This is a genomic window from Vibrio sp. 03-59-1, assembly GCF_013114135.1.
In the GTDB taxonomy this organism is placed as follows: domain Bacteria; phylum Pseudomonadota; class Gammaproteobacteria; order Enterobacterales; family Vibrionaceae; genus Vibrio; species Vibrio cortegadensis.
The window spans coordinates 115,343-173,013 of sequence record NZ_VTYA01000001.1; the positions used below are offsets into that span (position 1 = coordinate 115,343).

General features: G+C 42.0%; 53 protein-coding genes (2 of these 53 running past the window's edge). 23 read left to right on the forward strand and 30 right to left on the reverse strand.

Annotated features, from left to right (window positions below):
* Nucleotides 1–1,158 carry the 3' portion of a methyl-accepting chemotaxis protein gene (locus F0249_RS00500; RefSeq protein WP_171755506.1) on the forward strand. The gene continues 714 nt to the left of window position 1, outside the view, so the window shows 1,158 of its 1,872 coding nt (coding positions 715–1,872); its start codon lies off the left edge, out of view; the stop codon is at nucleotides 1,156–1,158.
* Between the two features lie 188 nt (nucleotides 1,159–1,346).
* Nucleotides 1,347–3,215 carry a methyl-accepting chemotaxis protein gene (locus F0249_RS00505; protein WP_113798405.1) on the forward strand — a complete coding sequence of 623 codons (1,869 nt, stop codon included), beginning with the start codon at nucleotides 1,347–1,349 and terminating at the stop codon, nucleotides 3,213–3,215.
* 81 nt (nucleotides 3,216–3,296) lie between these two features.
* Here F0249_RS00505 and F0249_RS00510 read toward each other — a convergent pair whose 3' ends face one another.
* On the reverse strand, nucleotides 3,297–4,664 hold the full coding sequence (locus tag F0249_RS00510; RefSeq protein WP_171755507.1) for an alpha-amylase family protein: 1,368 nt from the start codon (nucleotides 4,662–4,664) through the stop codon (nucleotides 3,297–3,299).
* Between the two features lie 498 nt (nucleotides 4,665–5,162).
* Complete coding sequence (gene ppiC, locus F0249_RS00515) at nucleotides 5,163–5,441, reverse strand: peptidylprolyl isomerase PpiC (protein WP_017052979.1); 279 nt, start codon at nucleotides 5,439–5,441, stop codon at nucleotides 5,163–5,165.
* A gap of 179 nt (nucleotides 5,442–5,620) precedes the next feature.
* On the opposite strand from ppiC, the gene F0249_RS00520 reads away from it, so the two are divergent.
* Complete coding sequence (locus F0249_RS00520) at nucleotides 5,621–6,535, forward strand: chemotaxis protein (RefSeq protein WP_017052980.1); 915 nt, start codon at nucleotides 5,621–5,623, stop codon at nucleotides 6,533–6,535.
* Between the two features lie 46 nt (nucleotides 6,536–6,581).
* Here F0249_RS00520 and F0249_RS00525 read toward each other — a convergent pair whose 3' ends face one another.
* A complete protein-coding gene (locus tag F0249_RS00525) occupies nucleotides 6,582–7,118 on the reverse strand; it encodes an ATP:cob(I)alamin adenosyltransferase (protein WP_113798409.1) in 537 nt (178 codons plus the stop codon).
* Nucleotides 7,119–7,326: 208 nt separating this feature from the next.
* On the reverse strand, nucleotides 7,327–7,788 hold the full coding sequence (locus tag F0249_RS00530) for a TetR/AcrR family transcriptional regulator (protein ID WP_017052982.1): 462 nt from the start codon (nucleotides 7,786–7,788) through the stop codon (nucleotides 7,327–7,329).
* Nucleotides 7,789–8,386: 598 nt separating this feature from the next.
* Here F0249_RS00530 and F0249_RS00535 point away from each other — a divergent pair.
* Entirely contained in the window at nucleotides 8,387–8,686 is a 300-nt protein-coding gene (locus tag F0249_RS00535; RefSeq protein WP_017052983.1) for a DUF406 family protein, read from the forward strand.
* A 27-nt stretch (nucleotides 8,687–8,713) separates the two neighbouring features.
* On the opposite strand, the gene F0249_RS00540 is transcribed toward F0249_RS00535, so the two are convergent.
* Nucleotides 8,714–8,980, reverse strand: coding sequence for a DUF1496 domain-containing protein (locus tag F0249_RS00540; protein ID WP_113798411.1), 267 nt, complete (start codon nucleotides 8,978–8,980; stop codon nucleotides 8,714–8,716).
* A gap of 70 nt (nucleotides 8,981–9,050) precedes the next feature.
* On the opposite strand from F0249_RS00540, the gene F0249_RS00545 reads away from it, so the two are divergent.
* The gene (locus tag F0249_RS00545; protein WP_171755508.1) at nucleotides 9,051–9,653 is read left to right on the forward strand and encodes a hypothetical protein; all 603 of its coding nucleotides are present in this window, start codon (nucleotides 9,051–9,053) and stop codon (nucleotides 9,651–9,653) included.
* A 46-nt stretch (nucleotides 9,654–9,699) separates the two neighbouring features.
* Here F0249_RS00545 and F0249_RS00550 read toward each other — a convergent pair whose 3' ends face one another.
* Nucleotides 9,700–10,806: a 1-acyl-sn-glycerol-3-phosphate acyltransferase gene (locus tag F0249_RS00550; RefSeq protein WP_171755509.1), complete on the reverse strand. Its 1,107-nt coding sequence runs from the start codon at nucleotides 10,804–10,806 to the stop codon at nucleotides 9,700–9,702.
* Between the two features lie 178 nt (nucleotides 10,807–10,984).
* On the opposite strand from F0249_RS00550, the gene F0249_RS00555 reads away from it, so the two are divergent.
* The gene (locus F0249_RS00555) at nucleotides 10,985–11,593 is read left to right on the forward strand and encodes a hypothetical protein (protein WP_017052987.1); all 609 of its coding nucleotides are present in this window, start codon (nucleotides 10,985–10,987) and stop codon (nucleotides 11,591–11,593) included.
* An 87-nt stretch (nucleotides 11,594–11,680) separates the two neighbouring features.
* Here the strand turns inward: F0249_RS00555 and F0249_RS00560 are convergent, their stop codons facing one another.
* On the reverse strand, nucleotides 11,681–12,166 hold the full coding sequence (locus F0249_RS00560) for a hypothetical protein (RefSeq protein ID WP_171755510.1): 486 nt from the start codon (nucleotides 12,164–12,166) through the stop codon (nucleotides 11,681–11,683).
* Nucleotides 12,167–12,195: 29 nt separating this feature from the next.
* A complete protein-coding gene (locus tag F0249_RS00565; protein WP_171755511.1) occupies nucleotides 12,196–12,708 on the reverse strand; it encodes a nicotinate-nicotinamide nucleotide adenylyltransferase in 513 nt (170 codons plus the stop codon).
* 102 nt (nucleotides 12,709–12,810) lie between these two features.
* Here F0249_RS00565 and nadE point away from each other — a divergent pair, with 102 nt between their 5' ends.
* A complete protein-coding gene (nadE, locus tag F0249_RS00570) occupies nucleotides 12,811–13,641 on the forward strand; it encodes an ammonia-dependent NAD(+) synthetase (RefSeq protein ID WP_113798419.1) in 831 nt (276 codons plus the stop codon).
* A 127-nt stretch (nucleotides 13,642–13,768) separates the two neighbouring features.
* Here the strand turns inward: nadE and F0249_RS00575 are convergent, their stop codons facing one another.
* Nucleotides 13,769–14,962 carry a YcbX family protein gene (locus F0249_RS00575; protein ID WP_171755512.1) on the reverse strand — a complete coding sequence of 398 codons (1,194 nt, stop codon included), beginning with the start codon at nucleotides 14,960–14,962 and terminating at the stop codon, nucleotides 13,769–13,771.
* Between the two features lie 239 nt (nucleotides 14,963–15,201).
* On the opposite strand from F0249_RS00575, the gene pyrC reads away from it, so the two are divergent.
* Together pyrC and F0249_RS00585 are read left to right on the forward strand one after the other, a co-directional pair.
* A complete protein-coding gene (gene pyrC / locus F0249_RS00580; RefSeq protein ID WP_113798422.1) occupies nucleotides 15,202–16,230 on the forward strand; it encodes a dihydroorotase in 1,029 nt (342 codons plus the stop codon).
* 255 nt (nucleotides 16,231–16,485) lie between these two features.
* Entirely contained in the window at nucleotides 16,486–17,409 is a 924-nt protein-coding gene (locus F0249_RS00585) for a M14 family metallocarboxypeptidase (RefSeq protein ID WP_171755513.1), read from the forward strand.
* Nucleotides 17,410–17,551: 142 nt separating this feature from the next.
* On the opposite strand, the gene F0249_RS00590 is transcribed toward F0249_RS00585, so the two are convergent.
* A complete protein-coding gene (locus tag F0249_RS00590) occupies nucleotides 17,552–18,091 on the reverse strand; it encodes a manganese efflux pump MntP family protein (RefSeq protein WP_136995096.1) in 540 nt (179 codons plus the stop codon).
* Between the two features lie 301 nt (nucleotides 18,092–18,392).
* On the opposite strand from F0249_RS00590, the gene F0249_RS00595 reads away from it, so the two are divergent.
* A complete protein-coding gene (locus F0249_RS00595) occupies nucleotides 18,393–18,623 on the forward strand; it encodes a PAS factor family protein (protein ID WP_029203261.1) in 231 nt (76 codons plus the stop codon).
* A gap of 140 nt (nucleotides 18,624–18,763) precedes the next feature.
* Here F0249_RS00595 and F0249_RS00600 read toward each other — a convergent pair whose 3' ends face one another.
* Nucleotides 18,764–19,552, reverse strand: coding sequence for a helix-turn-helix domain-containing protein (locus F0249_RS00600; RefSeq protein ID WP_017051664.1), 789 nt, complete (start codon nucleotides 19,550–19,552; stop codon nucleotides 18,764–18,766).
* Between the two features lie 99 nt (nucleotides 19,553–19,651).
* On the opposite strand from F0249_RS00600, the gene F0249_RS00605 reads away from it, so the two are divergent.
* From F0249_RS00605 to F0249_RS00615, 3 genes are all read left to right on the forward strand, one after another.
* Nucleotides 19,652–20,545, forward strand: a complete 894-nt coding sequence (locus F0249_RS00605) for a DMT family transporter (RefSeq protein WP_113798428.1) — start codon at nucleotides 19,652–19,654, stop codon at nucleotides 20,543–20,545.
* Between the two features lie 147 nt (nucleotides 20,546–20,692).
* Nucleotides 20,693–21,454, forward strand: coding sequence for a DeoR/GlpR family transcriptional regulator (locus F0249_RS00610; protein WP_017051662.1), 762 nt, complete (start codon nucleotides 20,693–20,695; stop codon nucleotides 21,452–21,454).
* A 153-nt stretch (nucleotides 21,455–21,607) separates the two neighbouring features.
* Complete coding sequence (locus F0249_RS00615) at nucleotides 21,608–22,330, forward strand: autoinducer binding domain-containing protein (protein WP_017051661.1); 723 nt, start codon at nucleotides 21,608–21,610, stop codon at nucleotides 22,328–22,330.
* Nucleotides 22,331–22,464: 134 nt separating this feature from the next.
* Here the strand turns inward: F0249_RS00615 and F0249_RS00620 are convergent, their stop codons facing one another.
* The 3 genes from F0249_RS00620 to sbcD all read right to left on the reverse strand — a co-directional run bounded on the left by F0249_RS00620 (nucleotide 22,465) and on the right by sbcD (nucleotide 28,207).
* Nucleotides 22,465–23,046, reverse strand: a complete 582-nt coding sequence (locus F0249_RS00620; protein ID WP_171755514.1) for an acyl-homoserine-lactone synthase — start codon at nucleotides 23,044–23,046, stop codon at nucleotides 22,465–22,467.
* Between the two features lie 254 nt (nucleotides 23,047–23,300).
* Complete coding sequence (locus F0249_RS00625; RefSeq protein WP_171755515.1) at nucleotides 23,301–26,975, reverse strand: SbcC/MukB-like Walker B domain-containing protein; 3,675 nt, start codon at nucleotides 26,973–26,975, stop codon at nucleotides 23,301–23,303.
* On the reverse strand, nucleotides 26,975–28,207 hold the full coding sequence (gene sbcD / locus F0249_RS00630) for an exonuclease subunit SbcD (RefSeq protein ID WP_171755660.1): 1,233 nt from the start codon (nucleotides 28,205–28,207) through the stop codon (nucleotides 26,975–26,977). Before sbcD ends, F0249_RS00625 begins: the two co-directional genes overlap by 1 nt.
* Nucleotides 28,208–28,492: 285 nt before the next feature.
* Between sbcD and F0249_RS00635 the strand changes: the two genes are divergently transcribed.
* Nucleotides 28,493–28,978 (forward strand): acyl-CoA thioesterase, encoded by a 486-nt coding sequence (locus tag F0249_RS00635; protein ID WP_017051657.1) that lies wholly within the window; start codon nucleotides 28,493–28,495, stop codon nucleotides 28,976–28,978.
* 177 nt (nucleotides 28,979–29,155) lie between these two features.
* On the forward strand, nucleotides 29,156–29,401 hold the full coding sequence (locus F0249_RS00640) for a hypothetical protein (RefSeq protein ID WP_029203259.1): 246 nt from the start codon (nucleotides 29,156–29,158) through the stop codon (nucleotides 29,399–29,401).
* Between the two features lie 327 nt (nucleotides 29,402–29,728).
* Here the strand turns inward: F0249_RS00640 and malG are convergent, their stop codons facing one another.
* The 3 genes from malG to malE all read right to left on the reverse strand — a co-directional run bounded on the left by malG (nucleotide 29,729) and on the right by malE (nucleotide 33,469).
* Nucleotides 29,729–30,619, reverse strand: a complete 891-nt coding sequence (gene malG / locus F0249_RS00645; RefSeq protein ID WP_113798432.1) for a maltose ABC transporter permease MalG — start codon at nucleotides 30,617–30,619, stop codon at nucleotides 29,729–29,731.
* A gap of 11 nt (nucleotides 30,620–30,630) precedes the next feature.
* Nucleotides 30,631–32,202 (reverse strand): maltose ABC transporter permease MalF, encoded by a 1,572-nt coding sequence (gene malF, locus F0249_RS00650; protein ID WP_017051654.1) that lies wholly within the window; start codon nucleotides 32,200–32,202, stop codon nucleotides 30,631–30,633.
* Nucleotides 32,203–32,287: 85 nt separating this feature from the next.
* On the reverse strand, nucleotides 32,288–33,469 hold the full coding sequence (gene malE / locus F0249_RS00655; protein ID WP_171755516.1) for a maltose/maltodextrin ABC transporter substrate-binding protein MalE: 1,182 nt from the start codon (nucleotides 33,467–33,469) through the stop codon (nucleotides 32,288–32,290).
* A 667-nt stretch (nucleotides 33,470–34,136) separates the two neighbouring features.
* Between malE and malK the strand changes: the two genes are divergently transcribed.
* Nucleotides 34,137–35,255, forward strand: coding sequence for a maltose/maltodextrin ABC transporter ATP-binding protein MalK (malK, locus tag F0249_RS00660; protein WP_171755517.1), 1,119 nt, complete (start codon nucleotides 34,137–34,139; stop codon nucleotides 35,253–35,255).
* Nucleotides 35,256–35,371: 116 nt separating this feature from the next.
* Here the strand turns inward: malK and F0249_RS00665 are convergent, their stop codons facing one another.
* The 6 genes from F0249_RS00665 to F0249_RS00690 all read right to left on the reverse strand — a co-directional run bounded on the left by F0249_RS00665 (nucleotide 35,372) and on the right by F0249_RS00690 (nucleotide 41,327).
* Entirely contained in the window at nucleotides 35,372–36,286 is a 915-nt protein-coding gene (locus tag F0249_RS00665; RefSeq protein ID WP_113798438.1) for a hypothetical protein, read from the reverse strand.
* Nucleotides 36,276–38,738: a fimbria/pilus outer membrane usher protein gene (locus F0249_RS00670; protein ID WP_253825263.1), complete on the reverse strand. Its 2,463-nt coding sequence runs from the start codon at nucleotides 38,736–38,738 to the stop codon at nucleotides 36,276–36,278. Before F0249_RS00670 ends, F0249_RS00665 begins: the two co-directional genes overlap by 11 nt.
* A gap of 41 nt (nucleotides 38,739–38,779) precedes the next feature.
* Entirely contained in the window at nucleotides 38,780–39,469 is a 690-nt protein-coding gene (locus tag F0249_RS00675; protein WP_171755518.1) for a molecular chaperone, read from the reverse strand.
* A 3-nt stretch (nucleotides 39,470–39,472) separates the two neighbouring features.
* Nucleotides 39,473–40,177: a fimbria/pilus periplasmic chaperone gene (locus F0249_RS00680; RefSeq protein WP_171755662.1), complete on the reverse strand. Its 705-nt coding sequence runs from the start codon at nucleotides 40,175–40,177 to the stop codon at nucleotides 39,473–39,475.
* 73 nt (nucleotides 40,178–40,250) lie between these two features.
* On the reverse strand, nucleotides 40,251–40,739 hold the full coding sequence (locus F0249_RS00685) for a hypothetical protein (RefSeq protein ID WP_017051647.1): 489 nt from the start codon (nucleotides 40,737–40,739) through the stop codon (nucleotides 40,251–40,253).
* An 84-nt stretch (nucleotides 40,740–40,823) separates the two neighbouring features.
* Entirely contained in the window at nucleotides 40,824–41,327 is a 504-nt protein-coding gene (locus F0249_RS00690) for a hypothetical protein (RefSeq protein ID WP_253825257.1), read from the reverse strand.
* 279 nt (nucleotides 41,328–41,606) lie between these two features.
* On the opposite strand from F0249_RS00690, the gene F0249_RS00695 reads away from it, so the two are divergent.
* The gene (locus tag F0249_RS00695) at nucleotides 41,607–42,323 is read left to right on the forward strand and encodes a response regulator transcription factor (RefSeq protein WP_170961637.1); all 717 of its coding nucleotides are present in this window, start codon (nucleotides 41,607–41,609) and stop codon (nucleotides 42,321–42,323) included.
* A 54-nt stretch (nucleotides 42,324–42,377) separates the two neighbouring features.
* Here F0249_RS00695 and F0249_RS00700 read toward each other — a convergent pair whose 3' ends face one another.
* From F0249_RS00700 to F0249_RS00710, 3 genes are all read right to left on the reverse strand, one after another.
* On the reverse strand, nucleotides 42,378–43,052 hold the full coding sequence (locus F0249_RS00700) for a LuxR C-terminal-related transcriptional regulator (RefSeq protein WP_113798448.1): 675 nt from the start codon (nucleotides 43,050–43,052) through the stop codon (nucleotides 42,378–42,380).
* Nucleotides 43,053–43,288: 236 nt separating this feature from the next.
* Entirely contained in the window at nucleotides 43,289–43,489 is a 201-nt protein-coding gene (locus F0249_RS00705; protein WP_017051643.1) for a hypothetical protein, read from the reverse strand.
* A gap of 216 nt (nucleotides 43,490–43,705) precedes the next feature.
* Nucleotides 43,706–45,622 carry a methyl-accepting chemotaxis protein gene (locus tag F0249_RS00710; RefSeq protein WP_171755664.1) on the reverse strand — a complete coding sequence of 639 codons (1,917 nt, stop codon included), beginning with the start codon at nucleotides 45,620–45,622 and terminating at the stop codon, nucleotides 43,706–43,708.
* Between the two features lie 267 nt (nucleotides 45,623–45,889).
* Here F0249_RS00710 and F0249_RS00715 point away from each other — a divergent pair, with 267 nt between their 5' ends.
* The 6 genes from F0249_RS00715 to F0249_RS00740 all read left to right on the forward strand — a co-directional run bounded on the left by F0249_RS00715 (nucleotide 45,890) and on the right by F0249_RS00740 (nucleotide 52,862).
* The gene (locus tag F0249_RS00715; RefSeq protein ID WP_017053529.1) at nucleotides 45,890–46,861 is read left to right on the forward strand and encodes a MoxR family ATPase; all 972 of its coding nucleotides are present in this window, start codon (nucleotides 45,890–45,892) and stop codon (nucleotides 46,859–46,861) included.
* A 70-nt stretch (nucleotides 46,862–46,931) separates the two neighbouring features.
* Nucleotides 46,932–47,870, forward strand: coding sequence for a DUF58 domain-containing protein (locus tag F0249_RS00720; protein ID WP_171755519.1), 939 nt, complete (start codon nucleotides 46,932–46,934; stop codon nucleotides 47,868–47,870).
* Complete coding sequence (locus F0249_RS00725; RefSeq protein WP_113798452.1) at nucleotides 47,867–48,349, forward strand: DUF4381 domain-containing protein; 483 nt, start codon at nucleotides 47,867–47,869, stop codon at nucleotides 48,347–48,349. Before F0249_RS00720 ends, F0249_RS00725 begins: the two co-directional genes overlap by 4 nt.
* Nucleotides 48,342–49,319, forward strand: a complete 978-nt coding sequence (locus tag F0249_RS00730; RefSeq protein ID WP_171755520.1) for a VWA domain-containing protein — start codon at nucleotides 48,342–48,344, stop codon at nucleotides 49,317–49,319. Before F0249_RS00725 ends, F0249_RS00730 begins: the two co-directional genes overlap by 8 nt.
* Nucleotides 49,312–51,186 (forward strand): VWA domain-containing protein, encoded by a 1,875-nt coding sequence (locus tag F0249_RS00735; RefSeq protein ID WP_171755521.1) that lies wholly within the window; start codon nucleotides 49,312–49,314, stop codon nucleotides 51,184–51,186. Before F0249_RS00730 ends, F0249_RS00735 begins: the two co-directional genes overlap by 8 nt.
* 5 nt (nucleotides 51,187–51,191) lie before the next feature.
* The gene (locus tag F0249_RS00740) at nucleotides 51,192–52,862 is read left to right on the forward strand and encodes a BatD family protein (RefSeq protein ID WP_171755522.1); all 1,671 of its coding nucleotides are present in this window, start codon (nucleotides 51,192–51,194) and stop codon (nucleotides 52,860–52,862) included.
* A 179-nt stretch (nucleotides 52,863–53,041) separates the two neighbouring features.
* On the opposite strand, the gene F0249_RS00745 is transcribed toward F0249_RS00740, so the two are convergent.
* The 4 genes from F0249_RS00745 to pstA all read right to left on the reverse strand — a co-directional run.
* Nucleotides 53,042–53,662 carry a YgjV family protein gene (locus F0249_RS00745; protein WP_017053523.1) on the reverse strand — a complete coding sequence of 207 codons (621 nt, stop codon included), beginning with the start codon at nucleotides 53,660–53,662 and terminating at the stop codon, nucleotides 53,042–53,044.
* A gap of 187 nt (nucleotides 53,663–53,849) precedes the next feature.
* Nucleotides 53,850–55,964, reverse strand: coding sequence for a GGDEF domain-containing protein (locus tag F0249_RS00750; protein ID WP_171755523.1), 2,115 nt, complete (start codon nucleotides 55,962–55,964; stop codon nucleotides 53,850–53,852).
* A gap of 247 nt (nucleotides 55,965–56,211) precedes the next feature.
* Complete coding sequence (gene pstB / locus F0249_RS00755; RefSeq protein ID WP_017053521.1) at nucleotides 56,212–56,961, reverse strand: phosphate ABC transporter ATP-binding protein PstB; 750 nt, start codon at nucleotides 56,959–56,961, stop codon at nucleotides 56,212–56,214.
* Between the two features lie 63 nt (nucleotides 56,962–57,024).
* Nucleotides 57,025–57,671 carry the 3' portion of a phosphate ABC transporter permease PstA gene (pstA, locus tag F0249_RS00760; protein ID WP_171755665.1) on the reverse strand. It continues 244 nt past the right edge of the window, so the window shows 647 of its 891 coding nt (coding positions 245–891); its start codon lies off the right edge, out of view; its stop codon occupies nucleotides 57,025–57,027.

The window sequence follows — 57,671 nt, forward strand, 5'->3', positions numbered from 1 at the left end:
ATGATAAGTTTTACATCTATCCCAAGTGAAAATTGGTATGTTGGGGCAATCATAGACCAAGACATCGCTTTCGCATCAATCAAAGAGATGCGCGACAGCTCAATTCTGTTCACTATTATCGGTTTAATTCTAAGTATCATCGCGTTGACCTTACTTATCCGATTCCTTATGCGCCCATTGGATGCCCTAAACGCTGCAATTAATGATGTTGCGTCAGGTCAAGGTGATCTAACGAAGAGACTAGACACCAACACGGATCAAGAATTTTCAGATCTTGCACAAGGCTTCAATACTTTCACCGAAACTCTTCAGCGCCAAATCACTCAATCTAAAGCGATAGGTGAAGAGATCATGCGCGGTACTGAAATGACAGTTGCAGGTTCGAAAGCCTCAGCAGAAGCGATGAATACTCAGCTTCAAGAGCTTGAACAACTTGCAACCGCAATGCATGAAATGGCGACAACCTCATCAGATGTAGCCAATAATGCCCAAGGCGCAGCAGAAGCCGCCAAAGTGGCAGGTGAAGCAACTCAGGAAGGGACATCAGTAGTCAGAGACACGACTACTGCTATCGACGCCTTATCGAGCCGTATTGATGAAGCCGTATCGGAAGTACAAGTTCTGGAATCAGCGACGGATAACATTGAAACAATTCTAAAAGTCATTAATGACATCGCCGATCAAACCAACCTACTTGCACTCAACGCTGCAATTGAGGCTGCTCGTGCGGGAGAATCCGGACGTGGCTTCGCCGTTGTCGCAGATGAAGTCAGAACATTAGCGCAAAAAACTCAACAATCGACGACTGAAATTAAAAGTATGATCGAACAGCTACAAGCGGGTGCTAGTTCAGTTTCCAATGCCATGAATCAAAGTAAAGATACGGCATTTGAGGCTGTTGAGCGTTCACAGCAAGCCAATGGGGCTTTAGATAAGATTAGAGATGCGATTCACCAAATCTCTGATATGAATATTCAAATAGCATCAGCAGCAGAAGAGCAAAGCTTGGTGGCAGAAGAGATCAATAACAACACAGTGAAGATCAAAGATCTATCCACACAAGTTTCAGAAGCCGCAGATGGTGCCAATCTTGCGATGCAAGTTCAAACTGAAAATGTTCGAGAGCAAGATTCAATCATGAACAAATTCATCGTTTAGTTTATTGGCTAACTCACACAAAAAGCGAGTCATTCACTCGCTTTTTGTATTTATAACAATAATATATGAAACAACAACCAATCATTACTCATATCAAAGAACTCAACTAAAGTTGTAACTATTTCTGGCTACTCTTGAGTTTTCTAACTATAACACTGATAGAGAATGAAATTTCAGAAGGACATGACATGAAATTCAGCCACAAAATTGTTGCCGCTTCATCCATCTTATTATTGGTTACCGTATCGTTATTAACCGCAAAACAATACTTCACTATGCAATCTGAAGTTCAATCACAAGTGAACGAAAGTGTAATAGAAATCATTGATGGCGTTAAAAATACCGTAGCTTCCGAAATTAATAACCGTAAAGCGATCGCCGCCTATTCCACAAGCATGCTTGAAGTTGATTTGTCACCTCAGCACATTTCCGATGTGATTACCCGTCCAGTAGTCAAAGATACGTTTCTCCTTGTTGGGTTAGGATTTGAAAATGATGGTTCCAATATTAATAATGATCCTTCCTGGAATCCTGGTAGCAGTTGGGACCCAAGATCTCGCCCATGGTACAAAGCAGCACAACAAGCAAATAAACTGATCATCACCGCCCCTTACGCAGACTCCGCCACCAATGAGATCCTCGTATCTATTGCGACTCCTGTACGTGAGAATGGTAACTTCATCGGGTCTATTTTTTACGACGTAAGCTTGGCTGGACTTGCAGAAATAGTAAATAAAGTGACCCTATTTGATGCCGGTTACCTATTTTTAGTATCCGAAAATGGAACCACCATTGCTCACCCTGAAAGCAGTATGAATGGTAAACCGATGAGCGAGTATTTACCAAATGTGAGCATCAAAGAGTCACCGCAATATGTCGATCTTGATGGTAAAACGTTTGCTGTCGATTTCTCTAAAGTACCCGGCGAAGATTGGTACGTCGGAGCAATTTTAGATGAAGGTATTGCTTTCCAAGCAGTTTACGACTTACGTGATAGCTCCATTTTATACACTTTAATTGCGCTTGTGCTCAGCATTGCAATACTCCTAATACTGATCAAATCATTAATGAAACCATTAGAAGTACTGAATGATGCAATCCAAGACGTTGCTTCCGGTCAAGGTGACTTAACGAAACGCCTAGATACCAATACTGACCAAGAATTCTCTCAACTTGCCCAAGGTTTTAACACCTTCACCGAAACGCTGCAGATGCAAATTACTCAATCTAAAACGATCGGTAAGGAGATAATGAGCAATACGGAAATGACAGCAAGCGGTGCTGAACAATCGGTATCGGCAATGCAAAACCAGCTTCAAGAGCTTGAACAACTTGCGACAGCGATGCATGAAATGGCCACAACGTCATCAGATGTCGCAAACAATGCTCAAGGTGCCGCCGCCGCAGCGAAAGACGCTGATGAAGCAACCATTGAAGGCAATACCATTGTTGGTGACACAACGGTCGCAATTGATAACTTGTCGGCTCGTATTGATGAAGCCGTTTCAGAAGTACAAGTATTGGAATCAGCAACAGATAACATCGAAACCATTCTTAAAGTAATCAATGACATTGCTGACCAGACAAACTTACTTGCACTTAACGCTGCCATTGAAGCCGCGCGGGCAGGAGAATCTGGCCGTGGATTTGCTGTTGTAGCAGATGAAGTGAGAACTCTTGCTCAGCGAACTCAACAATCCACCACTGAAATTCGCAGTATGATTGAACAACTTCAAGCAGGGGCAAGTTCAGTGTCTAACGCGATGAATCAAAGTAAAAATACAGCCATTGAAGCGGTAGAGAAGGCACAGCAAGCCAATGGTTCTCTTGAGCGAATTCGTGGTGCAATCGAGCAGATTTCAGACATGAATATCCAGATAGCCTCTGCGGCAGAAGAACAGAGCTTAGTTGCGGAAGAGATAAACAACAATACCGTGAAAATTAAGGATTTATCCACTCTAGTGGCAGATGCAGCAGAAGGAGCAAATGCCGCAATGCAAGTACAAATCAGCAATGTAAGACAGCAAGACGAGCTTCTTAATAAGTTCATTGTTTAAGTAAAGCTAGCTGGTTAGATACACAAAAACGAGGCTTAATGCCTCGTTTTTTATTAACTATTAACTATTAACTATTAACTATTAACTATTAACTAGCATCATGCAGGATTTTGCTGGAATATCGAAGCTTAACTTTCCTCCAATATTCTCTAATGTTTCACGAGTCATTAAATCGGTCACATCAGCGCCCCAAGGAACAAGCAAACTTTGGCTTCGAACCGACTTATTGATCACCACCAGGCCTTTCTTCCCTCTAGAAAATACAATCATGTCGTCATTTGCTTCGATCACTGACATTTTTTCACCATGAACCTGGTTATGAAACCCGATCATATTCATCATTGCTTCTGAGCGCCAAGCATCCTGCCAACGTGGTTTTCCTTCTGAATTTACGATACCACTAGTATCTAAATCTGTGTAGACAAGTGGGACGCCCCCATCACGACCTAAAATGTATGCATAAGCCAAGTGTTCACTTGCTTCATCCATCACCAAATCAAGGAAGACATCGTTGTTTGGAATATCATGAGTAACCGTAAACGTTATCGCTCGACGGTGTGACAACGCCTGGCCAAAGCAGTATGGGTCAATCAAAGCTTTCAAACTGCCTTTCGGAGCAAACGCATCATGAATGGTTTTAAAAAGAGGGAAATCATACGCCCCTAAACGAGTCTCTTCTAAATAAGGTTTTAAGAAAATCTCGTACTCTTCTTCAGTCGCACCACCATCTGTAATTATTTCACCAAAAATATGAATATCTTTAGTTATGTCCTCAGTCCATACTCTTTTAAGATGCTCAATTGACATGTGCTTAGCCGCATCAATTCGGAAGCCTTTAACACCCATAGCTTTTAAAGCTTTAAGGTAATTCTGCTGTTGAGTTACAACATAATCGCTCACGCGCAAAGTCGGTAAGCCGGGATCTTGTGGTCCGCCTGATATACGACCATTTTGCACTTCCCACTTATCTTTCCAATTCTCAATACCGAACGCTTCAACAAAATCATCTTCATCAAACAGCGGCTTAGAGAGATCGCCAAATAGTTTTAATTCTTCAACACGTCCATTGCTCTCTTCATACTCCGCCATATCCGCTGCATTAGGGTATTGCAGATCTAATCGCTGCTTAGATTCGTTAGCCATGTGATTGAAGACCACGTCTACATAGGTTCGTATGCCTTGTGCTTTTAAAGCATCAACCATCGCCTTAAAGTCATGTGTATTGCCAAGTTGGTTGTCAATAATTCGGTAATCTTGAGGCTGATATCGTTGCCACCATTTCGTACCTTCAGCCGTTCTCGCTGATTTCATTGGCGGTGAAACCAACACTGATTTGTAACCCAAAGAATGGATGGTACTAGCTTGAAGGGCGATGTTTGAATAAGTCCAATCGAATGCATGTAAAATCACATCACTACTCTTCTGCTTCGGCACTACTGAATGCGTCATAATTTCTCTCCTATCTTCTTGGGCTTCAACCTATACATACAAGGTTAAAAATGAATACAAGCCCAAACAATGCAACGATTATATGATCAGCAATGAAATCTCCCTCCCCCTTTTGCAATGCGACCCCGGAGGATACCTTAGGGCGTAGAAGGTTAACGGAATGAAATTCTGGATAATTCATGCTTCAGCTTTCCACTTCCCCCTATGCACACTCTAAAAAAAATAGACATAACACTTTGATATATTGAAAGAATAATTAATTACCCGCACAAACGCCCTTACACCATTCCTTTTCATGATGTTTATGAAGACCTCTTACTACCACGTAAAGTATTTTAGGGATCAGTTAATAGCCAAAGCAAAAGCTGTGATCTTTATCACTCATAGCTGTAGTCGTAAATGGGGGAACATAAACAATCAAACAACACGTCGGCAAAAAAAAGAGCATAGAATTACCTCTATGCTCTTAAGTTTTCGTTATAGATGACTTCAATCAAATTACGTTCGGTATAAAACCTTAATAACATGCCAACCAAATTTTGTTTTTACCAATAGTGGCGTTAAGATTTCACCAGTGAATACGGCTTTATCAAACTGAGGGACCATCTGCCCTTTTTGAAATTCCCCTAAATCCCCTCCTTTTTTACCTGACGGACAGGTGGAGAATTTTTTTGCAAGCGTCTGAAATTTTGCGCCTTTCTTTAACTGTTTGATAATGTCTTCTGCTTGTTCTTTATGCTTCACCAAAATGTGGAGCGCTGCTGCTGATCTAGCCATAATTAATCTCAAAGTGTTGCGATACGCCATTTTACCTCATCAATTCTAAATCTTCACTCATCGTTACCTAGCCAATTTGAGTAGACGCAATAAAAACGCATAAATATTAAGACTTAAGTTGCCGTTAAGCTATGATCAGATAAGATTGCATAAGAATATTTTAATGTAGGTGGATATATATGGCTCGACCAAAGAGTAAGGCTAACCAATCGCAAGGCATGCTAATGTTTAAGCTATCATTAAAGCAAAGCTTTGCCATTGGTACGCTTAAGGTAAGAGAAATTGTCCCTTATATGCCAACGACAAAAATCCCATACTCTCATCATCATGTTATTGGTACTATCACCATCAGAGAGCTAACCGTGCCTGTCATTGATATGTCCGCAGCGATTGGTTTTCGTCCAATAGAGCCAGAAGAGTATGAAAATTGCTTCCTAATTGTCACCGACTGTTTGCGAACTGTGGTTGCATTTATGGTGCGATCTATCGACAAAATAATAGAGTGTGATTGGAAATCTATTGAGCCGCCACCAACCGTAACTGGACATAATGTCTTTGTTACCGGAATCACCCGATTTGAAGACAACATCGTCCAGCTGTTAGATGTAGAATTATTGCTATCTAAAATCTACCCACAGTATGACTCAGCTCGAATTCCAATGCTCACCGATATTGAACGAGAAAGACTAAAAGCGCTGCATATTTTGCTGGTAGACGATTCATCCATTGCCCGCAAGCAGCTTTCCGATGCCTTAGATAGTATTAATATTCCATACAAAATTTGTAATAACGGCCTTGATGCTTTAAAAGTCATGAAAGAGCAAGCTGAAAACAATACCCCTATTGAACTTCTCGTAAGTGATATAGAGATGCCCGGTTTAGACGGCTATGAGCTAGCCTTCGAAGTACAAAATGATCCCTCTCTAAACCAATCTTACCGCATATTACATACATCCCTTTCTAGCGAAATTTGTGTCGATAGGGCGCAGCAAGTAGGAGCACATGAAGCGTTAGAAAAGTTTAATGCTGGTGAACTAATTGAAGCGATGTTACGAGGCGCTAAGAACTTAGAATCCGCAGCAATGACAAGCTAATCATTAGATTTAATGTTCAACAAAATAGCCTTAGCCTTTGTTAAGGCTATTTTTTTGGCATGCTATAACTACGGCTAACAAACTCAACTTCTGGCGACTTTGTAATCTGATTGGTGTAAGAGGCAAGTGCATACATTGTATTCGCCAATAAGTTAGCGTATTTAAATAGAATAGGATCGGGGCTCTTACTACTAGTATGCTCGATCTTAACCAGAGCTCTAACAATCTTTTTTGCCTGACATCGGCAAAGGTGCAACTGGCTTGCGATTGGATGACCACCTGGTAACACAAAGCCTTTAAAGCCTCCGTCTAATTTTTCTCTCAGTTGAACATAATCTTTTTTCAACTCTTCCAGCTCATTTACAGAAATAGCCAGTTTTCCACGGACAGAACCATTCAAATGATAGATATTAGGTTGAACCCGGCTCAATAAATCACGCGAATAATCATCAAGCTCCATAGAGAGCACAAAACCAACACGACTGCACAGTTCATCTGCGATTATTTCGAAATCACAAACAGGACTCTCTTCGTAAATAAATGGATAACAGAATTCATCCCAATCACGGCTTACAGGTTTCACCTCAAGAACTCACTTAAAATTCAATGACTATAATAACAATAACCAACTACTTAAATTGTATATGCATACACAAATAAGTCATACACTCACAATTTCTAGCCAGTATCCAAACAACTCATTTTATTGATAACAAGTTAATTTCAATATAACTTTCTTTAAATAGAAAAAAAGCCTCAATATATGAGGCTTTTTTAATATGTAATCAGGCTTATTTGCTCATTTGAACCAGAGATTTACCCAATAGCCACTCTAGCTCTTTAGAGCTTTCAGAACCAAATTGTGATTCAGCAAGTTTGTATAAGCGGTCAATACCATTTGCTGCAAATTCATGAGCATTTTCTGATACAACTACATGGTGGAAAAGCAAGCGTAAAATAGCTAAGAATTCTGCATTTTCCAAAGCAACAAGCCAGCTTTTTGAAAAGCCTTCAAGATCTTTATCGAACTCAATATGTTCCATAAACATTTTAAAAATGCGACCGTCTAATGCTGCGGTAAAGTCAGTTTTCTTAGGAAAGTGATGGCTAATACCAGTGCGAGAAACGCCCGTCTGTTGACTTAGAGTTGTGTAAGACATCTTGTCATAACCCAATCTCAATAGCTGGTCGATAACAGCATCCATAATCTTCTGAATTGTGATTTCAGTATCTTCTTTACTACGCTTTGGCATGGTTTAACGCTCTTCTTTTTTGTAAATCCATCTAATTCAATTGCCTGAACCAGCATGAAAGTAATTATCCGTATTATGTTCTTTATAGAATAAACTGCAAGCTTAAATTTACTACCTGCTTTTCAGAAAGTAACAGCACAACATTAAGCAGTATTACAAATAAACCCTAGAATCAATATGAGAAAAACATTTCTATCTGCGATGTTAACAATAACATTATTAACATTTAAAACAAACTTCGTAACAGAGTAATATGTAATCAATAAGTTTCATATAAATAAATTACATTATCGATCACAATATAAAGCCATAATATTAATTCGTTTTAGAAATACTATTCTGCACATAGATAATCTTATAAAATCCTTCATGAAGCAACTAACTGTCTAACATTCTAACCTTTAGGTGACATAGCTCCATTCAGTAATGTGACTAAGATCACACATGTATTAACCACAAACCGACTATGTACAGAAAGCCACCGCTTTAATAAATAACATAGCATACGATTCATTAAATAGACAAGAATCATTCATTTCTCTAGATGTCGCTCCATTTGCTCGTTAGAATAGCCTCATATTTTGTAAGAGGATTTGTTATGAGTATTGATCTAAAAGAAACTGAAGTATGTGAAGCATGTGGCTGTGCGGGCGAAATCGGTTTTATCATTAAAGAAGGCGATGATGTATCTGAAGTAATGATTAGCGCAACTAGCCAAGAACTACTGGACGCTGAGTTTGCTAAGTACTTAAGTTTAGCCCAAGGTGTATGCAAAAATGTACAGCATGACATTTTGAAATCTACTGATGAGTCAACAGAGCTAACAGCCCGCTTTAAATTTGAAGTAAGTGCTGAAAAGCTTATTTTTGAATTAAAGACTCGTTCTTTAAGACGTTAATTCTGAGATCCACGAATAAAACGAGCACTATTGCTCGTTTTTAACGTCTAACTTCACCCATTTCAACGCTCCATTGGTCTCAAAACTCTTCTCAGCAACACACTCAAGTAAAATATCTGAAACCTGAATAACAGCACCTATGGTATAGGCTTTATCTTCGAAATAGCAGACTCTTTGTCCCAACTCTTCAGTTATGATGAGAGCGGCGCTGGGAGTTGAAACGGTTTTGGCCTGCACTGCATTGGTACATAAACTGATCCCAGTAAATAGTATGATTTTGTTTAAAAACTTCATTACACTACTCTATATAGATATTTATTGCTTACAGCCAATAGCGATAGCAACCGAAAAGTAGGCTCCCCTGATGTACAAAACGATATTACTTGCCACCACTCTGCTTTTCGCATCACAAGCGATCCATTCCGCACCCTTAGATTCCTACCAACTGCTGAACCATTTAGATAACTATGGCAATCTTTACCTGCGCAATAAACCTTACACCTCGCTACCAAATGATTTATTAGTTAAGGGTAATCTTAATATTGCAAAAACCAGTATCACTCGCTTGCCTGCTGGTTTAAAGGTCCTTGGTAGCTTAGACGCTTCAAATAGCATGGTAAAACAAATTAAAGCTGGTACGTCTATAAAAGGGTACGCCAATTTCATTGGAACACAAATTCAGTCGTGGCCCAAAGGCGTTAAAGTTGGCGGATACCTCAACCTAACCGATACACCGCTAACCAAATTACCGAATCGACTGAAAGTAAAAGGTGATTTAAGCCTAATCCGAACGCCTTTGACCGCATTACCTAACGGATTAGAGGTAGATGGAGACCTGTATATTGGGGGATCTGGTCTTACCGAGTTTCCAGATATTATGACCGTTAAAGGTAACATATTTCTGGGTGGCAATCGTATTTCAAAATGGCCATCAAAACTCAATCTAGGTGGCGCCGTTGCAAAATAATCTGTCTCAGATATGAAAAAAGGAGCGTTTATCGCTCCTCTCTTTCTTATGCTTGATTCTTCACCGGGTTTGCGTAGCTATCAATCAAATACTGATGCGCCCCCAATGGAAGTTGCTCCAATTTTGATTCAAAATCTCTACGGGTCGCCTCTGTTATTGAGCTATCTTCCTTACCTTCAGCCAGAAGGTTAATCGGGAATAATTTATAATTGCGGTGTATCTGACGATCAATTTCCGTTGCTAATGCTTCAGGCGTTTCGTAATCATCTTCGATCACTTGACCAAATGCGACATGTACACGAGATTTACGTCCAATGATCCCTTGAATGATACTTTCGATATCTTCAAACTCACCTTTCTCATAAACGCCATGTGTCGCTTTTTCGTATAGCTCACGGGCTTTAGCGATATCACACGGATCATTTTCGTACGATATTGAAACTGGCACAATTTTCAGTGATTTTACATATTCTGAAAAAGGTGTTTTTTGCTTACGCCCTTCCACATGAAACATTTTTAGGATCGCAGGATCGGTAAAATCATTCCCGTCCTTTGCTCTCCCCTCTTTTTGCGCTATCCAAATAGAATTTCCAGTCTCTAATGAGTGCTTGATGTATGAAGAAAGCTGCCCAAGCATTTTCATCATTTCACGAGGTCCTTTTGCAGAACGTTTCACAATAAAACTTTTATTGATCCTCATGAGGTCTGCGGCGCACGGTTTTTTTAATAAATTATCACCGATAGCAATACGAACTGTTCTGTGATCCTCTTGATACAAACCATAGTTGACCAAAGCGGGATCCATCGCGATATCTCGGTGATTAGACACAAATAAATAAGCCGTATCTTTATCTAAAGCATCAAGCCCAGAGTAAGTCACCCCATCCGTTGTCGTATTCAGAGTATTTTTTAAATACTTTTTTACTTCAAGCTGGATAGCATCAACAGAACGGTATTTACTCCACTTAACTTTCAGGTAAACACGCAAAACAGGACTCATTAAAGTTTTAAACCAAGTCGCGTGATTTGAAAATCGATGTTCTAGAATAGCATTGATAAACTCTTCGTCATTAATGAGACGATTAATTGCAGCTGGGATCTCATCATCATTGTAAGGACGGATATCAGCATAAAGATCGGTATTAGAAGTCATTTTTCACTACATCAAATAAAAAAGCTTCTTCATTCTACGCATTGTTGACGACACTCGCAGCTACATAGTCCATACTTTTGACAAGGTCAGACCAGATTATCTCCAAATATCAGACTTATAGTTGGAATTTTTGATCATAACCGTTAATCTTATCGCCCCATAAATTTAGGTTTACACTATGAATTACGCGATTGAACACCAGAACACTAGCTACCCTTACTTGGTCATTACCCCAAGAAAAAAAGTGCTCAAGCATAGTTTAATCACCGTCCAAAGTGGCCTGCTCTTAATTAAGCTTGGAAAAACTGAATACGCTATTGAACAAGGGGAAACCATCTGGGTGCCATTTGATTGCCTAACTTCAATCACTTTTTTTCCAAATACTCATATTCAACGTGTTGATTTTTCAATTCGGCTTACTGACAAGTTCCCAACTCAATCGGGTTTAGTTCGCTTATCAGAACTCTCACGTGCCGTATTAAATAAGCTAACTCAAAAGAAGCTATCTCCACAGCATGAGAAAGATCTATTAGCGGTACTTAAAGAGGAAGTTCTCTCCCTTCAGCCAACGTTAATTGAAACTCAGCTAAGTCGTGAGTTTAATCAATGGGAGCCTGGAAAGAGTTCTGATCTAGAGCAGATAAATATCTTAGTCATGACAATGCGCGAGAGCAAAAAGCGTCTTCAATCTGGTCAAAAGAAAGCACTTATTATTGAGCAACTTTTCTCCGGTAAAGAAGAAGAGTTTGAGCAGTTATGTCTGCTTGTATTTGGAAGTGAGCTTTAAACATTCCTTTAGTTTAAGCATTCTTTTAGATAGCAAAAAGCCGCTGAGAGGCTCTCCTCTTAGCGGCTTTATTAGATCATTGAAAGTCTAAAATGGCAGTTCGATCTGCATCATGACATCGCCTTGATAAACTTCATGCCAACGGTAATCAAAACGCATTCTAGGCTCACCGCTTTTTTTCTCACCCAGGCCAATACTGATCTGTAAACCGTGATTAGTCAGCCACTCTTCTGTGGTCATTTGGTTTTCATTTTCAGCCAACTCATCTGGCATCCAAATGCCTAGACCAATGTAATTACTAGATATATTTTTCGTTAAGATAGGCTCATCTTCTGGCCTTAATGCCCACTCTGCCCAGTAAGTATTCGGCATTTTTTCTTCTTCAAGCAAGCCTCCTAATGTCGAGACTTGTGAGCTAATCATATCAACGCCATTGGCTATTGAGTCACACCAACTGGATTTTGACTCCAACATGACGGATTCATTACTAAAAAAGTCACACCCAGCATAAATCGATGGCGCATAAGCCACAGTTAGCATAGAAGCTATGAACATCTTTTTTAGCATAGTCATCGGACCTCATTAGATTAGCGCTTAATTATCTAATACAGATTGCTGTGTTGCAACTTTTTACTAACCGAAACCGTGGTTAGATCATCAATTGCCTCACCAGCCATTAATCGATTACGGATATCCGTGCTGCGAACATTGACTGTTTCAGGGCACGCCATCACACACCATCGATGCATTATTTGTTCCGCTTTATAGAATTTTGAAAACTTGAAAAAGTTATCTGGTCCTATAACAAAGGTTATATCGGCATGTGGGTACAATTCTTGAATTCTATTTAAGACCGCAAAAGTGGTGACACTTTTCCCCGGTAGGTACAATTCTTGCTCAACGGTTGAACGCAGTACATTTGGAAGTGCGAGATCAGAGATAAAATCATCCAAAAGTTCACAACGTATATCATAGTCCAGCATGGTTTTGCCCCATGCATGGGCAATACTAGGAACCAATAAAGTGCAATCAAAGTGGGTTAATGAATCAATAACGCTCTTATGGCCTAAACTTGGCGGATTAAACGCACTCCCAAACACTGCTATTTTCTTCATGCCTGACTTTCGCCTATTAAATTGAGTTTTTTAATCAAATGAATTCGGTATGATACTACTAATTTCACTATTTTTTATATTGCTTGCAGAAAAGGAACTCTAATGGAACAACTCATCCGAGATGAAATGCGTGTTCTCCCATCAATTGATGCTCATTTTGAAATTGATCGCCGCGTCGCATTCATCAAGAACAAGCTACAACAATCGGGTTGTAAATCGTTAGTACTTGGCATCAGCGGTGGGGTCGACTCCACAACCTGTGGCCGACTTGCGCAATTGGCAATTGATGCCCTAAATACAGAATCAAACTCGCAGGCTTATCAATTTATTGCCGTTCGCCTTCCGTACGGTGAACAAAAAGATGAAGATGAAGCACAACTAGCGCTCTCTTTTATTCAACCGAGTCACTCTGTTTCTGTCAACATTAAAGCAGGCGTTGATGGGTTACATTCAGCTTCTCATGTTGCTTTAGAAGGCACGAACCTTCTTCCAACTGACTCAGCAAAAATCGACTTTGTTAAAGGCAATGTTAAAGCACGAGCACGAATGGCAGCGCAATATGAAATTGCAGGCTATGTTGGCGGCTTAGTGATTGGTACTGACCATTCAGCTGAGAACATCACTGGCTTCTATACTAAGTTTGGTGATGGTGCTTGTGATATGGCGCCACTGTTTGGACTAAACAAGCGCCAAGTCCGTGAGTTAGCCGCAACTTTAGGTGCTCCTGAACAGTTAGTGAAAAAAGTGCCTACCGCAGATTTAGAAGAACTTGATCCACAAAAAGCGGATGAAGATGCTTTGGATTTGTCTTATGAACAGATTGACGACTTTTTGGAAGGCAAGCCTGTTTCACAAGATGTCACCGACCGTCTAGTGAATATTTATAAAGCGACTCAACACAAGCGTCAGCCAATTCCTACGATCTATGACTAGCTCTAAGTTCTAAGCTCTAAGCTCTAAGCTCTAAGCTCTAAGCTCTAAGCTCTAAGCTCTAAAAAGCATAAAGGCTAACAACACTCGTTGTTAGCCTTTTTTAAATCACAAGATATGAACACGAAGCTTAATCGATCACTTCGATATCAGTTTTAGGGACGCAGCAACAGGCTAAAATTTTCCCCATGCTCCTCTCTTCATCTTGTATAGCAGGAGCATCAAAATGATCGACCTTGCCGGACTCTAACGTCATCATACACGCACCACAGATGCCAGCACGGCAACTATTCATAATCGACAACCCAGCGTTTTCGGCTTGTTTCAGTAATGTATCTTGGTTATTCCCTTCAAACAGATAGCCATTCACACTCAATTGCAGCGCTTTTTCTTCTGCCGCGACTAATTGAAGATCGTCAACGCCTTCATTTTCACCAACATTCCCGCTTGAAGTATCTTGATAGAACTCTTTCTCTTTGGTTTCTAAAACTTCGATTACATCTCCGGCTTGGATCAATCCTTCATTTTTTGCCACTAGGTTTTGCCCAAAGAAAACACCGCCACGCTCATTAGCGCGAAAACGAGATAGTGTATTCAGCGGCTCTTTCGTTGTTCTGAATTCGCCTTTTTCCACATCGACGGTAGTCAGAATGCAGCGTTCACAAGGCTTTACTGCTTCAAACTCTACTTCACCTATACGAATACGCTTCCAACTATCTTCAATGAATGGCTCAGAACCAGACACCACTAAATTGGTTCTAAATTGATCCATTGAGTGAAATTCAGGACTACGTCTGTTCAGCTCATCTAATGATTGTTGGCTAATAATAAGCACAGGGTAACCATCAGCAAAACTGACATTATGGCCAAGTTTTTCGCGCACTCGATTAGACTGCTCCCCACAAAATAGAAACTCTACTCGCAATCCGAGAACTTGGCTAAACCAATCATCAGCACTATCCGTCGTGGTATATGCAGTAAAGGTATCTTTCCATACTTGTGCTGGTGACTCTTGCATTTTGAATTCCGAATACACCAGTTTTAGGGCAGGCATTCCGGGGTACGTAAACATAACGCCATCCGCGACTAAGCAAGATTTCACTTTCACCATCTTTGGGTATTTTCTAGCGGTCACCATGCTTCCATCAGACAGCGCAATCATAAATCGACGATCGAAGCTTAAACCTTGCTTCTCTACCCATGAATTTGAAAGCGAGATCCCTCCAACAGATTTAGCAGGGTAAACATTAATTTGAGTAAGTGTTGGGGTGGAGTCTGTGTGTTGAGTGACTTTGCTGCGAGGTGTTGTATTTTGAGATGACATTACTAACCCTATCCTTTGTGTTCAGTATCTAACATTTCTATTTTGCCATGCTAACAAACTTCTGCTTACAAAAGAATTCACCGTCATCCCAGAAATACGAAGGAAAAGTCAGAAAGAAGATGAAATCAAATAGTATTTCCTCTATCATCCTGTCGCCTAAACGGAAGCGATTGCATTCACACTTTTCGCTCTATTTAGGCTCCAATCACATAACTATTTTCATTGGTGGGAGCTTATAAATGACAACACTTACGATCACTCGTCCAGACGACTGGCATGTTCACCTTCGTGATGGTGACGTTCTTGCGGACACCGTTCGAGACATTAGCCGTTACAATGGCCGTGCTTTGATCATGCCAAATACCATCCCACCCGTCACTGATACTGAAATGGCGTTAGCGTACCGCGAGCGTATCATGGCAGAAAAGCCAAGTGCTCAATTTAAGCCTTTGATGGCGCTTTACCTAACAGACAATACCACTACCGATGAAATTCGTGCTGCAAAAGCATCAGGTGCTGTTGTTGCTGCGAAGCTCTACCCTGCTGGCGCGACAACCAATTCAGATTCTGGTGTCACTTGTGCTAAAAATATTTATCCGGTTTTAGAAGCGATGCAAGAAGTTGGTATGCTGCTCCTCATTCACGGCGAAGTCACGGCTCATGATGTCGATATCTTTGACCGCGAGAAGGCATTCTTAGATACCGTTCTCGCTCCAATTGTGAATGACTTTCCGAACCTAAAAATCGTGTTAGAGCATATCACAACAGCCGATGCCGCCGATTTTGTTAACCGTGCAAACGACAACGTTGCGGCAACTATTACTGCTCACCACTTACTGTATAACCGCAACCACATGTTAGTTGGCGGAATTAAACCTCACTTTTACTGCTTGCCAATTTTAAAACGCAACACCCACCAGCAAGCTTTAATTGCAGCCGCAACCAGTGGTAGCAAAAAGTTCTTTCTAGGAACCGACTCTGCCCCTCATGGTAAGGGTAAAAAAGAGGCCGCTTGTGGCTGTGCTGGTTCATATACCGCTCATGCCGCACTAGAACTGTATGCTGAAGTTTTTGAACAAGAAGGCAAGCTTGAAAACTTAGAAGCATTTGCAAGTCACAATGGCCCTGATTTTTATGGGCAAGCGCGTAATACCGATACAGTCACACTCGTTAAAGCAGAGTGGACCGTTGCATCAACCATGCCTTTTGGACAAGATATTGTTGTGCCAATCCGAGCTGATGAGACCATTGCTTGGACGGTTAAGTAAATATTCGTTGTGCTAAATTAATCTAGAATTCAACTCAGACATAACGGCAATGAGCGATAATGTTCATTGCCGTTTTTATTGACTTAGCATTCAGCTGAGCGGAACAATCAATAGCTATCAACTATCAACTATCAAGATTCATCACCTCTACGCACCGATTCGCCCCTGAAATCTATTCACTTTAAAAAATCTTTTGCTCGATTCATTTCCGCTGTTACTCTCGTAAAACAAGCATCTCAAAAACAAGGCTCGGCAATGCAAAGCTCATACTTTTATCCAATCGGAACCGCTGGCGTCAAATGGACGCAGAAAGAGAAAGACGCATGGCGTGAACAAGTCACAATTAAACGCTCTTACCAAGAAGAAGTGGTTTCAAAAATCACAGCACTAAACGCTGATTTTGACATCGAACAATACGGTGCACTGAGCTACGACCCTGACCGCTACCCTCTTTTTGCGATTAAAACTAAAAATTGGGATCCCTCAAAACCGACCATTTTAATCACTGGCGGCGTTCACGGATATGAAACCAGTGGTGTTCAGGGGGCTTTGACCTTTCTACAAACTCAGGTTCACCACTATTTAGACCGCTTCAATTTTGTCGTAACGCCGTGTATTAGCCCTTGGGGTTACGAAACGATTAACCGTTGGAACCCACTTGCTATCGATCCTAACCGTTCGTTTTATGCCAATAGCCCAGCAGAAGAATCCGCATCAGTGATGCAGTTTGTTAACGCTCTCAACACTGATTTTCTCATGCACATAGACCTGCATGAAACAACAGACACGGATGAATCTGAATTTATGCCTGCACTTGCTGCTCGCGACGGTGTGGAGTATATCGAAGAAGAGGTGCCTGATGGGTTTTATACCGTGGGAGATTCGGAACAGCCTGTTGAAGCCTTCCAAAAAGCAATCATAGACTCAGTAAGAAAAGTGACTCATATCGCTCCGCCAGATTCTGACGGCAATATTATTGGCTCTCCAGTCACTCAAGAAGGAGTCATCAACTACCCAATGACTGAGCTTTCTCTTTGCGGTGGAATGACGAATTGCAAATTTGGTTCAACAACAGAAGTTTATCCTGATAGCCCGAAGGTGACAGATGAAGAGTGTAATAAAGCTCAAGTCGCAGCCATTGTGGGTGGGTTAAATTACCTGATTGAGCACTCAGTGTAGGGTAATTCAATTTAACTAATTATGCTTTTAGCTGCATCGTCGCTTACTGATAATTTATTATCACTTATCAGTAAGCGAAGCCGAAGCGATCCAATCGTGTTTCTAGATACTAAATCGATATTAGGCAAAGAGCGGTCTGCGGTTATGTACAAACAATTTTTATACCTATCAGTATAAGTGTCACGCCTCCAAGTAATTCCATTTTACTTTCCAGCCAAGTTCCACATTTAGAACCGATAAAAATTCCCCCCCAACTAAATCCGAAGGTTATTAGCCCGATAATAGCACACGCTATCATCGGATTAACATCAAGAACCGAAAGAGTGAAGCCTGCTGCAATGGCATCAATACTGGTTGCTATCGCGAGAAAAAACATCACTTTATGGGTTATATCACGGATATTTTTCTCTGCTCCGTCCGACATCGATTCGTGAATCATTTTACCACCAATCACGACAAGAAGGAGAAAAGCAACCCAAGGTGCATATGACTCAGCAAATCCTAGAACACCCTTTCCACCTAGATAACCCAAGAGCGGCATCGCGCCTTGAAAGGCACCAAAATAGACTCCCGACATAAGCGCTAAAGCTCTAGAATTTTTAATATGTTTTGCTCCAAGACCAATAGATACAGCGAACGCATCCATACTGAGAGCAATGGCTAAAATAACGACATCAACCAAGGATAATTTCCTGAGGTATAAAATTTTGGAGTGGCATTATAGATAAGCGAGCCTATTTGTTCCAGTTCAATCCGTACAAGAAGGTAATGTTTAAAGCCAACACAGTAAGCACCACTCTCATGTGCTTACATCTTACCCTTAATTGCTTTGATCGTTGGACGAATATGGGGCTAAGAATGTTATAAGTCACACATCAATCTGAGACCCATTGTTATGTGACTGACATCGCAGACGTCCGGAGAATTTACAGATATAACGAATATGCAACCCATTCAGTAATTAAGGGATTACGATGAACACCATTTCCACTCTAATTTACGATACCCTGATAGACCTTTCGAATAATGAACCAGAACAACACGCCGAAATTCGACAAAATTTATATAATCAATTAGATCTACCTTTAGATAAGCAAAGAACGTTATATTCAAACGCACTCGGACCAGCAAGCTCTGGAAAACTAGAGAAAAGGGCAGATTTCGACAATGCATTAAACGTCGCCATCAGAGCACTAGAAACGCCTGAAAAATAAAAATTAGCGGCCATGATCCCCCATAGGCCGCTAATTCCATGGAAGACTAAAAGAACGCTCTTCTCCGCCAACGCCTCAAGAATACCCATTGCTTTTTCTCTAAACAGATCTCTTAATAACCTGACCGTTGGTGTAATCCCTTACAGCAAACGGTTTTTGTATTGCTCCGGCGTGAACCCCGAATATCGCTTAAACATTGTGATAAAAGGGCTTGCTTGGTTGTAACCTAGAGTTAAGGCCACCTCTTTAACCGACTGACCGCTGCGCAGTAGCTCCATCGAATGTAGATATCGCACCCTTAATCGCCACTCGGTATAACTCATCCCTAATTCGCTTTGGCAATAACGAGCAAGCGTTCTTTCCGTGGTGTGAACTCTGCTTGCCCAATCTGCGAGTGACATATCATCGGTTGGGTTCTCCTCTATCGCTGCAAGAATAGGCGCTAAGTATTTATGATTGCTAGACGGTAGAAAGTGGTGTTCAACCTCTTCCGTTGCCAGTTGATCAAGCAAAACTTGAACCAATCGCTTGTCAGATTCCGATTGTGCAATGTTGACATCTCGACGTCGTAAGTCATCAATAATGGCAGACACAATTGGGGTGACTTTTATCAAACTAGTCTGGTTTGGAAACGATGCGGTTAGCTGATGAGCAATATTCAGTGAACAGTAGTCGAGGGGCTTACGATTATAACTGCAATGCATCACATTTGCGGGAACCCAGATCGCTAAATGGGGAGGAGCAAGGAAACGGGTTCCTTCAGCTTCCATTTCCAAAATCCCACCACTGATCAACTGAACTTGCCCCCATTCGTGGCTGTGGGTTCTTGTTTCAGTATTCGACAAAAACGCTTCAAAATTCATAAATACATCTGATGGTGCATTTTCCGTTGATAAGGATCGGTGCAGCTTTCTCGGCGTTTTTTTCAAAATTGTCTTCCTATCACGCTGAATGTCTTTCTGGAGATATTTATAATTATAGCGACCAAATACACTAGCTCCAACGATTAATTACTCGATGGATATCACATGAATTATCTCTTACCTTTCTTTACCGTAGTGATCTGGGGCGGCAATTCCATCGTAAATAAACTGGCGGCATCAGCAATAGAGCCTAGTGCTATGAGCTTTTTCCGTTGGTTTTTTGCCATGGCTCTTTTAACGCCTTTCTGCTTACCATCGCTCATTCGCCAATGGAAAACCATAAAACCTTATATCCGTAAGATCGCATTTCTTGCTCTACTCGGCATGGTATTGAATCAGTCACTTGGCTACTACGCAGGACTCACCACAACTGCATCAAATATGTCTCTTATTATCTCTTTGGTTCCACTGCTTAGTGTCTTCATTAGCGTCCCGTTATTAGGTAAAAAAGTATCAGGCTTAAGCATTGTCGGTGGGGTTCTGTCGCTTTTAGGGCTAACTTTCATGCTCGGGAAGGGTGATATGCTATTTTTCACCCGCCAAGAAATCACTCAGGGTGACGGCTTAATGGTGATCGCGGCATGCATTTATGCGGTGTATTGCGTTCTTCTAAAGCGTTGGAAAATGCCTTTCTCTAACTGGCTTTTCATCTACATGCAGGGGCTATGTGCTGTGATTATGCTGACACCACTCTGGCTGACCAGTGACCAGTTACTACCCACACAAGCGTCTTATAGTTTGATCGCTTATGCCGCCATTCTGGCATCGGTCATTGCACCTTGGATGTGGGTAAAATCGATTGCAATCATCGGGGCTGATTCTACTGCGATGTTCATGAATCTTTTACCTGTCATAGCGGTCACGTTAGCCTCGACGCTGCTTGGAGAGACAATCCAGAGCTATCATCTGATGGGCGGTATTTTGGTGATATCTGGCGTTATTCTTTCACAAATTAAAACATCTAAGCAAGTTGCCGTTATTGCCAAGAGTGCAGCTTAACATCAATGTAAATTTTCTTTTTTGCTTTCGTTTATGTGAATCCACGTCAAAGACGAGCACAATAGCCTGTGAATTTGTTCGAAGTTATTGAAATTGCGCCTTCACAGCGTACACTAAAATGAATATTCGCAATAAGGAAGTTGGTTAGTGAAAGCAGTTAAACGCCATCAAGAAATTATTGAACTCGTTCAGACTCATGGTTTTGTTAGTACCGATGATTTAGTCGAACGATTCAACGTAAGTCCTCAGACAATCCGTAGAGACCTTAATGAGCTCGCAGATGACAATAAGCTACGACGTAATCACGGTGGTGCAACACTAGCATCAAGCTCTGAAAACTCATCTTATCAATCTAGGCAAGTCTCCTTACAGCCAGAAAAAGAGAAAGTCGCTGCCGCTTTGGTTAAACATATCCCCAACTGCGCCACTCTATTTATTGATATTGGTACAACACCGGAAGCTATCGCTAGAGCACTTTTGGTGAACCATGAACAGTTAAGGATCGTCACCAATAATATTAATGTGGCGACAATTCTTATGACCAAGCCCGACTTTAAAGTCATTCTCGCCGGTGGTGAAGTCAGAAATATTGATGGTGGTGTGACTGGTGAAGCGACACTGGATTTTATCTCTCAATTCCGCTTAGATTTCGGTATTTTAGGAATAAGTGGCATCGACCACGATGGTTCGTTGCTTGATTTTGATTATCATGAAGTTAGAGTCAAACGAGCTATTATCGAAAATAGCCGCTGTGTGTTGCTCGGGGTTGATCATACTAAATTTGGCCGAAATGCGATGGTAAAACTGGGCACAATAGCTGATGTCGATATCATCATTACGGACACACCTCCCCCTGAAGAGATCGATGCCTTTGCAAAAGAGAACTCCGTTACTATTGAAGTCGTCTAGTACACCACTTAATGCTTCATCGATGTCACCAAGTAAGAGCCAGTGAGAGTCAATATGGAATGATTTTTTATCAGAACAGGTGCATATACTGTATATTACTGATATATTTATATTTAATCAGTTCTGATATTTGGCACAAGGTCTTATTTATTGATGAAGAAAATACTTCGATTAATAGAAGAGAATCGAGAGATCTCAAGTCATGAGAAACTGGAAAGTGTGTTATTTGATCTAAATAACATCATTGATCATGAGTATTTTTTATTTGGGTTATCCTTAAAACCAACGCTGACTACCTCTGAAACCTTACTCACTGACAACTATCCTCCTGCCTGGCGCGAACAATACGATCAATCTGGTTTTATGCATGTTGATCCTATTGTGAAATACAGCATTCATAACTTCTTGCCAATCCAGTGGGATAGAATCAAAGAACTGACTAATAGCGGCGACGAGATATTTGAAGAAGCTCGCTGCAACGGGCTCAAAAAAGGCTTCAGCATCCCCGTTCATGGACTACGAGGTGAGTTTGGTATGATTAGTTTTGCAACATCGGATGTAAAATCCTACTCACTGCAAAACCGTAGCATCGAAATATCGCAGCTTATTGTTCCCCTTCTGTCTAATAACATCCACAACATCGCAAAGTGTCATAATGATGCAGCACCAAGAGCGGTTCTCACTGCTAGAGAAACCCAGTGCCTAACATGGGCGGCGGAAGGGAAAAGCGCTTGGGAAATTGCGACCATAATTGGTTGCTCTGAACGTACGACGAAATTCCATATCAGTAATGCCTGCAAAAAACTTAATGCGACCAACCGATATCAAGCCATCACTAAAGCCATTTTAGGTGGTTATATCAACCCACTACTTTAACAATATCCTCTGTTAACACTATCCTTTAAAAATGAGCACAAAGCGATTAATCACTTGTGCTCATGCTTTGTTTCTTTATCACCTAACTAAAGTGACGATTCATTCACCTATCTAGATGACTAAACACACGTCGTTTAAGCGCCTACACTCTCCCGGTAGTGATTATTCATTGGTATATGCAAAGCGACCGATTTTGTGTCACCCAACATATGAACCTTTTGGTCGCCAATTCGAGAACAAGGGATCCCCATACGTTTAATCAGCTTTTCTACTCCTGCAGATGTCACTGTGACATAAGAATCAATCTGTTTGTCTTGTGCATGGTAATAAAGAGATTGGAACATCTTCAGCGTGATATTACTCACACCTCCAGATTTGCGCGAGAAGTCTTTATCAACCGCGAAACGGCTTAATTCATACACCTTCTCATCAACAGGCGCACGGATCCCCCCCAACAGTTCGGGAAAGGTGTTCTTCAACATATAGTCCGTTGTGGTCGGTAAGATCCGCCAGCATCCCACCATACTACCTTCGTCTTCCATTGCGTATAAATAGTGAGCTAATTCAACATCATACTGGTCTGTTTCCATCTCTTCGCTGGTTTCTAAATCCCAGTGTAAACGGGCAGAAAAAACTTTGTAGCGCAATTTCAGTAAGTTGATGTAATCATGTTTTGGTATTGCATTGAGGTTGTGTGAATGGATTTGTATTGTCATTGTTGTATCTCCTTGTATGTGGAAATACAACAATGCGCAATAATCTCATTCTACAAACCTGTCCGATCGGACAGTACCGCATTCTCAATATCTAGACTAAAATCGAATGTAAATTGATAGAATAACTAACTGTCAGTTGGCTTTTAAAAGGTACACCTTAAAATAAAATACAGTACCGAATCGGCTTAAAAAAACACCTAGCATTAGCTAGGTGTTTTTTTATATTTAAAATAAATGCTTTATTTATCAAACCATTAATTTCTATACTGGTTATCCAAAACACTTACCCCTAAGCCACTTTTTTTCGTTACTTTTAATTGAGTAGGAATTCGCTCTTTCATCGCTTCAATATGACTAATCACCCCAATCATCTTGCCAGATGCGTTCAGGTTATCTAAAGCGTCCAAGGCAATATCGAGCGTTTCTGCATCCAAAGTACCAAAGCCTTCATCTAAGAAGAGGGAATCAATACTGGTTTTATGGCTCACCAAATCAGACAGCGCCAACGCAAGTGCCAAGCTCACCAAGAAGCTCTCTCCTCCAGAAAGGGTTTTGGTGTCTCGTGATAAATCACCTTGCCAGGTATCCAGAACAGCAAGCTCTAAACCGTCACTCTCTTTGCGTTGAAGTAAGTATCGACCATGTAAACGATCCAGTTGCTTATTAGCAAGATACACTAAGTTATCCAGCGTTAACCCTTGAGCAAATTTGCGGAATTTATCCCCTTTCTGCGAACCAATAAGCGAATGTAAATACTGGATATCATCATACTGCTTTCGATAAGCGTCAATCTGTTCAAATAGTGATTGTTGTCCTTCTCGTCGAAGCGCGTCTGAATGCAGTTCATTGCTGATTTCACCTTCACGCTTAGTCAACTGTTCCACTTGTTGTTGAGTGACTTCGCATTCAGTTAAGACTACAGCAAGCTCAATCGCGCTCCATTGTGTAGCTTGCTCATGACGCTGTAAGGTATCCAATCTCTCTCGTGCAGCTTTCACCAGTGCCCCAGCACCGTCAAATCGCGCTGTTAACCCCAATTTGAGATCGGTCAAACGCTTGACTTCATCTTCACTTAACAAGGATTTTTCCAAATCTGCTTGAGTTGAAAATGGGCTCTGTTGCAATAATGCCTCCCACTCTTTCTGCTTACTCTCGACACTCTCAACGGACAATTTATGAGACTCATCTAGAGAGTTCACCTCACCACTAATAGTTGAAAAACGCTGCGATAAGTCACTATTTGTCGCCAAATGTTGCGAAAGCAGATTTTCAGAATCAGAAATATTGCGCTGCAAACTAGAGCGCTCTTGAGAGACCGATTTGTCACCAAATAGGGTATATCTCTGTTGCGTCGCGACACTTTTCTCCTGTGTCAGCGCTTCTGATTTTTTGACCAGTTGTTGAGTTTCAGATATCAATTCAACACTGCGCTGTTGGCCATGCTTCTGCTCCATCTGAATAGCGTCGATCTGCTTTTCTAACTCAAGCTTCTTATCTTGGTTTTCCTGCCAAGATTTAACGTCTTGCTCTTTATTCACAAACCAATTCGCAATTTTCGATACATCATCAATGCGATAGCCTAAGCTTTCTATAGCCTCTAGCAGCACTGCTATTTGCTCTTTTGATGTTACGTCGAATCTCTGTAACGATTCATTCGCATCTGCCTGCGCTTGCTGATGATTTGCAAGAAGTTGCTGGTGCAATTGAACTTGGCTAACACAGCGATTGTGCTCGTTCTCCGCTTTTAACTGAGCTTGGCTAGCTTGATGACACTGCTTTTCTAATTGTGATAGCTGTTCAAGTTGCTGGGTTATCTGCTTATGCTCTTGCTCTAATACCGAACCTAACTCTGCGACCTTATCCAGCTGTGTAATGTCTAACTCAAGCTCTAAGCGTGCCGTTTGACTTCGCCACTCTCGCTGAACGTTATCCAACTGAGTACTAAGCCATGCTAGGCGTTCAAGGTTGTCTTTCAGCTGCCTAGCAATGGAGTCTAATTCAACGGCCACCTCTTTCCCTTGCTGTTCAATTTTTTCAAACTCTGCAACGACGCTCCGCTTTTGCTCTAATAAATCTGACGTTTGATCCGGGTTTGCATAATCCACATTCGGGTGCTCAACAGAGCCGCATAGCGCACACTCCATGTTCGGCTTAAGTAATGAACGGTAGTAAGCTAAATGTTCTTCTTGCCCCACCTGTTGCTCAAGAGAAGTGATTAGCTGCTTCTTAGTTTGATATTGCGTTCTTAGATGTTCACGAGTCGAATTTAACTGCTGTTGCTTCGCCTCTAGTGTTTGATTATCAGCTTGCTTGTCGTTGCGTTCTTTATTGTACTGCTGCCATTGACTGTTTAAATTGGTCAACGTATGGCGAGATGTTAGCTTTTCACTAATTTGACTTAAATGACGCTCTAAAGATGTTTTATCACTCGATTGAAGTAATACCGTCCACTGTTGATTCAGGGCAGCATGATGCTCACTCGCCTGCTTCAATTCGAGATCGGCTTGCAACTGAGCCTTTGTGCTACCCTCTAGAATTTCCTGTTCTGAAGCAATCGCAGCTGCGAATTTTCCTTCTTGCGCCGCTTGTTCCAGCTTTTGTTTCTCAGTCTCTTGCCACTGCTTATGTTGCTGCTTCCATCCAGTGAGCTGCTCTGCTACGTCACGATCACTTTGATGTTGCGCTTGGTACTGCGCTGTCACTTCTAACGCGCTCTGACAATCCATCAACTGCTGGTTTAATACTGTGGATCCTTGAGTTAAGTGTTGCAACTGCTGCTCTAACTTCGCCTTCTCTTCTGCAAGCTTGCTGAGTTGGGATGCCAACGTCGCCAGTTGATTATCCAAAGGGATCACTTGATCATTAAGCAGTTTTTCTTGCGTTTTATGTGCAGATCGAAGTTCTTCGTGTTTCGCTTTCACCGTATTGAGTCTATTTTCAGCAAGCGTTTTCTGTTGATTGATCTGCTCTAATTGCAGCTGCTTGGTCGTAAGTTGCAACTCAATTTTGCTCTGTTGCGATTGAGCGTCTTGGAGAAGAGTAAATGGCGTTCGCAATTTTTCTGCTGGTTCACTTTGAGCCAAACGTAACAATTCAGCCTGCGCTGCTACCTTATCGTTTTCTGCCCCCTTCAACTCAAGTTCTGCGTTAGTCAGATTGATTTTCTCTTTCTCAACTTGCTCCCACCAGGCTCTATGCGCTAGCCAGTTTTCCACTTGTAAACGAGCTTGAGCTACTGAAGCTTGAACCTGACTCTGTGACTTCTGGAGTTCGCTCTTCTGTTCTTCAGTCAGAAGCTGTACGCCTTGAGCTCGTGACTCTAACTCAGCCAGTTCTTGCTTGGCAGTACTGAAATGTTCATGGACTTTTTCTGATATCAGTCCGTAAATTTCAGTTCCCGTTAGCTCTTCTAATAGCTCAGCTCTTTCCGACTCTTTAGCATTTAGGAAGGCGGCAAATTGACCTTGAGACAGCATCATAGATTTTGTAAATCGAGCGAAATCGAGCCCCGTAATAGTTTCTACCAGCTCTGTTTTTTTCTTAATCTGATTAGCCAGAACTTTGCCACTTTCAACTTCAGAAAGCTCCACTTGCGCGGCTTGTAAGTTACCATCCGCTTTTCCGCGTGAACGACGCATACTCCAAAACGAACGGTAAGCTACGCCTTTTACTTCAAACTCTACTTCTGAAAAACATTCCGCAGTGCCGCGAGTCATGACCTCATTGTTCGATGTCGATAACGCTCCTAACCTCGGAGTGCTGTGGTACAAGCCTAAACAGATAGCATCTAAGAGTGTGGTTTTTCCTGCACCCGTTGGCCCCGTTATCGCGAACAGGCCATTATCGACAAATGGGGACTGAGTAAAATCAATCTTCCATTCCCCTTTAAGGGAGTTGAGGTTACAAAAACGTAAACTTAAGATTCTCATTAGTCTGCCTCCTTGTGTTCTACTTCGGAGACAATTTGACGGAATTTATCTTTCATTCGAGCCAACCTTGCCTGCTCCTCTTCCCCTTCAAACGTCTCTAGTTCAATTCGTTTACCAAACACATCAAAAGGCGTGAGTTCAGCTAAGGTTTCACTCTTCTCTTGGGTTAAACTTGCCTGTTTTGGACCACGAGCTCGACGTAGTTGCAGCACTTCAAAAGGCTTACCTTCAACCATGCTTTGTACTCGTGCTTGTAGATCAGAGAGGTAATCTTGCTCTTCCACTTCGATAGAGAGCCATACGCTAGCATTCTCGGCAGTGTTCGTAATGTCATCCAATTGGGTTTCAATTTCTACGAGATTGCCTTTTAGCATCGCCATGGCTTGAAACATGGGTACTTCAACCGTTGAGACCAGTGCATTGCGGCTAGTGTCAAATTCAACTATAACCACCTGTTTTTGAGACTTCAGTTCATCAAAGCTAAGAGGAATAGGCGATCCGCTGTAACGAATATGCTCTTTTTTAGCCACGAGTTGAGGGCGATGAATATGACCAAGCGCAATGTAATCGGCAGGCGGAAAACCTTTAGCATCAAAGCCATCAAGGGTTCCGATGTAGATATCGCGAACAGAGTCACTTGTTGTAACACCAAGGGCGGTTAAGTGGCCCGTAGTAATGATTGGAACATCGAGCTGTTTTTCTGATCGTTGTTCAACCGCGAACTCAAAAAGTTGATGGTAATGTGATTCTATCGCCTGACCCAACGCTCTCTGCTTATCCGTCCCGCTCGCTCCAGATTGGCTGACAACAACGTCTCGCGCCCGCACAAAAGGGACGGCACATAACAGAGCACCTACTTGTTGATGCTCATCTTTCAATTCAATCAATTGTTCAGACAAGTTATCACTGGTATTGGCGATAACATGGGTATTTAAACACGCTAATAATTGTTTAGATTCATTCAAGGTTGAGACGGAATCATGGTTACCACCAAGAACCACCAGCTGACAATTCAACTGACTGAGATCCACCACGAACTGATTGTACATTTCTCGGGCATAACTAGGAGGCGAACCAGTGTCAAACACGTCACCAGCAATAATGATGGCATCGATATTTTGGCTTTGGACTAACTGTAATAACCAAGCAATGAACTGTTGATGTTCCTGTTTACGGCTTTTAGTGAAAAAATTTTGCCCTAAATGCCAATCGGAAGTGTGAAGAATGCGCATAGCGAGAAAGATCCCAATATAAAAAAGCTCTGTCATCGTCATGAAACCAGAGCGGAGATGGCATGATTGTGCCAACTTAGATGGCCAGATAAAAGCACAACTCATCTAATTATCTGTATTTGCGTATTAAAGCGAATCTATAGCCAACCAAGCCACTTTTTGTTGCATTAACTTTGCACTTTTGTTGCGTTGATATATCGCGTACTATCAACTCACAAGTAGTTCAAATACAAATTATTTAAATACAAATTGTTTAAATGCAAATAGCTCAAGTGAGGATGGCTAATGAGTGGTGGTCAACGAGATGTTACGTTACGTTTTTTAGCAGAGCCTAGCGATGTAAACTTTGGAGGCAAAGTTCATGGTGGTGCCGCCATGAAATGGATCGATTTAGCTGCCTATGCGTGTTCAGCAGGTTGGAGTGGTAAATATTGTATTACCGCTTATGCTGGTGGTATCCGTTTCGTCGCGCCGATTCATGTGGGCAATTTAGTTGAGGTCAGCGCGAAGGTTATTTATACCGGCTCTTCATCTATGCATATTGCGATTGATGTGCAGGCCAGTGATCCAAAAGATTTAGATAAACGCCTGACAACGCACTGCATTGTGATTATGGTTGCCGTTGATGAAAACGGAAAACCAACCAAGATCCCAGAGTGGGTTCCAGTGACAGAGGAAGATATTATGTTACGAGAATCCGCAATCAAACTGATGAATATGCGTAAACAGATTGGTGAAGAGATGGAAGCGCATGTAAAGCTACTCAAGTAACCGCAATTTAAGACAATATTTCCCTCTAAATCCACCGCTTTCTATTTTCTGCGGTGGTAAACCTCGCTCCAACGCCTTTTTAATCCAACAATTCTTACTGATTTGTCATTTTTCTTTCATCTTGATTTGTTCTAATTCGCTGTAACTAAAGTTATTTATCTTCAGGCGGAATGAAAATTGGGCATACATAAACCCACTCTTAGTGAATCGACCATTATCGACACCAGTGCCGTTGAATATCAGTGGGTAAGAACCATGTATGTTGAAGGTTATCCGAATGAGGAAATTGACCATTACATTCAGACCTGCTTCGGTGGGGATAATACGTTTGCAAACCTCTTTCGAAAAGTCGCATTAAAGCAAGAAAGCATTTACGTGTTACTGCAATATTTAGGCTACGCCCCTTCTAATCGCGAACTCTAAATTTTATGTAATAACGTGAACGGTTGCAGTTTATTATTTGAGGTCTCACGCACTCGTTTAGTCACTCACTTTTGAGACACCGTAAAATCTCTATACTCAACCACTAACGAATACGGCATGTTACCGATACAAAAAAGCCTAAGCAGATGCTTAGGCTTGAGTTACAAAACTGTTAGTGTAAACGGCGTAAGGAACCTCACTAACAGCCAGCTATGCGTAACGCCAGTGTTCGTCTTCTACTACTGATCAGCGGCCAAACCAAAAGTGTAATAGAAGTATCGATAAATGAGCGATCTAAAGATCGCTCTATTATTATTCGAACTGTTCTTAACCTTTCACGCCACCAGCTGTCAGGCCACCAACAAGCCAACGTTGTGCAAGTAAGAACACTGCGGTAATTGGTAATGCTGACAACACTGCTGCTGCCGCAAAGTCGCCCCAAAGATAGTTCTGAGGGTACAAGTATTGCTGCATACCTACTGCTAATGTATAAGAGTTTACATCAGAAAGTAGTAGTGACGCTACAGGAACTTCACCCACCACACCGATAAATGACAGAATAAATACAACCGCTAGAATTGGCACTGACAGTGGAAGCAGAACCAAACGGAATGCTTGCCATGGGCTTGCGCCATCCAGAGCAGCGGCTTCTTCTAACGAGTTATCAATCGATTCAAAGTAGCCTTTGATTGTCCATACATGCAATGCAATACCACCAAGGTAAGAGAAAATCAGGCCGCCATGCGTGTTCAACCCTAAGAAAGGTATGTACTGGCCCAATTTATCAAACAATGCGTATAGTGCAACTAACGCGAGTACTGCTGGGAACATTTGGAAAATCATCATCGCTTTCAGGATAGTTTCTTTACCTTTAAAGCGCATACGAGCAAATGCATATGCTGACGTTGTAGACAGCGACACCACTAAGATAGAGGTAATACCTGCTACTTTCACTGAGTTCCATAACCACGTTAATACTGGGAATGGAGGCGGTGTTACTGTGCCATCTGCATTAGTGACTGCAATACCTAACGCTAGTTTCCAGTGTTCCAGTGATGGGTTTTCTGGAATCAAGCTACCTGTCGCAAAGTTACCTTCACGGAATGAAATCGCGATTACCATCAATAATGGGAAGATAATCATTGATAGGAATATCCAAAGCGCAATATGGGTCGCCCATACACGGTATTTAAGTGATTGACCTTGTACCATTGCCATTATATTGCTCCTTAATCCTGAGATAGCTTAGTGAAACGAAGGTTGAGTAGTGCTAGGCCACCAACAAGTAGGAAGATTAGCGTTGCAATTGCACTTGCCAAACCAAAGTCTTGACCGCCGCCGCCTTCAAATGCGATACGGTAGGTGTAGCTCACTAGTAAGTCTGTGTAACCAGCTGGTTCAGAGGTACCAATCATGTTTGGACCGCCGTTCGTCAATAGCTGAATCATTACAAAGTTATTAAAGTTAAAGGCAAAACTTGCGATTAGAAGTGGCGTTAATGGTTTAATCATTAGCGGCACAGTAATGCGTTTAAAGTTCATCAGAGGACCAGCTCCATCAATGGCAGATGCTTCATACAAATCTTCTGGAATCGCTTTCAATAGGCCCATACATAGAATCATCATGTAAGGGAAACCAAGCCATGTGTTAACAATCAACACCATAACACGAGCCATGACAGGGTCTGAGAACCAGTTCGGACTAAAGCCAAACATACTCTCTAGTACCATGTTTATTTCACCAAAGCTTTGGTTGAACAAACCTTTAAAGATCAGGATTGAAATGAACGCTGGTACCGCATATGGAAGGATAAGAAGTACGCGGTAAATAGCACGACCCTTTAACTCTTCCCATTGCACAACACTTGCTAGAATCAAACCGATAACAAGCGTTAAACCTACACTGACTGCCGAGAAGACCACTGTCCATACAAAGATGTTGATGAACGGTTCTTTGATGCCGTCATCAGTCCATACACGCTCAAAGTTATGAGTACCAATTTGAACCACAAAACCTGGAGAAACAGTGCTACCAATGAATTCACCAGTATCTGAAATTGGCTGGTAGTAGCCCACTTCCATATTTGGTTTAAGCGTTTCGCCGGATTCGTTGTTAATTAATGTTTCGCCATCGGCTTGCATTGTATATAACGAATTAACAGCCGCAAATTTACGCAGGCCACTCATTCGAATTGCTTGACCAGAAGGCGTATGAAGATCAATCGCACCTAGAATAGGTCGACTTTTGATGATCGTCTTAATTGACTCTTTCTTACCAGAAACCGATGGTACTGGAGCAAGGTCCAGATTCGTACCTGTAAAGCCTTCAAGTACAAACTCTTTCGTTGCTAAGATTTGATCACCGGTATCAATAGATAGGCGGTGCCCATTATCTGTTTTATAAAGGGTGAAAGGGAAACTTTCGCCACTTTGGTAAGTTCTATCTAAAAGAACCGATTGAGTTCGCTCTAGCGATAATTGGTTTTTGGCACTGTAGTTAGTGAATGCAAGACCGACCGTGTATGCAAGAGGGAAAAGAATGAAAAGAATCATCCCTGCAATACCAGGGTAAATGTAACGGTGCGCGTATGTCTTTTTACTACCGAAAATGTAAAGCGCTAGAGTGGTTAAAATCACCGTAAGCATCGCAAATGCGAGCTCACCGCGAGAATACATTAGGATGGTTGCATAGCCATTAATAATACCAACGGAGCCAAGAAGTGCCCATTTTATAAATACATTTTTGCTTGTTGGTAGGCTTGGTGGTGCTGACACAGCATCTGTACCTTGAACTGACTGCATAGAAGAACCTGCTAGCGATATATAAAAAAATTGAAAAGTAAGGAGAGGTTACCCCCTCCTTAAAAAGGTTTATGAAAAACCGAAATTATTTAACCATTTGCTTTTCTGCATCTGCAAGAGCTGCATCTACAGTTTGACGACCATCAACAACGTTCACGATAGTGTTTTTCGCAGCACCCCAGAATGCATTCATTTGTGGGATGTTTGGCATAATTTCGCCATTCATTGCGTTGTCCATTGTTGCTGCAATACGAGCATCGCTATCAAGTTCACGTTGGAACGAGTTAAGCGCAACAGCACCTAGTGGCTTATCATTGTTTACTTTACGTAGACCTTCATTAGTCATTAGGTAGTTCTCTAGGAACTCAACTGCTAGATCTTGGTTTGGTGAAGCAGTGCTGATACCCGCCGTTAGTACGCCAACGAATGGTTTAGATGCTTTACCTTTAAATTTAGGAAGCGTAGCCACACCGTAGTTGATGCCAGACTTCTCAATGTTGCCCCACGCCCAAGGACCGTTGATAGTCATTGCCGTGTTGCCTTTGTTGAATGCCGCTTCAGATACTGAGTAATCCATATCTGCAGAGATCACGCCTTTTTCAATTAGGCTCTTAATGAAGTTCATAGACTCTTTAACGCCTGGTTTGTTGATACCAGCGTCTTTAATGTCGTAACCTTCAGAAGTGTATTTGAATGCGTAACCGCCATCAGCAGCCATTAGTGGCCATGTGAAGTAAGGTTCTTTTAGGTTCCACATAATTGCAGACTTACCGTCTTTTTGAAGTTTAGTATTTAAAGCTTCAACTTCTTCCCATGTTTTTGGTGGGTTAGGCACTAAGTCTTTGTTGTAGATTAGAGATAGAGATTCAACAGCAATTGGGTAACCAATTAGCTTACCGTCAAATTGAACTGCATCCCATGCAAAATCAACAACGCCTTCTTTAATCTCTTTAGAAGGTTTGATTTCTGCAAGTAGACCCGCTTCTGCATAACCACCGAAACGGTCGTGAGCCCAAAAGATAATATCAGGACCATCGCCAGTCGCTGCAACTTGTGGGAAACGAGCTTCAAGACCGTCTGGGTGAGCCACCGTCACTTTAACGCCAGTGTCTGCTTCAAACTGTTTACCTACTTCTGCAAGTCCGTTATAACCTTTATCACCATTAATCCAAATGGTAAGTTGTCCTTCTTCGATGGCAGCATGTGCACCAAAAGAACCTAGAGCGACAAGAGTGCTTAGCGCAACAGTGCTTAGGGCTTTTTTCATGTTCATATCCTTTTTATTTTTTTTGAGTAGGGTCACCACAGAGGATGAGCCGTTATTTCATGTATATCATCGAAGAAAATCATAATTTACTCATCATCCTACTGGCTACGCCCTTGGTATTATGGCGCATTTTCGTGATCACCATCGATTAAGGTTAGAGACGCCAATCACAAAAAAGAATCTTTATGTGACCAATTTCACTCTTTGAAGCCTATTTTTTTTGAAGTTGATCCAACTACGCCTTATTTCCTCTTTTCTTGCTCCTCCCCTCCTACTCCCCCTCTAAAATATTTCTATGGGAGGATGACGCTAGAAGACAAATAATAGAAACTTTAGTCATCCAAGAGTGGATAGTAAGAACCCTTTTCCAGTATTACCTTTTCTAGAGTACTGGTTTTACATTGCCGGGCTAGTTTGTTGTCACCAATTGAATTGCAAGTGGTAGTTATTACTCACGGGGGAGGCATTTCATTGGTGTCGGGGGATACAAACTTGTCCTTGGCTTTGATGGGTGGTGCATTTCTACGCATTTCGTAGACACCACCCATTTTTTCTTACTCTCTTTCTCTAAAACTTACCAATTCCTACTGTCATTGCCTGCAAGAAAACTCATATAATGATAGGCAGTGATTTATAAAAAATTTGATATTGTTCGAGGACGAGCTAAATGGCGAGTGTCACGTTAAAAAATGTTTGTAAAGCGTATGGCGACGTACTAATTTCTAAAAATGTTGATCTGCATGTCAAGGAAGGCGAATTTGTTATCTTCGTTGGCCCATCGGGTTGTGGTAAATCAACACTTTTACGTTGCATCGCTGGCTTAGAAGATATTACGTCAGGTGACTTATACATTGGCGACGAGCGCATGAACGATGTAGAGCCATCCAAACGTGGCGTTGGTATGGTATTCCAATCTTACGCTCTATACCCTCACTTAAACTTATATGACAATATGTCATTTGGCTTAAAATTAGCGAAAGCTGACAAAAAAGAGATCGACAAACGTGTTGAACACGCAGCTGAAATTCTTCAATTAGGCCATCTACTTGACCGTCAACCAAAAGCACTTTCTGGTGGTCAACGTCAACGTGTTGCCATTGGTCGTACTCTTGTTTCACAACCAAACCTATTCCTACTTGATGAGCCTCTGTCTAACTTAGATGCTGCACTACGTGTTCAAATGCGTTCGCAAATCACTAAGCTTCAACGTCAACTTGGTTGTACCATGATCTACGTTACACACGATCAGGTAGAAGCGATGACAATGGCTGACAAAATTGTTGTTCTTGATGGCGGTTATGTTTCTCAAGTTGGTCGTCCACTTGAGCTTTACCACTACCCAGAAAACCGTTTTGTTGCAGGTTTCATCGGTTCACCAAAAATGAACTTCATGAGCGTTCTTATTATTGAAGCTGAAGCAAAACAAGTAAAAGTACAACTTTCAAATGGCTTCTCTTTCTGGACACCCGTTGATGGCACAACAGTTAATGTTGGCGACCGCATGTCTTTAGGTGTTCGTCCAGAGCACTTGGTTTCGTCTGAAACAGGTGATGCAACCATCGAAGGTGAAGTGATGATTGTTGAGAAACTGGGTAATGAAACTCAAGTTTACCTAAACCTTGAAGGTGCGGATGCTGATGTTATTTACCGCCAACCAGATACTCTAACGGTTGAACCTGGTGACAAACTGGCGATTGGTATTCCAGCTCATCGTTGTCACCTGTTCCACAGTGATGGTCGCGCATGTCGTCGTATGTTCGACGAGCATGGCGTAACAAGAGACTAAGCTGATCCACTGAGCAAGCTCAAGAAACAATCCCTCCAACGCAAGTTAGAGGGATTTTTTTCTTCTATCTTCTATCTTCTATCTTCTATCTTCTATCTTCTATCTTCTATCTTCTATTACGGTATTTGAGACAATTGAGGCTCAATCGTAATATGCAATATATCGCTATAATCGCCTCCGGGCCTTTGACTTATGTCTCCAATAACAAACGCCATAGGTAATGCTTTCCCTTGCGTAGCATGGCTAGATCGCCACTGTTTACTTGTATTCACCAACGATATTTCCTGATTATTGATCAAAAAATCGTAAGCCACATCCCATTGAGTATTCAATGATTCATGACGAAGGTATCCACGGTTTTCTGATTCAATCGAAATGGCATACTCACCCGTACTTTGAACCCATAAATTAGGCGCCGATTGGATAACTTTATGCGAGTCTAATTTCCCTAAGTCCAAATCGTAATACCGCTGAGATAATCCATAAAATTGAATTTTCGCACTGGGTAAAACATCGACTTCTGCTTCTAGAAAAACCTCTTCTTCTGAAATAGGCTCATTTGAGTTATTCGGCTGTATCGAAGCTGTCATTTGGCCATTAAATTGTCCCGCAGTCGCCCACTGATCTGAAGGAAACCTCAACTGAAATTGCACATTTGGTGTCGCATCCGTTAAAGTGACATACCAGCGCCCTCCTTTTTGGTATCCATTACCACCGGCCCACTCAAAGCGAAGCGCTTGCTGAGAACTTCCTCGTAATACTGTCGAGCCGTCGTCGACATCGATCTCCACAACAATGGAACAGTTTTGCCCCATAACATCCGCCCTCACTTGATATCCTTTTACTAATGGGGACGTCGCAGTCGAAAAAACATCATAAGTCGACTGAGCGGAAACAGGATCTAAGCTGATCAAACTGGCGGCGCACGCTTCATTCGCCCCAGAACTATGAGTCATTGTCGTGCCATTTGCAGAGCCTGTCATCACGCTAAGCGCCAAGCCCATCACGCTAATAATAGGGTTATTCAACATAGAGATCTCCTACTCGAATCAATACACCACCATCTTCTGAGATCACCAGCTCAAGCGATCGTTTTGGTTTCATGTTCAGTTCCAATCGATAAGCTCCTGGACGCATTCCGGAAATAGCAAACCGCCCTGTACGATTGGTAAAAAACTCAAGTGGCTTGCTTTTGTTACTCTCACCGCTAGATTCATCGCCAAGGTACAGAGCCACACCTGAAATTAAGGAAATGGGCTCTTTAGTCTGCGCATCAAATAGGTTCCCCAGTATGGTGAGTACCGCATCTGAACCTATTTCTAGCTGATAACCTCTTTTGTATCCTGGATAGATAGAGAATGCCCCATCTCCAAGGTCATAGCCGGGAGGTAAATCCTCCACATCGTACCCAATCAACTGTGGGGTATAAGCTACGAGATCTGAAACCAACATATTATGATCGGAAACGCTAAATACGCGGGCATAATCAGTGTTTCGTTCAGGGTCAATCGCAATCTCATTCTCAGCTAAGCTTTGGTGTTTCTTAACCACGGCAAAGGCCTCGCCAACCTTACGTCCAACCGCGACAGAAGTACCTGCGAACGCAATCGCACTGGAGATCTCAAGTCGAGTATTATGGTTTCGTTTGTCTTCACTGAGATCTTGATAGCGCGTGGTATGATCGGCAATCACTTGAAATTGATTAGCGGTATAATTCACGCCCGCGTCAATGTTTGAGTCTGTCTCTCTTTCGGTTTCCAGCGTAGCAAAAGCAGAAATCCCTCCCGTGTTCCCAATTCCTTTCTTATAACTCATATCAAGAGAGCCGAAATCCTTATCACTCTGATAACGACCAACCACCCGTGTTGCTCTACTCAAAGGCCAACTGAGCGTTAGGGTCGTATTGTACTCGTCATCACTATATTGGTAATTACGGTAATTAAAGCGAGCACTCCAAGTAGCAGGTGTGCTAAAAAATGGGCCTGAGAAACTGGGACTTAATGACCAAAAATTATCGGCATCTTCTCTTCCTGAGCTATACGTCCCAGAAAGAGCCGTTCGCAACCTAGGGGTAACATCCATAGAGCTAAACAGTGACACATAATGCTCGACCGAGTTCAGGGGCAGAGTGGCAGCCATATCATCATTTACACCCGCAAAATTTTCCGATTGATAGTCATAAATAACACTAAACTGAGGGTTAAAATCGAGTTCATCAGAAAACTCTGCATCGTAAGCAACACGAACCGCATGCCCATCACCCAACGTAGGATGATGACTCTGGGATACAATAAACTCCGTCACACCAATATCACTCGCCAGCAAGCTGGATACACCATATTGATAGAGTTTTTCTCTCACTTGGCCATTAACGCCAAGGGTTAGCCAAGGCGCGACACCCACATCTAAATAACCATGTATAAGCTGTTGATCCGTTAAATAATCGATCTCATTCGCTACCGTTTCACTTGGTACCCCGAGCATAACGCTATACTCAAACTCTCCGCTGTCTAATAGGTCATTCCCCGTCGCCACAGAGAATTGAATACGCTCCTCTTGACCGCTAGAATCCGTAATCACCAATTCGACATCGTTCGTGCCTTGCGCCAACGGGATATCACTCAAACTGTAGCTACCAGCATTCAACGTTAGCCTCTGAACAATCGCACCGTCTACCACCACATCTACATTCGATGTTCGCTGTAACGTAAAGGTCTGAGTGGCTTTTGGGCGCACATTTCTGGTTGGTATCAACGTAAAATCACGAGTAAGACCCAGACCTAAAATATCCGTGCCATCTTGCAAGTTTTTTCCAGAATTGAACATATCACCCACAACCAAGCGCGTGCCTTGAGATGGGAAATCAAGATTCATTCGAGTCCCACGCCGAACGTAGGCTGAGTCCCCTTCAACATCATCATAAGCAGACTCATACTCAAAGTTCACCGCGCCTATGTTTAATGCCGATTCAAAGCGGTGATTAAAGCTTGTAATATTTTCGGAGGTTTCCTCAACCGTCTGAGACTGAGTCCCCGATAGAGAGACATTCAAATACCCACTGATCCATGCTGGTGATAAATAATTTTGACCAAAAGAGGGGGAAGAGGCGACGGACAACTGTTGAGTCCGTCGATATTGCGCAGGAACCGTCACCACACACTCTAGTGTCGAAAAGTCAAAATTTAAATCTAAACCTGCGCGACGAAAATCCTCTTGTGATAGTTTTTCAGTCTGGTTGCTTGACTTTAACACTTCCATTGCGTCCTCTGTAATTAAAGGGATAAGCAAGGCAAGAGTGCTCTCTTTGGGAAGTAAGATCACATCATCTGCGGTGATCGTCACTTCGGCCTCACCGACGACGCTATCACTGATTTTTAGCAGGGAGATCAGCTCAATATCCCGACCGGTAGGGTTTATTTTCGGTTGTTGTATTTCTTGAATAGTTTCCTGCGTTGCTTCAACGACCGCTGTAAAACTGAACATGACACAGACAATAAAACTTAGAAACCATCCTTGGCGTATTTTCATTGTTGGACTCCTTGATAAACACCAGGTTTCAGCAATGAATTCGAAGGCAGTTCAATAGAGCTAAATGGTGGAAGAAAATGCTCGCCTAGCGATGTCATCATCTCAACGCGGGTAAGCCCAAACTCGGTCGCACTTTCTTTCGCGGGCAGAAACTTGGTTAAGCTTAAATAGGTGTAACGATTACCACTATTCTTAACCACAGCCTCGCCACTGTTGGTCACTTGCATTTCAACGTTGGGTGCTTGTTCTGGAGAGAACACATGAATAATAGCGTTGTAGTGAATTTGAACCGCAATCCCAGATTGGCTCCCCTGAGTAGCCACCAAAGAGGGTTGGCTAAAACGAAGGAAATAGCTTTCCGATTGAGCCGAGCTATCGTCACCAATCCACTGCAAACGAAATACTTGAGATTGGCCAGGTTTTATCATTGCCGCAGGTGGGAATACCATCAACTGACTGTCTATCACGTCCTGTGCGACAAATTCACCATCGCCTTGAAATACTAAACGGCGCAAACTGGCCTCTATGGGGGTTATTTGAGTGGTGTTATTGGAGACGATAACTTGAGACTGCCCACTTGATTGACTGTCGATTTCCAAAACCGTGGGGGAAATAATAACAGCTTGAGCCTCTGCGCCGCTCAACAACACGGCAACCACCATTAAGAGCATGCGACGAGTTATCATGGTTCACTCCGTGTCTACAATCTCAATTGAGAGTGAATTAGCGTCAAACCCATCCAGTGGATCCATAACAAAAATACGTTTAGATTTCGGCAGCACCAAAGTCCCAGCAATTCTTTGGCTCACGTCGGTACCTTTAAGAAACACAGAGTGACTTTGATCTGAAACGGTCCAATTAGTATTCGTTAACCGACCATAACTTTCTCCATCATTGGCGACCTCAATCATCCATTTCCCATCTTTCTTTTCTATATTCTGAACACTTAACTCTGAGTATGTATTTTTAGGCCTAACATTAAGCAAGGTATTGAATTGTAGAAGAATACCTAAGCTTGCTGCATCTTTCTCTGCATTCTTAACTTGTACTTGTTTAACCGAAATTCGATAGGTTTTTGATTGAGTAATTGAAGGCTCACCTAAGTAGCGCACCATCACCGATTGCGATCGCCCAGGTTGAATAATCGCAGTAACCGGAATCACCAACAGGTCATCTTCAGCTGGCGAAGTGGTTTCATTACCAAATTCATCCATCACCATGGACAGTGGGAATAGCTCTACCGTTAGCGGTTGATTGCTCGTGTTATCAATTCGCATCGACATTTGGGAACCTTTGCCAATCGGTGCCATTTCAGCCACCATCGGCTGAACCTTATAAGCAAAGGTTGAAAAACTGATTAAACATAAACAGATTAAAGAGAGCCTTCTTAACATATTCATCTCTATACCCCTCAAAAAGAGATGGGAGGACGATAACTATCCTCCCATCTTTTGCTTTTATTATTCTTTAGTTCGCTGTTACTTGAACGGTAAGCGTATCTGAGTAACCACCAGACCAACCCATGGTTTCATTAGTCGTTACAGACAAGCTAGTAGGAACACCACCAGCTAAAGCAAGCGAACCAGAGTAAGACATACTTGCACTTACATCATTCGCGCCAGGGCCGCCTAATGTCGTCAATACGAGATCCGCATGACTATCTGGTGATAATGTCGCGGTATAACCGATGGCATAGTCTTCTTTATCATCAGACTCAAGACCACCTTCGGCACTCGTCAGTGTTACGGTTGCCCCATCAGCATCATTACATTGGATAGATAGATCAGTTGAGACAGACTGGATACTAGAGACTTGTCCAAAATCGAGTAACTGCGTATATAGCCCAGAAACTTCACATACTGGGGCAACAAACCCAACTAATTGAACATCACCAGCATTCGCTTGAGCGGCAAATAGACCCGATACCGCAACTGCACATATTGTTAGCTTTTTCATGAATAGATTCCTTTATATAGTTTAAGACGTACTTGTCATGGCCCTGTTCCAAACTGGAGCCACACTCTGCAACTAGCAGATGATTTACTTTCCACTGCCATGGATTGACGGAAATACATCAATCTCAATGACATCTTCGTAGTACCCCGCATAAAGCAGGTTTTCTTCCAACGTCACTCGCATCACACCATCAGTGTTGAATGGAATAACATTTGAACTGTTAATAATTCTTGGTGACGATATTTCTCGGCTTAATAGTGTTTGGCTCAACCCCAGTGATGTAATGTCAATATTGACTTCATAAGGGGTTAGATTCTCCTGTTTACTTTTCAATAACTGCAAACCACCATTTCGAGAGTAAACCGACATACTTAACGGTTGGTTACATTGAATATCAAAAGGAAGCACTTTCTGAGCTTCGTTTGAAAAGTCCATTTTCACGCCATCAGTAAAATCGATCTCACAATAACTTTCGATATGCCCTGAAATAGAAACAGATAATTGGCTTCCTTGAGTTGCCAAACTGGAAAAAGATAATGCTGCTATAAATAATAAAAAAGCATGAATACTTTTCATTATATTATTCATGAGTCATCCCTTCGTTCCGTTAACTTGTAAGTAACTATAATGCTCAAAAAAAACCTGTGAGTATTAAACAAGCATGAAGAAAATAAAAAGTAGTAGATAAGTTGTAGGAAAAAATAGGACGTAAATACTAATACTTATCAACAATATAGAGAATAAGTAAATGTATATTAATGAGTGTATCATTTTAGATACAACTCAAATTATAAAGAACTGCTATACCTAACTAACTGTTAGTTATGTTATTAGTCCAACGTTAATATGTGTCAGCTGAGGTTTACTATGGAAGGGAAAGTACTAGAAAAAAATAAAATATTATTACTAAGTCGTACAAATATACATTCTCGATTAATCCAACGTGAGTTAGAAAAATCTAATAAATTTGTAATACAGCAGAAAACAGATAAACAGTTTTCTCAACCTTATTCGGTTGAAAATATTTCTGTTATTTTAATGAGTTACCACTATATAAAAGATGGGCTTTACACTGATTTGCTTTCAGCAACTACCTTTGATTTTAATCTTGTCATTTATGACGTGCCTGTCGATCTACTCTGCGACACCATTGTCTCATGGTGCTGTCTGAAAGGGATTTTATATGAAGACGCGCCTGTGGATCATCTCACACGTTGCGTTGAGGTTGTCGCTAAAGGCGATCTATGGCTACCACGCAACCTAATGGCGCAGATGCTAACACGCTGTAGACCCTATGCCCCATCGACTAAAAATAGCATAGGTGAACTCACAAAAAGGGAGCAACAGATCTTAGATAGGTTGGTTTGTGGACAATCTAATTTACAAATCGCCAATGAACTTTTTGTTGCTGAAAGCACCGTCAAAACACACATCTACAAGCTCTACAAAAAGATAAATGTAAACTGCCGTAAAGAGGCTATCCGGTTTGCACGCCAACAAAATCAAGACAACAAAAAACAACAGGCCAGCAGTTCAGGTATGCCAAATCAGACAACACCACCCACCTTAACACTAACCAGTTAAATCGAATTCAGTAAACGGGTACCTAGTTTCAATGAGGTACCTTTTTCTTATCTATCATACAAACTCTTCTGAGCCCACATTCTCTTTGACCCAAATAAGTGCTTGTAAACGATTCTTCACATTAATCTTCTTGAACACATTATGTAGATGAGTCTTAACCGTGTTTTCACTCACAAATAAGCTTTCAGCAATTTCTGAATTTGAGGCACCGTTACCCAATAGTTTAATGATTTGTTGCTCACGGTTTGTAAGGAGTGAATAGCTAGAACTGGTATTAGAACATTCTCTTTCTCGGTAGAAACGAATATATTCATGTGCTAATTTACGACTAAACCACATCTCACCGTCTAAAACTTTCGTAATACCTTGAATTAACAGTTCTAACGTATCATTCGTATAAAAAACACCAACAAGATTTTTCCATTTGATTAGCTCTCTATATTCAATTTCATCTTTGCAATTAATCAAAACTTCATAACAATTAGGAAATTTAGCATTACGAACTTGAAAGTAGTGAATAATATCTTGCTCAGACAACGAAGAAACATCAATAATCATAAAATCTGGTTCTGATATTTCACTATGATTTATATTAAACAGATTGCTTATTGTAACAAGCCTAAACGCTAAATTTAGTTTCTCTTCTAGTGAGTCTTTGAGTAACCCAGACTGTAAACTGTTTTCAGCAATAAAAAATGCTGAGCCTTTAACTTTTGAGTGCTTTTCCATAATTTACTCCAATAGCCAACGTCTTTTGCAGTTAATAATGTGGTTAACTCTTTCAAATCGTCAAGTTTTGTAATAGCCAACCTAGACAAAAGTCATAAAGAATATACTTCGCTTTCATACGCTTGATTAATAATTCTTATATTTAAGAAGACAGCGTAATTATTTCTATCACGAAATAGTGCAAATAAAAAAGGCACCAATAAGGTGCCTTTAAATTGAATAACTTAATCGCTTTACTAGTGAATCGGTGCATCGTTATCAGACTGAAATTTACCAAAATGCTGCTCTAGCACTTCAGGTGTAAGTTTACCTTCCGCTTCCAATCTCTTTAGTTCAGCAACTACCGCTTTTTGCTCTTCTAGAGAAGGTAGTTTTACTTCTGGCTCGTTACTCGCTTGCTGTGAAAACTCAGCCAGTTCTTTTTCAAAATCGCTCATTTTACTTACCTAATCATCATATCTGATTTGAATTTTACCTATTTATAGTTTTAGTTTCTAGAACATAATAGTTTTTCTAAACCAAACCGACTGATCACTGTAATCAACATGACTCGTGACAAATTTGATCGAGTCTTATTGAGTGACAGTGCGCGGCACTGCGGCCTACGCACCTCTACCACTCATAACCTACAATTTAATAAGGTTATAAATCACTTATAGCTTAAAGCTACCGACCATATTATCTAGACGAGCGGATAGTTCACGCAGTTCTTGGCTCGCTTCGGCTAATTGCTCAGCCGTCCCAGTCGTCACTTCGTTAATCGCGTTAATCTCTTCGATATTCTGATTAATGGTGTGTACTACCGTTGACTGCTCTTCTGTTGCGGTGGCAACTTGAGTGTTTCTATCTGAAATATCAATAATTCGCTCTGAAATCGTCACCAATACACCAACGGCTTCATCAGACGAAGATACACCTTCTAACGTAATGGCTTTACCTGCTTCCATCGCTGAAACCGCATCTTTCGCATCGCTTTGCAGTTGGTTGATCATCTTCTGAATTTCTTCAGTTGAATCAGCCGTTCTACTCGCTAGGTTGCGCACTTCATCCGCGACCACCGCAAAGCCACGACCTTGCTCACCAGCACGTGCCGCTTCAATCGCCGCATTGAGTGCCAACAAGTTAGTCTGTTCAGAGATCCCACGAATAACGTCAAGAATAGAACCGATATCTTGAGTAGTTGATGCTAATTGCTGTACCACTAAGCCCGTGTTCTCAATATCGGCCGCCAAACGGCTGATCGCATCTTTCGCTTGAGTCACGACACTACGACCCATTTCTGTATTGTCTGATGCATGGTTCGCGGTTTCTGCTGCCGTCGCCGCATTAGACGCGATTTCACTGATCGTCGCACCCATCTGGTTGACAGCAGCAACAACTTGAATGGTTTGATCACGCTGCTCGTGGCTGTTATCACGAGTAATGTGTGCTTTATTCGAGACGCCTTCAGAAGCAGACTGCAATGCTCGACTGGTTGAAGCGACCTCTTTCATCGACTCGTGAATTTTTTCTATAAAACCATTAAAGCCTTGAGATAACTGGGCGATTTCATCATTGCCTTTCACTTCAATTCGTTGCGACAGATCGCCATCACCTTTGCCTAAATCAGTGAAGCGTTCCGATATCAGTTTGATTGGGCTTGCGATGCTATTTGCGAGTAGAACACCCATCGCAATGAAAATAAGCGCCACAATAATGGTCGTCATCAGCATTTTTTGTGCTGTGGCATTCAAATCGGCAAAGACTTCATCAACTGGTACTACGCCAACCACGAACCAATCCATTGAAGGTACGTAGTTACTTGCGATAAACACATCTTGTCCATTGTATTCCGTCGTAATCAAATTAAAGCCTGATTTATTCAGTAACTGATTGGATGCAGAGCCATACAGTGAATTTAAATTAGACTGGCTTTTGTCTGATTGACGATGAATTTGAACCGCACCTTTTGAATCCGTTAAGAAAACAAAACCTGTCGATTCAATTTTGAAGCCATTAAGTAGACGCACCATATCGTCCATCGATTTCGATAGCCCAGACATTGTTGTGCCATTGACCTGTTGGAAATTGGCAAACATTTTCACTTCGCCACTCGCCTCTTGGAACATGCTCACCATTGTTTGCTGTCCAGATTGAGTAAATCCAAAGAACCAACCATCTTGCTGTTGGTTCAATTGGCGCAAAAAGCCACCTTGATTCCAATAATAAGCAGTTTGGCGGTTAGCCACCGACGCATCGTTTAGTTTATATTGGCTACGGATATTATTCAGTTGTTTAACCAGCATAGCTTCGATACTTGGATCGCGGTCGGTTGATGAGACGGCCTCTTTGATGAATTCGTTATTAGCGGTTTGTTCAGCAGCAAAAAGTAGGGTTGATACTTCTTGGTCGATCTCCGAATTAACCTTCTCCAACATGGCTGGTAATTCAATATCAATTAAACGATGGGTAAGAACTTCACGGGCTTGGCGCTGAGCCATAACACCGACAATGACAGTGGAAGCAAGTACGGCAAATGTCATGCCTAAAACAACTTTTTGTTTGATACTCATGGAGCTCAATTTGAACATCATTATGCCCTTCTGTTGGGGGATTAATCACTTGATCTTTTTTTATCGGCAAAAGTATAACTAACTTTAGTTTGTCTGCGACATTTTGAAATTGTTTTTTAAATTTAATCTTTCAATTCTGAATGGTTGGATCGCTTAAATCTGGCCCCATAATAATAGACATGAAAAAGTTGACCGATTTAAGGAACTTTTCCCTTTTAATATCAACCAATAGATGTATTTTCGAGCACAACGTAGCTCATGCTACAAATAACAGAGAGAACACTCATGCAGTCCGAAGCCTTCACTCAACTTAAGCAATATTTAGAATCTCAAATCATCGGTCAAACTGAGCTAGTAAAACAACTGCTTGTCGCTCTACTAGCAGACGGGCACATTTTAGTTGAAGGGCCACCTGGCTTAGCGAAAACTCGTGCGGTTAAGTCTTTGGCTGACTGTATTGAAGGCGATTTTCACCGTATTCAATTTACACCCGATCTCTTACCTTCAGATTTAACGGGTACTGATATCTTTAGACCTGAAACGGGCGAGTTCATTTTTCAACCTGGGCCGATCTTTAACTCATTAGTCCTTGCTGATGAGATAAACCGAGCGCCAGCCAAAGTACAAGCTGCGATGCTTGAAGCGATGGCCGAAAAACAAATTTCAGTCGGTAGAAGTACCTATAAATTGCCTGAACTCTTTCTGGTAATGGCCACCCAAAACCCAATTGAACAAGAAGGGACATACCCACTTCCTGAAGCCCAACTCGACCGTTTTTTACTGCATCTCGATGTCAACTACCCTGATGCTCAAAGTGAACTAGAGATCTTACGTCTTAATCGAGGCGAAGCGCTTGGTACGACGCCAGTTCAACCTGCACACCTGAGCCAGAAAGATATCTTCCAAGCCCGTAAAGAGGTGTTGGAAATTCATATGGCGGAAAGTGTTGAGCAGTACATTATCCGCTTGGTCATGGCGACCAGAGAGCCTAAAGCTTACTCCAACAACACTGGCGCAGAACAGTTGGATCAGTGGTTAGAAATGGGGGTTAGCCCACGAGCAACGATCGCCCTTGATCGCTGTGCACGCGCTCATGCTTGGCTGTCAAATCGAGATTTTGTGACGCCAGAAGATGTACAAGCGATGGCATTTCCAGTGTTAAGGCATCGCCTGCTTTTAAGCTATCACGCTCAAGCAGAAGGCGTTCACCCAAACACTGTCATTTCTCAGCTTCTGACCCTTGTTGGTAGTGCTTAAGGTGTGGATAGTGCTTAAGAAGTAGATAGCGCTTATGAAGTAAGTCGAGCTTAAGAATTTGAGTATTTCTATGGATAACCAATTACCCCCACATAGTGATGGTGTGAATCTCTGTTTAGATGAACTCCTGCACTATAAGTCTCAAACTGTACGCTGGTTACCCCCAGCGAACAGTTTATGGTCTCAATTAAGTGGCCAGCATCAAAGCCGCCAAAAAGGTCGAGGGATGGATTTTTCTGAAGTCCGCCAATATCAACCTGGAGACGACATCCGCAGTATTGATTGGCGGGTGACAGCACGAACAGGTAAGCCTCACACCAAGCTGTTTAGCGAAGAGCGCGAGCAGCCAGTGGTGCTATATATTGATCTCAATCCAAGCCTATTTTTCGGTTCTCAAATGGCACTTAAGTCGGTACAACTTGCTCATATCGCGAGTCTAATTTGCTGGTTAACCGTAGCGCAGAAAGACCGCATCGGAGCCATTATAGACACAGGCGAACAACGGTTTGAGTTCCGCCCCTCTTCGCGTACCAGTAGCCCTCATCGCATCATGCAGCAATTAGTTACTGCGCATAACGAATCGCTACAGGAAAACAAGCTGAATCAACGTGGCTCAGACATGCCGTCGATGGCTTCTGGGTTAAAAACATTGCACCAGCTCTGCCCCAAAGGAAGTGAAATCATCCTATTAAGTGACTTCATGCGCTATCAAGAGTCAGATAGAGCATTACTCACTCAATTACGAAAACACAACCGACTTCGTCTCGTTCATATTTACGACCCTTTAGAAAAAGGTCAAACCCATTACCGCGGAAGTGAAAAAGTCTCAAACGGATTCAAAGCGCTATGGCTTGATTTTTCATCGCCGAATACCCGTCGTAATATTGAAGCTGCTTTTCAACAAGAACAGAATAAATTGAACGATTTATGTTGCTCTCTCGCAATCAATTACACCTCTATCTCAAGTGCAACATCTTTAGTTGAGCAAATTACTGGAACACATTCATGACACAATCAACAACAACCCAACCCCCAACGTTACCATTAAACCCGGCTTTACTGCCTGACGCTCCAAGTTGGTGGCCGCTCGCATGGGGTTGGTGGTCATTAATGGCTTTGGCCTGCTTTACGGTGTTACTTGTTGTTATTTATTTGCGTTGGCGCAAGAAGAAATTAGCACCAAAAAAAGCGGCTCTGAAAATCATTACCAACCAAGCTTTGGAACATACCCCATCAGCAGCGATCGAACTCTTGCGTCAAGCGGCTCTCAGTTACTACCCAAGAGAGCGTATTGCTATGCTGTCTGGCGAAGAGTGGTACGCATTTTTGGACTCTCAAATAAGCCAACCTCGCTTTACCCCAAATAGCGCTGTATGGCAGCAAGCTCTTTACCAAAAACCATCCTCAGAAACACAACAAAGCTTGATTGAAGATTGTCAAATTTGGATCGAACAAGCTCTGCCACCAAAGAGAGGTGGTCGTGAGTAATTGGTTTAGTCTTGAATTCGTTTGGTGGGGAGCGTTTTTCATCCTCCCTTTGCCTTTTTTAATCTATATTTTTGCCCCCGCAGTAAAGCAGCGAGCGGCCATTCAACTGCCTTATTTGCCTGAACAATCAACAGCCAAAACGCCAAATATTTTATTGGCAAAAGTGCTTGCTTGTGCCATCTGGCTACTGCTTGTATGCGCAAGTGCTAGACCGGTTTGGTATGGTGAGCCTGTTGATTTTCAACCTAAACATCGTGACATGATGCTAGTGGTTGACCTCTCCTACTCCATGAATCAGCAAGACATGAAGCAAGGTGATGACTTTATCGATCGTTTAAGTGCCGTAAAAAATGTGCTGTCCGAATTTATCGATAAACGTAAAGGCGACCGCTTAGGTTTAGTTCTTTTTGCTGATCACGCTTATTTACAAACACCACTCACCTTAGATAGAAACACCATTTCGCAGCAGTTGAATCAAGCCGTTTTGCGCTTAATTGGGACTAAAACGGCCATTGGTGATGGGATCGGGCTTGCAACGAAAACCTTTGTAGACAGTGATGCGCCGCAACGAGTGATGATTTTACTCAGTGACGGCAGCAACACCGCTGGCGTGTTAGAACCACTGGAAGCAGCAACCATCGCTAAGAAATTCAATACCACGATTTACACCATTGGCGTGGGCGCAGGAGAAATGGTCGTCAAAGAGTTCTTCATGACTCGCAAAGTGAATACCGCTCAGGATCTCGATGAGAAAACGCTGATGGAGATTGCTAGCATGACGGGTGGGCAGTATTTCCGAGCTCGCAATAGCCAAGAACTCTCCACCATCTACGATACAATAAACCAATTAGAGCCGATCAGTGCCGCGGTACAAACTTGGCGACCTCAAAGTGAATGGTTTGACTTACCCTTGTCATTCGCACTGCTTCTTTCTCTGATATTAATCATTCTGAGGAGAAATCATGGCTAGTTTCGTTTTTCTCTATCCCTACTGGCTAGTGGCGATCATTCCACTTTTCATACTTTGCCTTTGGCTATTTCGACGCAAAAATTCAACAGGACTGATTGCGCCACATTTAGCCAAGCAGCTCGGTTTCAATCAAACTAAAAATCACAAACCACTCTCGATTGGTCTTGCACTAAGCGGTATTGTGGCAATTGTTGCTTTATCTGGGCCTAGTTTTCAAAAAGCAGAGCAGCCGAGTTTCGACTTAGCGACGGCACGTGTTCTCGTCATGGATATGTCGATGTCTCTCTATGCCACCGACATTCAACCCAACAGGCTAACCCAAGCACGCTATAAAGCTTTGGATCTACTTCCGCTTTGGAAAGAGGGAGCTACAGGGCTCATCGCTTATGCCGGTGATGCTTATACGGTCAGTCCACTCACAAGCGATACGAATACATTGCATGCTCTCATTCCTAACTTATCTCCTGATATCATGCCATATCAAGGAGCCGATGCGGCTTCAGCGGTGAAACTCGCCATCGAGATGTTAACCAATGCTGGTAATCATCAAGGTCAGATCATTCTTATCAGTGACGATATTGATGACCGTGAATATCAAGAGATTCAGGAACTCACTTCTAGCCAACAGTGGGAACTCTCATTTCTAGCCATTGGAACAGAAGAGGGAGCACCAATAAAACTCAGTGACGGCAGCCTACTCAAACAGAGCTCAGGGGCTACCGTTATCGCGAAATCTAATCTAGGTAACATGCAGTCATTAAGCCAGTCAACGGGTGGCGTTTTTGCGCCTTTTCAGCATTCAAACAGTGATGTAGAGCTGATTGCAAATCAGAAACTTAGCAACCAAGGCCGCGCTAAAAAGCACAGTGACCAACGACTGACCGAACGAGTCAATAATGGTTTCTGGCTAGTTCCTCTACTGTTGATCCCTGGCTTATTTCTATTTAGAAAGGGAGGTATCTGGAGTGTCGCATTACTGTTTTTACCACTTGCTTACCCAACGCCAAGTCAAGCGAACCCTTGGAAAACCGATGATCAACAAGCCTACCAGTCATTTGAAAATGAAGATTTCCAATCTGCCGCTCAGCAGTTTGCAAATCAAAGTTGGAAAGGTGCAGCTCAGTATAAGGCGGGAGATTATCAATCTGCGATAGAGACTTTAACGCCTTTAAGCAGCGAAGATGATCAATACAACCTTGCCAATGCGTATGCTCAATCCGGTCAGTTAGATGACGCGATTGCGCACTATCAAAAGCTGCTAGAAAACAACCCAAACCATGCACTTGCAAAAAAGAACTTGGACATTGTTGAACAAGCTAAACAGCAACAGCAACAGCAACAGCAACAGCAACAGCAACAAGATTCTAAACAGAACCAAGAGCAGAATGACAACGCTTCTCAGTCACAAGGATCGAACAAAGACCAGTCATCTCAACAGAATAAACAGAGTGGTCAGCAAGGTTCACAAAACGAATCGACACAGAATGATCGTTCTGAGCCTCAAAAAGGAAGCGATAAATCAGATAGCGGACAAAAAGGCGATCATTCAGGCTCGCAACCTAAACCGCAACCTAGTGATGAGAACGATACAAAAGCTGGATCGTCACAAACTGAGCCTTCACAGGATAAGCCCTCTGAAGGTACTCAATTGCCTGAAGAGAAAGACCTGACCGATCCCCAAACAGCCAACCGTCCATCAACTGACTCCTATCCAGAAGAGAACAGTAAAGTACAACAGGTTGACCCAGATGTTAGGCGATTAGAACAAGTCGAAAGTGCTCGCGATCCTAGTCGATTATTACGAGCGCAAATGTTGTTACAAGCGCAACAAAGAAACGCCCCTCAACAAAACAATAAAAAGTGGTAAATAGAATGAAACGCACCTATCCATTTTTCATAAGAGTACTCTCCACGATGCTCTTTAGCCTAGTGCTAGGCCTAAGCTCAATCGCTCATGCTGAGTCCTTAGTCGCAAGCGTAAGTAAAAACAGAGTCGCCAAAGATGAAGTGTTTCAGCTTAAAATTGTCGCGGATCATAAGCTCAGCTCTGAAGATATTAACTTTACATCACTAGAGTCCGATTTCTATCTAGGTCGCCCAAGTTTCGGTTCGGCGATTAATATCATCAATGGTGATCGGAGTGTCCGCAGTGAATGGACGGTCTCTCTCGCGGCACTCAAATTAGGAACACTGACAATCCCTAGTTTTTCTGTCGGGGGTGTATCAACCCAGCCTATCGTTATTCAATCAAGTATCGACACATCGGCTCCTAGCCAAAACGACATGGTTGAATTTCAAACTCAGCTAGAGAAAAATGAGCTCTACCCGAATGAAAGTACACGGTTTCATGCCCGACTGATTATTAAGGCGGATCCGCGACGCTTACAAAACCCACAAATAATCCAACCGAAAGCAACCGGAGTCCGTATCGAAGCAATTGGGGACTCCAAGCAATATCAAAGCGTTATCGATGGAATGGAAGTGACGATTGTCGATCAGAGCTATCACATAACCGCTGATGATAATGGGCACACTAACGCGACACTGTTAGGTCCAAGTCTGAAAGGTGCCGTGGTTTACGGAGGGAACCGCAATGGATCCACACGTCTAATCCAACTGAATACCAAAGCCGATTCCTACACGATCAAAGTATTAGCCAAACCCGATAGTTACCGTGGATTTTGGCTACCAACACCATCGCTAACACTCAAACAGACTTGGCAAGATGAGTCTGGTAAAAATCTCGATCCTGCCTCGACTTTCGACACCAAAGTTGGTGAATCACTCACTCGAACCATCTATTTAACCGTTGATGGATTGTCTGAAACTCAATTGCCGAATTTGAATGTAACGTATCCAGACTCTCTTAGAGTCTATGATGAAAAACCTCAATTTGACATCACCGATCAGGGTCAAACCGTAATGACAGTGAAGCAAGTGTTGATCCCGAAATCGACAGGCAGTGTGACACTTCCTTCTGTAAAAATCCCATGGTGGAATACTCAGTTAAAACAACAGGAAACAGCGAATATTAATGGACTAACCTTAGAGGTAAAACCGGGTAACGAAACGGCTTTGACTTTGCCAAGCGCGCCAACTAAGGCTGTGCCTGTTGAAACACAAGCCATCACGGTTATTGATGCTGGCATTTGGCCATATCTGACTTATATGTTTGCCACGTTATGGCTAATCACCGTGCTTATTGCCATCAAGTTTTGGAGAACCAAGCCAAAAAATGTCGGTACACAAGCAAGCAAAGCCGAGATCGCCCCTCAAGACCTTGGCCTACTGCAAACCATCGATGCCGGTGATCCGATTCGTATTCAACAAGCTGTCTCTAGTTGGATGTACTCGCAAGTCAATTTGGACACAGATGTTCGCCATGCGATGGAGAATGAACTCCAGCGAATGCATGAAAGTCACTATGGGGAAACTCGGTCTCAGTGGAGTAACAAGTCATTGCTTAAATTGATTAACAAAGCGATGAAAATCAGCTCTACAGCACAAAAGTCGAAACACAAATCAGTGCTAGCGAAACTTTAAATGAAGATAACCATCACTACTGCGGCATGACTGATTGGCGTGAGGAGGTCGCTTTTGAGATGAGATAGTTATTTATATGAGATAGTTATTAATACGAGATAGCCGTTAAAGTGAACAAAGGGAAGGGAGCCAAATGAACTTTGGGCTCCCTTTTATCAGGTTAATTAGAATAATTAAGATTACAGATACTTAATAAATAACTGATCATCCGCGTCCGAAGGCAGGAACCCTACCGCTTCTAAGTAAGTGCGGTGTTCATCACTATTTGCGTGCGCGTGTAACGAGTTGAACCCTCGGCTTTTTATCACATCAGGATGCGTTTTAAAGTAATACTGACCAATTTTAAAATCACGATACTCTAGCGTGACATAATCAAGTAAGACGTTCAGTACTCCATTTTGCTCTCTCTTACCCACCAGCAACCCTGCAATACTGTTATTCCTAAGCATATAAAAAGCAGTGTCTGCTGACTTTAACTCTTCTGTCGATATTTGCCGCTCGATATCTTCGCGGTTTGCTGTAATGAAATGCTCAAAATATTCAGAACCAACCGACGCCGAAATCAGTTTAAACTTCTCTTTGGTGTGGCTAATTTTGTAGAGGTAATACACATTAATCCCCGCTATTCCAAGGTTCATTAACATGGTGGGGTATGAATCAATGAAATAGGCAAAGGCCGCAAATAACAAACAACCAATAAAATTAATCACCCGTAATTTAATAATCGACGTCATGGTTAATGAGACGAGTACCACAAGCGAAGCTAAATAACCAAACCATTCAACCCAATCAAATTCCATTTTGATGCCCTTATGCTTTTGATATTTAATAAACCTGATATTTATTAAACATAGCAGAAGCAAAACAAGCTACCTCGTTACATCCCGAAACTCTGACCTTCTCGACATTCCAACTAAGATAAATCAAATGTTTCTATGTCAGCGTCACACGACTAAGTATTTTCATTCAACTAAGCATTTCACTCAACTAAGCATTTTCACTCGATAGGTCCAAACAACTCACACAATTTCGTCCTGACCTTTTGGCATGATATAGAGCTTCGTCAGCTTTATTGTATAGCGAGTCAAAATTAAAGTTCGCCGATGTCATTGTGGTCCATGTGTACCCGATGGATACCGTTAAGCATGTATTGTCAGGGTTATCAATGTGCCTAATGTTCTCATTCTCGATACCTTGACGTATCGCTTCCGCTTTCTCTTCCACTTCTCTTTCGGTGGTATCTACAAGTAATAATGCAAACTCTTCACCACCAATGCGGCAAAATGTTTGATCTTCACCTGAAGCATATCGCTCAAGGATATTGCCGATTCGAATCAAGGCGATATCCCCTTCAAGGTGACCATAATAATTATTGAACAGCCCGAAATGATCGATATCAAGAATGATGACCCCAAAAGTGATTTCCCTCTCGCTCTCTATTTCACATAATTTTTCCAAGTGATAATCCAACATTCTTCTGTTGCCTAAGCGGGTCAGAGGATCCATTTTTGAAAGCACCTCAAGCTGCCTATTCACTTGTTCTAATTCATGAGTTCGTTTAGAGACCTCTTGCTCCAAGTTTTCGTTCAGCTCTCGGATCGCCTCTTGCGCTTCCGTTCGCTGAAGCACTTCGGCTAAGCTTGATGCAAACATACGGATCATTTCTCTCAACTGGGACGTTAATGGACTACGAGTTAGCAAATTATCTGCGGCGATAAAAGCGATAGGGACACCACTATTACTGGTCAGCATCGTCATTGATGTCCACCCAAAACCTACAATTTTACAATCATGGTAAACAGGAACTGACTCTTCAAAAGCCACTTCGTTTGGTACCGATCTCGCTTGATTCACGATCGATTTATTCGTGGTTTCACTTCGATAGTAGGATTCATCCACCACATTGCCTTGAGTATCAGTCCCCCATGTACCTTGCATATAAGAGCATTTTTCATCGGTTAGAAAAACGGCTAAACGATCGATACCTAAATGCTGAATCGCAAAGGTGACGGCGGACTTACAAACTTCACTTACCGTCGCGCACCTCGAAAGCTCGACAATACTAGAGTGCAGCATACGAACGCTCTGCTCTTGGCGCTTACGGATATATATTTGCGCCAGAAGCGAACCAAAAGACTCCAACATCTGTTTCTGATAATCAGTAATTGCATTGCGATGAACCAAATTATCCATTGCGATCCAACCAAAAGCCTCTCCCGCTTCTCTTAAAATCAGCATGCCATTCCACCCCTGCCCGACCACTTTACCAGCCGTGTAGAGAGGGGCATTTTCGATCACAACCAGATTCTTTTTTTTACTGAATAACCCTTCAATGTACTCTTCTTCTAGCTGATGAATATCATACTGGGTCTGATGTTCACTGTTTGTTTTCCCAAATTCGTCCGTTCCATAAGTCCCACTGAAGCATCGCTTCTTCATATCAAGTAACATGAATACCGCACGATCAAAACCAAGCTGATCACGTACCGCTTCGACTGCTGCTTTATATAATTCATCAAGGGATTTTGGATTAGACAGCTCTAAGGCGACCTTTTGTACCAACTTCATGTTGTTTACAAACTGTTCGCGCATTTTAATCTCATCGAGGTATTGCGCTTCACGTACATCTCGATTTTTAATCTCTAAAGCCGCATTTTTTTCAGCTCGCACACATTGCCATTTTGCCGCCGCAATTTGTAAAAACTCAAATGTAGATTCAAATATTTTTTCGACACTCTCATCTTTAATACCTTGAATGATAATGTAAGTTCGAGAAGCCGTTGAATTATCCAGCATCATGACATAAGAGCATTCATGCTTTGGTTTCTCATCCCATATACAGCTATTCATGGCGATAGGTATGAATCCTTCCGCAGTATCAAACTGTGCCGCCCACTTCCAAAAAGTAGATGGATAAGAGATGAGTGATGAAAAAGTACCAATTGAGAATAACGGGACAGTTCGTGGACTATAAATAGGATCACGAAAAATGAGCGCGCCCTCGATACTTAGCTCTTCTTGAAGGTAAGCAAATAACACCTCAGCCAACACTCTATGATCTCTTACTGCTGAAACTTGTTTTGAGAACGTTTTTATATACACCAAGGGACCCCAATAATGTCATCTAATGGCTGGATCATTGCTCAAAAAACCATATGCAATCAATGGCGTTAAATGTCGATTGTTAAATGCACCGCATTTTTGAAACTCTATTTGCAACATCCTAGAGTACTTAGACATTATTGGGATTTTGTTTCCAAAAAAAAGCCTCACATAAAGTGAGGCAAAATTCATCGCATATATTTTTATAGTGATTTCTTAGAATTTACTACTAGCGCATGATTGCATATCAACCAAAATCACCATTAACATAGCCTTTTGTTCTGTCATCTTTAGGTTCACTGAAAATAACGGCAGTATCATCATGCTCCACTAGTTCTCCCATTAAGAAGAAAGCCGTACGATCAGAGATACGTCTTGCTTGCTGCATTGAGTGAGTCACGATAACGATCGTATACTCTTTTTTCAGCTCCTCCATCAGCTCTTCAATTCTATGAGTTGCAATAGGATCAAGCGCGGATGTTGGTTCATCCATTAAAATGACATCAGGCTCCATTGCGATAGTACGAGCAATGCATAATCGTTGTTGTTGACCGCCAGATAAACCAAAGGCATGTGATTTCAATCGGTCTTTTACTTCATCCCAAAGCGCGGCACCACGTAGCGAACGCTCAACCACGGAATCGATATGCTTCTTATCTTTGATGCCTTGAGCTCGTAATCCATACGCGACATTTTCGTAAATGCTCATAGGAAAAGGGTTCGGTTTTTGAAATACCATGCCGACTTTGATGCGGAGATCGGCGACATCAATGTTGCCGTAAATATCTTCACCATCCATTTCAAGTCGACCAGTGATCTTCACGCCTTCGATTAAATCATTCATTCGATTTAAGCACCGAAGTAATGTTGATTTTCCACAGCCCGACGGACCAATCAATGCCGTAACTTGGCGCACTGGTACAGGTAAGTTAATGGTTTTTAGTGCCTGATTTTCACCGTAAAAAAGATCGAGGTCTTGAATATCAAATTTGTTCATTTTTTAAGTTCTCTTAAATTCTGTTGTGGCTGATAGCGACTATGTACTTGAAGTACTCAATGTTTAATACGTTGCGGTATTAAAGCGACTGGCTATCAGTTTGGTCAGGGTGTTAATCAGTAACACCACTACAATCAATACAGTTGCCGTGCCATAGGCTTGGTTCCACTCTTCAATAGAAAATAGTTCCGTGGTGAGCTTATACAGGTGAACCGTTAACGTTCTTCCTGAATCCAATAAACTATCTGGGATACGCGCCACCATACCTGCGGTAAGAAATACAGGTGCCGACTCTCCAATAACACGGCCAATACTCAAAATGACGGAAGTCAAAATCCCAGGCATGGCACTTGGTAGAATTAAACGCCAAATCGTATAAATTTTTGGAGCGCCTAGCCCATAAGATCCTTCTCGATACGTTTGCGGCACTGCCATTAGAGCCTCTTCCGTTGTTCGGATAATGACAGGAAGAATCAAAATACTCAGCGTTAATGCCCCTGACAAAATGGAAAAACCTAACCCAAGTATTGCCACGAAGAAAGTCATACCAAATAGACCAAATATGATCGATGGAATTCCCGCTAATGATTCGGTACAGAAACGGATAATCTTAACCAATTTACTGCCCACTTTGGCGTATTCCGTTAAGTAGATTGCCGTCATGATCCCAAGCGGTGCGGCGACTGAAATCGACGCGATCACCATATAGA

Excerpts from the sequence above, each read along its gene's own strand:
- F0249_RS00540 (WP_113798411.1), bottom strand. The coding sequence starts at position 8,980 with ATGAAGTTTTTAAACAAAATCATACTATTTACTGGGATCAGTTTATGT.
- F0249_RS00705 (WP_017051643.1), bottom strand. The coding sequence starts at position 43,489 with ATGAGCGATTTTGAAAAAGAACTGGCTGAGTTTTCACAGCAAGCGAGT.
- malF (WP_017051654.1), bottom strand. The coding sequence starts at position 32,202 with ATGCAGTCAGTTCAAGGTACAGATGCTGTGTCAGCACCACCAAGCCTA.
- F0249_RS00680 (WP_171755662.1), bottom strand. The coding sequence starts at position 40,177 with ATGTTAAGAAGGCTCTCTTTAATCTGTTTATGTTTAATCAGTTTTTCA.
- F0249_RS00560 (WP_171755510.1), bottom strand. The coding sequence starts at position 12,166 with ATGACTATGCTAAAAAAGATGTTCATAGCTTCTATGCTAACTGTGGCT.
- F0249_RS00565 (WP_171755511.1), bottom strand. The coding sequence starts at position 12,708 with ATGAAGAAAATAGCAGTGTTTGGGAGTGCGTTTAATCCGCCAAGTTTA.
- F0249_RS00745 (WP_017053523.1), bottom strand. The coding sequence starts at position 53,662 with ATGGAATTTGATTGGGTTGAATGGTTTGGTTATTTAGCTTCGCTTGTG.
- F0249_RS00720 (WP_171755519.1), top strand. The coding sequence starts at position 46,932 with ATGGATAACCAATTACCCCCACATAGTGATGGTGTGAATCTCTGTTTA.
- ppiC (WP_017052979.1), bottom strand. The coding sequence starts at position 5,441 with ATGGCTAGATCAGCAGCAGCGCTCCACATTTTGGTGAAGCATAAAGAA.
- malE (WP_171755516.1), bottom strand. The coding sequence starts at position 33,469 with ATGAAAAAAGCCCTAAGCACTGTTGCGCTAAGCACTCTTGTCGCTCTA.
- F0249_RS00545 (WP_171755508.1), top strand. The coding sequence starts at position 9,051 with ATGTACAAAACGATATTACTTGCCACCACTCTGCTTTTCGCATCACAA.
- F0249_RS00715 (WP_017053529.1), top strand. The coding sequence starts at position 45,890 with ATGCAGTCCGAAGCCTTCACTCAACTTAAGCAATATTTAGAATCTCAA.
- F0249_RS00690 (WP_253825257.1), bottom strand. The coding sequence starts at position 41,327 with ATGAATAATATAATGAAAAGTATTCATGCTTTTTTATTATTTATAGCA.
- F0249_RS00615 (WP_017051661.1), top strand. The coding sequence starts at position 21,608 with ATGAAGAAAATACTTCGATTAATAGAAGAGAATCGAGAGATCTCAAGT.
- pstB (WP_017053521.1), bottom strand. The coding sequence starts at position 56,961 with ATGAACAAATTTGATATTCAAGACCTCGATCTTTTTTACGGTGAAAAT.
- F0249_RS00670 (WP_253825263.1), bottom strand. The coding sequence starts at position 38,738 with ATGTTCAGTTTTACAGCGGTCGTTGAAGCAACGCAGGAAACTATTCAA.
- F0249_RS00635 (WP_017051657.1), top strand. The coding sequence starts at position 28,493 with ATGAGTGGTGGTCAACGAGATGTTACGTTACGTTTTTTAGCAGAGCCT.
- malG (WP_113798432.1), bottom strand. The coding sequence starts at position 30,619 with ATGGCAATGGTACAAGGTCAATCACTTAAATACCGTGTATGGGCGACC.
- pyrC (WP_113798422.1), top strand. The coding sequence starts at position 15,202 with ATGACAACACTTACGATCACTCGTCCAGACGACTGGCATGTTCACCTT.
- F0249_RS00550 (WP_171755509.1), bottom strand. The coding sequence starts at position 10,806 with ATGACTTCTAATACCGATCTTTATGCTGATATCCGTCCTTACAATGAT.
- F0249_RS00520 (WP_017052980.1), top strand. The coding sequence starts at position 5,621 with ATGGCTCGACCAAAGAGTAAGGCTAACCAATCGCAAGGCATGCTAATG.
- F0249_RS00695 (WP_170961637.1), top strand. The coding sequence starts at position 41,607 with ATGGAAGGGAAAGTACTAGAAAAAAATAAAATATTATTACTAAGTCGT.
- F0249_RS00700 (WP_113798448.1), bottom strand. The coding sequence starts at position 43,052 with ATGGAAAAGCACTCAAAAGTTAAAGGCTCAGCATTTTTTATTGCTGAA.
- F0249_RS00585 (WP_171755513.1), top strand. The coding sequence starts at position 16,486 with ATGCAAAGCTCATACTTTTATCCAATCGGAACCGCTGGCGTCAAATGG.
- F0249_RS00675 (WP_171755518.1), bottom strand. The coding sequence starts at position 39,469 with ATGATAACTCGTCGCATGCTCTTAATGGTGGTTGCCGTGTTGTTGAGC.
- F0249_RS00685 (WP_017051647.1), bottom strand. The coding sequence starts at position 40,739 with ATGAAAAAGCTAACAATATGTGCAGTTGCGGTATCGGGTCTATTTGCC.
- F0249_RS00575 (WP_171755512.1), bottom strand. The coding sequence starts at position 14,962 with ATGTCATCTCAAAATACAACACCTCGCAGCAAAGTCACTCAACACACA.
- F0249_RS00735 (WP_171755521.1), top strand. The coding sequence starts at position 49,312 with ATGGCTAGTTTCGTTTTTCTCTATCCCTACTGGCTAGTGGCGATCATT.
- F0249_RS00535 (WP_017052983.1), top strand. The coding sequence starts at position 8,387 with ATGAGTATTGATCTAAAAGAAACTGAAGTATGTGAAGCATGTGGCTGT.
- F0249_RS00555 (WP_017052987.1), top strand. The coding sequence starts at position 10,985 with ATGAATTACGCGATTGAACACCAGAACACTAGCTACCCTTACTTGGTC.
- malK (WP_171755517.1), top strand. The coding sequence starts at position 34,137 with ATGGCGAGTGTCACGTTAAAAAATGTTTGTAAAGCGTATGGCGACGTA.
- F0249_RS00625 (WP_171755515.1), bottom strand. The coding sequence starts at position 26,975 with ATGAGAATCTTAAGTTTACGTTTTTGTAACCTCAACTCCCTTAAAGGG.
- F0249_RS00505 (WP_113798405.1), top strand. The coding sequence starts at position 1,347 with ATGAAATTCAGCCACAAAATTGTTGCCGCTTCATCCATCTTATTATTG.
- F0249_RS00665 (WP_113798438.1), bottom strand. The coding sequence starts at position 36,286 with ATGTTGAATAACCCTATTATTAGCGTGATGGGCTTGGCGCTTAGCGTG.
- F0249_RS00620 (WP_171755514.1), bottom strand. The coding sequence starts at position 23,046 with ATGACAATACAAATCCATTCACACAACCTCAATGCAATACCAAAACAT.
- F0249_RS00510 (WP_171755507.1), bottom strand. The coding sequence starts at position 4,664 with ATGACGCATTCAGTAGTGCCGAAGCAGAAGAGTAGTGATGTGATTTTA.
- F0249_RS00710 (WP_171755664.1), bottom strand. The coding sequence starts at position 45,622 with ATGTTCAAATTGAGCTCCATGAGTATCAAACAAAAAGTTGTTTTAGGC.
- F0249_RS00530 (WP_017052982.1), bottom strand. The coding sequence starts at position 7,788 with ATGCCAAAGCGTAGTAAAGAAGATACTGAAATCACAATTCAGAAGATT.
- sbcD (WP_171755660.1), bottom strand. The coding sequence starts at position 28,207 with ATGCGCATTCTTCACACTTCCGATTGGCATTTAGGGCAAAATTTTTTC.
- F0249_RS00725 (WP_113798452.1), top strand. The coding sequence starts at position 47,867 with ATGACACAATCAACAACAACCCAACCCCCAACGTTACCATTAAACCCG.
- nadE (WP_113798419.1), top strand. The coding sequence starts at position 12,811 with ATGGAACAACTCATCCGAGATGAAATGCGTGTTCTCCCATCAATTGAT.
- F0249_RS00740 (WP_171755522.1), top strand. The coding sequence starts at position 51,192 with ATGAAACGCACCTATCCATTTTTCATAAGAGTACTCTCCACGATGCTC.
- F0249_RS00605 (WP_113798428.1), top strand. The coding sequence starts at position 19,652 with ATGAATTATCTCTTACCTTTCTTTACCGTAGTGATCTGGGGCGGCAAT.